The sequence below is a fragment of the Streptosporangium sp. NPDC023825 genome (assembly GCF_040639575.1).
GTDB lineage: Bacteria > Actinomycetota > Actinomycetes > Streptosporangiales > Streptosporangiaceae > Streptosporangium.
This window is the reverse complement of sequence record NZ_JBFAAE010000050.1, coordinates 1-55,295: the sequence shown is the minus strand read 5'-3', so window position 1 is coordinate 55,295 and position 55,295 is coordinate 1. Positions and strand designations below refer to the sequence as shown.

55 protein-coding genes (1 of these 55 running past the window's edge) are annotated in these 55,295 nt (G+C 72.2%); 20 read left to right on the top strand and 35 right to left on the bottom strand.

Annotated elements, in window-relative coordinates; translation table 11 throughout:
* Positions 1–177, bottom strand: the start of a protein-coding gene (locus tag AB0G15_RS32095) for an ROK family transcriptional regulator (RefSeq protein ID WP_362686237.1). Its footprint begins 1,020 nt before the window's first position; 177 of the gene's 1,197 nt are visible here — the first part of the coding sequence; it begins with the start codon at positions 175–177; its stop codon lies beyond the left edge, outside the window.
* A gap of 172 nt (positions 178–349) precedes the next feature.
* Between AB0G15_RS32095 and AB0G15_RS32090 the strand changes: the two genes are divergently transcribed.
* The 4 genes from AB0G15_RS32090 (at position 350) to AB0G15_RS32075 (ending at position 6,706) form a co-directional block, all read left to right on the top strand.
* On the top strand, positions 350–2,698 hold the full coding sequence (locus tag AB0G15_RS32090; protein ID WP_362846947.1) for an ATP-binding domain-containing protein: 2,349 nt from the start codon (positions 350–352) through the stop codon (positions 2,696–2,698).
* Positions 2,699–3,294: 596 nt separating this feature from the next.
* A complete protein-coding gene (gene lnt, locus AB0G15_RS32085; RefSeq protein WP_362846945.1) occupies positions 3,295–5,142 on the top strand; it encodes an apolipoprotein N-acyltransferase in 1,848 nt (615 codons plus the stop codon).
* Positions 5,142–5,897: a polyprenol monophosphomannose synthase gene (locus AB0G15_RS32080; protein WP_362846943.1), complete on the top strand. Its 756-nt coding sequence runs from the start codon at positions 5,142–5,144 to the stop codon at positions 5,895–5,897. The genes lnt and AB0G15_RS32080 overlap by 1 nt, the downstream gene beginning before the upstream one ends.
* Before the next feature lie 239 nt (positions 5,898–6,136).
* Positions 6,137–6,706, top strand: coding sequence for an FxsA family protein (locus AB0G15_RS32075; RefSeq protein ID WP_362846941.1), 570 nt, complete (start codon positions 6,137–6,139; stop codon positions 6,704–6,706).
* Here AB0G15_RS32075 and AB0G15_RS32070 read toward each other — a convergent pair.
* Positions 6,693–7,136, bottom strand: coding sequence for an SRPBCC family protein (locus AB0G15_RS32070; RefSeq protein WP_362846939.1), 444 nt, complete (start codon positions 7,134–7,136; stop codon positions 6,693–6,695). The two genes, AB0G15_RS32075 and AB0G15_RS32070, sit on opposite strands and share 14 nt — an antisense overlap.
* 217 nt (positions 7,137–7,353) lie before the next feature.
* Between AB0G15_RS32070 and AB0G15_RS32065 the strand changes: the two genes are divergently transcribed.
* Positions 7,354–7,845 carry a GNAT family N-acetyltransferase gene (locus AB0G15_RS32065; protein WP_362846937.1) on the top strand — a complete coding sequence of 164 codons (492 nt, stop codon included), beginning with the start codon at positions 7,354–7,356 and terminating at the stop codon, positions 7,843–7,845.
* A 141-nt stretch (positions 7,846–7,986) separates the two neighbouring features.
* Here the strand turns inward: AB0G15_RS32065 and AB0G15_RS32060 are convergent, their stop codons facing one another.
* Together AB0G15_RS32060 and AB0G15_RS32055 are read right to left on the bottom strand one after the other, a co-directional pair.
* On the bottom strand, positions 7,987–8,559 hold the full coding sequence (locus AB0G15_RS32060) for a snapalysin family zinc-dependent metalloprotease (RefSeq protein ID WP_362686255.1): 573 nt from the start codon (positions 8,557–8,559) through the stop codon (positions 7,987–7,989).
* A gap of 64 nt (positions 8,560–8,623) precedes the next feature.
* Positions 8,624–9,745 (bottom strand): S1 family peptidase, encoded by a 1,122-nt coding sequence (locus AB0G15_RS32055; protein ID WP_362846935.1) that lies wholly within the window; start codon positions 9,743–9,745, stop codon positions 8,624–8,626.
* A gap of 524 nt (positions 9,746–10,269) precedes the next feature.
* Between AB0G15_RS32055 and AB0G15_RS32050 the strand changes: the two genes are divergently transcribed.
* Positions 10,270–10,452 (top strand): hypothetical protein, encoded by a 183-nt coding sequence (locus tag AB0G15_RS32050; protein ID WP_362846933.1) that lies wholly within the window; start codon positions 10,270–10,272, stop codon positions 10,450–10,452.
* A gap of 78 nt (positions 10,453–10,530) precedes the next feature.
* Here AB0G15_RS32050 and AB0G15_RS32045 read toward each other — a convergent pair whose 3' ends face one another.
* The gene (locus tag AB0G15_RS32045; RefSeq protein ID WP_362846931.1) at positions 10,531–11,805 is read right to left on the bottom strand and encodes an aminoglycoside phosphotransferase family protein; all 1,275 of its coding nucleotides are present in this window, start codon (positions 11,803–11,805) and stop codon (positions 10,531–10,533) included.
* A gap of 211 nt (positions 11,806–12,016) precedes the next feature.
* Positions 12,017–12,889 carry an MHYT domain-containing protein gene (locus AB0G15_RS32040; protein WP_362846929.1) on the bottom strand — a complete coding sequence of 291 codons (873 nt, stop codon included), beginning with the start codon at positions 12,887–12,889 and terminating at the stop codon, positions 12,017–12,019.
* Positions 12,890–13,135: 246 nt separating this feature from the next.
* On the opposite strand from AB0G15_RS32040, the gene AB0G15_RS32035 reads away from it, so the two are divergent.
* Both AB0G15_RS32035 and AB0G15_RS32030 read left to right on the top strand, forming a co-directional pair.
* Complete coding sequence (locus tag AB0G15_RS32035) at positions 13,136–13,396, top strand: hypothetical protein (protein ID WP_362846927.1); 261 nt, start codon at positions 13,136–13,138, stop codon at positions 13,394–13,396.
* 216 nt (positions 13,397–13,612) lie between these two features.
* Positions 13,613–14,815 (top strand): PP2C family protein-serine/threonine phosphatase, encoded by a 1,203-nt coding sequence (locus tag AB0G15_RS32030; RefSeq protein ID WP_362846925.1) that lies wholly within the window; start codon positions 13,613–13,615, stop codon positions 14,813–14,815.
* Positions 14,816–14,871: 56 nt separating this feature from the next.
* Here AB0G15_RS32030 and AB0G15_RS32025 read toward each other — a convergent pair whose 3' ends face one another.
* The 4 genes from AB0G15_RS32025 to AB0G15_RS32010 form a co-directional block, all read right to left on the bottom strand.
* Entirely contained in the window at positions 14,872–15,696 is an 825-nt protein-coding gene (locus AB0G15_RS32025) for an isocitrate lyase/phosphoenolpyruvate mutase family protein (RefSeq protein ID WP_362846923.1), read from the bottom strand.
* 209 nt (positions 15,697–15,905) lie between these two features.
* On the bottom strand, positions 15,906–16,250 hold the full coding sequence (locus AB0G15_RS32020; RefSeq protein ID WP_089205581.1) for an RNA polymerase-binding protein RbpA: 345 nt from the start codon (positions 16,248–16,250) through the stop codon (positions 15,906–15,908).
* A gap of 147 nt (positions 16,251–16,397) precedes the next feature.
* A complete protein-coding gene (locus AB0G15_RS32015; RefSeq protein WP_362846921.1) occupies positions 16,398–17,753 on the bottom strand; it encodes an MFS transporter in 1,356 nt (451 codons plus the stop codon).
* An 86-nt stretch (positions 17,754–17,839) separates the two neighbouring features.
* Entirely contained in the window at positions 17,840–18,637 is a 798-nt protein-coding gene (locus AB0G15_RS32010) for a glycerophosphodiester phosphodiesterase (protein WP_362846919.1), read from the bottom strand.
* Positions 18,638–18,894: 257 nt separating this feature from the next.
* Between AB0G15_RS32010 and AB0G15_RS32005 the strand changes: the two genes are divergently transcribed.
* Positions 18,895–20,646 (top strand): ubiquinol-cytochrome c reductase cytochrome b subunit, encoded by a 1,752-nt coding sequence (locus AB0G15_RS32005; RefSeq protein ID WP_362846917.1) that lies wholly within the window; start codon positions 18,895–18,897, stop codon positions 20,644–20,646.
* Between the two features lie 22 nt (positions 20,647–20,668).
* Here the strand turns inward: AB0G15_RS32005 and AB0G15_RS32000 are convergent, their stop codons facing one another.
* From AB0G15_RS32000 to AB0G15_RS31980, 5 genes are all read right to left on the bottom strand, one after another.
* Entirely contained in the window at positions 20,669–21,226 is a 558-nt protein-coding gene (locus AB0G15_RS32000; RefSeq protein WP_362846915.1) for a TrmH family RNA methyltransferase, read from the bottom strand.
* Between the two features lie 166 nt (positions 21,227–21,392).
* Positions 21,393–22,004: a methyltransferase gene (locus AB0G15_RS31995; protein ID WP_362686291.1), complete on the bottom strand. Its 612-nt coding sequence runs from the start codon at positions 22,002–22,004 to the stop codon at positions 21,393–21,395.
* A gap of 139 nt (positions 22,005–22,143) precedes the next feature.
* The gene (locus AB0G15_RS31990; protein ID WP_362846913.1) at positions 22,144–23,091 is read right to left on the bottom strand and encodes a VWA domain-containing protein; all 948 of its coding nucleotides are present in this window, start codon (positions 23,089–23,091) and stop codon (positions 22,144–22,146) included.
* Positions 23,088–24,068, bottom strand: coding sequence for a DUF58 domain-containing protein (locus AB0G15_RS31985; protein WP_362846911.1), 981 nt, complete (start codon positions 24,066–24,068; stop codon positions 23,088–23,090). The genes AB0G15_RS31990 and AB0G15_RS31985 overlap by 4 nt, the downstream gene beginning before the upstream one ends.
* The gene (locus tag AB0G15_RS31980) at positions 24,065–25,069 is read right to left on the bottom strand and encodes a MoxR family ATPase (RefSeq protein ID WP_362846909.1); all 1,005 of its coding nucleotides are present in this window, start codon (positions 25,067–25,069) and stop codon (positions 24,065–24,067) included. The genes AB0G15_RS31985 and AB0G15_RS31980 overlap by 4 nt, the downstream gene beginning before the upstream one ends.
* 193 nt (positions 25,070–25,262) lie before the next feature.
* On the opposite strand from AB0G15_RS31980, the gene AB0G15_RS31975 reads away from it, so the two are divergent.
* The 8 genes from AB0G15_RS31975 (at position 25,263) to AB0G15_RS31940 (ending at position 33,152) form a co-directional block, all read left to right on the top strand.
* A complete protein-coding gene (locus AB0G15_RS31975) occupies positions 25,263–26,027 on the top strand; it encodes a hypothetical protein (RefSeq protein ID WP_362846907.1) in 765 nt (254 codons plus the stop codon).
* A gap of 171 nt (positions 26,028–26,198) precedes the next feature.
* Entirely contained in the window at positions 26,199–26,792 is a 594-nt protein-coding gene (locus tag AB0G15_RS31970) for a PadR family transcriptional regulator (protein WP_362846905.1), read from the top strand.
* Between the two features lies 1 nt (position 26,793).
* On the top strand, positions 26,794–28,245 hold the full coding sequence (locus AB0G15_RS31965) for an FAD-dependent monooxygenase (RefSeq protein ID WP_362846903.1): 1,452 nt from the start codon (positions 26,794–26,796) through the stop codon (positions 28,243–28,245).
* 93 nt (positions 28,246–28,338) lie between these two features.
* On the top strand, positions 28,339–29,232 hold the full coding sequence (locus AB0G15_RS31960) for a DUF2268 domain-containing putative Zn-dependent protease (protein ID WP_362846901.1): 894 nt from the start codon (positions 28,339–28,341) through the stop codon (positions 29,230–29,232).
* Positions 29,233–29,350: 118 nt separating this feature from the next.
* Complete coding sequence (locus AB0G15_RS31955; RefSeq protein ID WP_362846899.1) at positions 29,351–30,352, top strand: DNA topoisomerase IB; 1,002 nt, start codon at positions 29,351–29,353, stop codon at positions 30,350–30,352.
* 75 nt (positions 30,353–30,427) lie between these two features.
* Complete coding sequence (locus AB0G15_RS31950; protein ID WP_362846897.1) at positions 30,428–30,820, top strand: ChaB family protein; 393 nt, start codon at positions 30,428–30,430, stop codon at positions 30,818–30,820.
* Positions 30,821–31,011: 191 nt separating this feature from the next.
* Entirely contained in the window at positions 31,012–32,670 is a 1,659-nt protein-coding gene (locus tag AB0G15_RS31945; protein WP_362846895.1) for a catalase, read from the top strand.
* Positions 32,671–32,879: 209 nt separating this feature from the next.
* Entirely contained in the window at positions 32,880–33,152 is a 273-nt protein-coding gene (locus tag AB0G15_RS31940; protein WP_362686321.1) for a WhiB family transcriptional regulator, read from the top strand.
* A gap of 108 nt (positions 33,153–33,260) precedes the next feature.
* Here the strand turns inward: AB0G15_RS31940 and AB0G15_RS31935 are convergent, their stop codons facing one another.
* From AB0G15_RS31935 to AB0G15_RS31855, 17 genes are all read right to left on the bottom strand, one after another.
* Positions 33,261–34,295 (bottom strand): DUF72 domain-containing protein, encoded by a 1,035-nt coding sequence (locus AB0G15_RS31935; protein WP_362846893.1) that lies wholly within the window; start codon positions 34,293–34,295, stop codon positions 33,261–33,263.
* Between the two features lie 30 nt (positions 34,296–34,325).
* Complete coding sequence (locus AB0G15_RS31930) at positions 34,326–35,384, bottom strand: NAD-dependent epimerase/dehydratase family protein (protein WP_362846891.1); 1,059 nt, start codon at positions 35,382–35,384, stop codon at positions 34,326–34,328.
* Between the two features lie 190 nt (positions 35,385–35,574).
* Positions 35,575–36,396 carry a DUF3152 domain-containing protein gene (locus AB0G15_RS31925; RefSeq protein ID WP_362846889.1) on the bottom strand — a complete coding sequence of 274 codons (822 nt, stop codon included), beginning with the start codon at positions 36,394–36,396 and terminating at the stop codon, positions 35,575–35,577.
* Between the two features lie 275 nt (positions 36,397–36,671).
* Positions 36,672–37,544, bottom strand: a complete 873-nt coding sequence (locus AB0G15_RS31920) for a dienelactone hydrolase family protein (RefSeq protein ID WP_362846967.1) — start codon at positions 37,542–37,544, stop codon at positions 36,672–36,674.
* Between the two features lie 292 nt (positions 37,545–37,836).
* Positions 37,837–40,653: an AAA family ATPase gene (locus tag AB0G15_RS31915; protein WP_362846887.1), complete on the bottom strand. Its 2,817-nt coding sequence runs from the start codon at positions 40,651–40,653 to the stop codon at positions 37,837–37,839.
* Positions 40,654–40,800: 147 nt separating this feature from the next.
* Positions 40,801–42,480: a phosphoenolpyruvate--protein phosphotransferase gene (gene ptsP / locus AB0G15_RS31910; protein ID WP_362846885.1), complete on the bottom strand. Its 1,680-nt coding sequence runs from the start codon at positions 42,478–42,480 to the stop codon at positions 40,801–40,803.
* Complete coding sequence (locus AB0G15_RS31905; RefSeq protein ID WP_362846883.1) at positions 42,473–42,778, bottom strand: HPr family phosphocarrier protein; 306 nt, start codon at positions 42,776–42,778, stop codon at positions 42,473–42,475. Before AB0G15_RS31905 ends, ptsP begins: the two co-directional genes overlap by 8 nt.
* A gap of 147 nt (positions 42,779–42,925) precedes the next feature.
* Positions 42,926–43,957: a zinc-dependent dehydrogenase gene (locus AB0G15_RS31900; RefSeq protein ID WP_362846881.1), complete on the bottom strand. Its 1,032-nt coding sequence runs from the start codon at positions 43,955–43,957 to the stop codon at positions 42,926–42,928.
* Positions 43,957–44,412 carry a PTS sugar transporter subunit IIA gene (locus AB0G15_RS31895; RefSeq protein WP_362846879.1) on the bottom strand — a complete coding sequence of 152 codons (456 nt, stop codon included), beginning with the start codon at positions 44,410–44,412 and terminating at the stop codon, positions 43,957–43,959. Before AB0G15_RS31895 ends, AB0G15_RS31900 begins: the two co-directional genes overlap by 1 nt.
* On the bottom strand, positions 44,405–44,713 hold the full coding sequence (locus AB0G15_RS31890; RefSeq protein ID WP_344744158.1) for a PTS lactose transporter subunit IIB: 309 nt from the start codon (positions 44,711–44,713) through the stop codon (positions 44,405–44,407). Before AB0G15_RS31890 ends, AB0G15_RS31895 begins: the two co-directional genes overlap by 8 nt.
* A 3-nt stretch (positions 44,714–44,716) precedes the next feature.
* Positions 44,717–45,844 carry a PTS mannitol transporter subunit IICB gene (locus AB0G15_RS31885; RefSeq protein WP_362846877.1) on the bottom strand — a complete coding sequence of 376 codons (1,128 nt, stop codon included), beginning with the start codon at positions 45,842–45,844 and terminating at the stop codon, positions 44,717–44,719.
* 61 nt (positions 45,845–45,905) lie between these two features.
* Positions 45,906–46,847, bottom strand: a complete 942-nt coding sequence (gene pfkB / locus AB0G15_RS31880; protein ID WP_362846875.1) for a 1-phosphofructokinase — start codon at positions 46,845–46,847, stop codon at positions 45,906–45,908.
* A gap of 127 nt (positions 46,848–46,974) precedes the next feature.
* Complete coding sequence (locus AB0G15_RS31875) at positions 46,975–47,736, bottom strand: DeoR/GlpR family DNA-binding transcription regulator (protein ID WP_362846873.1); 762 nt, start codon at positions 47,734–47,736, stop codon at positions 46,975–46,977.
* A gap of 481 nt (positions 47,737–48,217) precedes the next feature.
* Complete coding sequence (locus AB0G15_RS31870; protein WP_362846871.1) at positions 48,218–48,760, bottom strand: RNA 2'-phosphotransferase; 543 nt, start codon at positions 48,758–48,760, stop codon at positions 48,218–48,220.
* 223 nt (positions 48,761–48,983) lie between these two features.
* Positions 48,984–49,427: a type II toxin-antitoxin system PemK/MazF family toxin gene (locus AB0G15_RS31865; RefSeq protein WP_362846869.1), complete on the bottom strand. Its 444-nt coding sequence runs from the start codon at positions 49,425–49,427 to the stop codon at positions 48,984–48,986.
* Positions 49,428–49,573: 146 nt separating this feature from the next.
* A complete protein-coding gene (locus AB0G15_RS31860; RefSeq protein ID WP_350967627.1) occupies positions 49,574–49,777 on the bottom strand; it encodes a DUF5302 domain-containing protein in 204 nt (67 codons plus the stop codon).
* 183 nt (positions 49,778–49,960) lie between these two features.
* Positions 49,961–50,143, bottom strand: a complete 183-nt coding sequence (locus AB0G15_RS31855) for a hypothetical protein (protein ID WP_362846867.1) — start codon at positions 50,141–50,143, stop codon at positions 49,961–49,963.
* 88 nt (positions 50,144–50,231) lie between these two features.
* Between AB0G15_RS31855 and AB0G15_RS31850 the strand changes: the two genes are divergently transcribed.
* Both AB0G15_RS31850 and AB0G15_RS31845 read left to right on the top strand, forming a co-directional pair.
* Entirely contained in the window at positions 50,232–50,669 is a 438-nt protein-coding gene (locus AB0G15_RS31850; RefSeq protein ID WP_362846965.1) for a MarR family transcriptional regulator, read from the top strand.
* Positions 50,670–50,706: 37 nt separating this feature from the next.
* Positions 50,707–50,934 (top strand): HGxxPAAW family protein, encoded by a 228-nt coding sequence (locus AB0G15_RS31845; RefSeq protein WP_362686370.1) that lies wholly within the window; start codon positions 50,707–50,709, stop codon positions 50,932–50,934.
* Here the strand turns inward: AB0G15_RS31845 and AB0G15_RS31840 are convergent, their stop codons facing one another.
* From AB0G15_RS31840 to AB0G15_RS31830, 3 genes are all read right to left on the bottom strand, one after another.
* Entirely contained in the window at positions 50,935–51,279 is a 345-nt protein-coding gene (locus AB0G15_RS31840; protein WP_362846865.1) for an anti-sigma factor antagonist, read from the bottom strand.
* Positions 51,280–51,360: 81 nt separating this feature from the next.
* Positions 51,361–52,032 (bottom strand): response regulator, encoded by a 672-nt coding sequence (locus AB0G15_RS31835; RefSeq protein WP_362686376.1) that lies wholly within the window; start codon positions 52,030–52,032, stop codon positions 51,361–51,363.
* Complete coding sequence (locus AB0G15_RS31830; protein ID WP_362846863.1) at positions 52,029–53,756, bottom strand: sensor histidine kinase; 1,728 nt, start codon at positions 53,754–53,756, stop codon at positions 52,029–52,031. The genes AB0G15_RS31835 and AB0G15_RS31830 overlap by 4 nt, the downstream gene beginning before the upstream one ends.
* An 86-nt stretch (positions 53,757–53,842) precedes the next feature.
* On the opposite strand from AB0G15_RS31830, the gene AB0G15_RS31825 reads away from it, so the two are divergent.
* Positions 53,843–55,204, top strand: a complete 1,362-nt coding sequence (locus tag AB0G15_RS31825) for a cation:dicarboxylase symporter family transporter (RefSeq protein ID WP_362846861.1) — start codon at positions 53,843–53,845, stop codon at positions 55,202–55,204.
* The last annotated feature ends 91 nt before the right edge of the window (positions 55,205–55,295 follow it).

Sequence of the window (55,295 nt, the reverse complement as noted above, 5' to 3'; positions counted from 1 at the left end):
GACCAGGCCCGCCTCCTGCAGGCGGATGAGAAGCTGTGAGGCGGTGGGCTTGGACAGGCCGGTGAGGGCGCCGATCTCCGGGCGGGTCAGCGGGCCGCGCTCCAGCAGCGCCTGCAGGGCGGCGCGGTCGTTGATCGCGCGCAGCAGGCTGGGGGTGCCGGGCGTCGGCTGGGTCACTGATCCTCCGCGTGCGTCCTTGCATCCACTGATGACGCAAAGTTAGGAAACTTTCCTAACTTCGAGTGAATGTAAGGAACCCGGCGGATTTTCGTCAAGCAGGCAGGGAGCGCCGCAATCAAGCTGTGATGACGGAGGGGCGGGTAAACTTCTCGACGGACCTGCTAAGGTGATGGTTTGTCATAACAACCAGCGCAATGGCCCGGAGTATCCCATTACTAGCAACGATAATGGAGCGACGGCAACCCGTCAAATCGAGCTGACCCGGGAGCAGGAGTATGTTTCCTGCCTTTATGCCCGGCTCGATCTGCTGCGCGAGCGCACCCAGCGGCAGCTGGACGGCGTCCTCGCGCAGGGCGGAAGTGGCGGCACGCATCAGAACCGCTCCGAGCGTGACAGCTTCGCCGGGATGTACGCCGAGCGCCTGGGCCGCCTGTGGGCGGTCGAGAACGGCCTGTGCTTCGGCCGGCTCGACAACGCCGACGACACCTCACTCTACATAGGCCGCATCGGCATGGCCGACGACGACCAGCGCCGGATGCTGATCGACTGGCGGGCGCCGGTGGCGCAGCCCTTCTACGGCGCCACCCCGGCGGCCTCGATGGGCGTCACCCGCCGCCGCCACCTGCAGACCAAGGGCCGCACGGTGATCGGGATCGACGACGATCTCCTGGATCTCGACAGCCTCACCGAGGAGGACGTGGCCACCCTCAACGGGGAGGCCGCGCTGCTGGCCTCCCTGGGGGCCAAGCGCACCGGCCGGATGCGCGACATCGTCGCCACCATCCAGTCCGAGCAGGACCGCATCATCCGCTCCGACCTGGGCGGGGTGCTGGTCGTGCAGGGCGGTCCCGGCACCGGCAAGACCGTGGTCGCGCTGCACCGCGCCGCCTACCTGCTCTACACCCACCGGGAGAAACTGGCCCGCAGGGGCGTGCTCATCCTCGGGCCGAACCTGACCTTCCTGCGCTACATCGAGCAGGTGCTGCCCTCCCTGGGCGAGACCGACGTGCTGCTGTCGACCGTCTCCGAGCTGTACCCGGGGGTCGTCCCCGGGCGTAAGGAGCGTCCCGAGGTGGCGGCGGTCAAGGGCGACGCCCGGATGGCCCAGGTCGTGGCGCGGGCCGTGCGCGAGCGGCAGCGGGTGCCGCGCAAGCCGATCGAGATCAAGCTCGACCGCTACACCCTGCGGCTGGAGGGCAACGTCCTGGAGGCCGCCCGCAACCGGGCCTCCCGCTCCAAGAGGGCGCACAACGAGGCCCGCGCGGTCTTCGTCCGCCACCTGCTCAACGCGCTCGCCCGGCAGGCCGCCAGGCAGCTCGGCAAGGGAATGATCGACGACGACGAGCTGGCCGACATCCGCGAGGACCTGCGCACCGAGCGGCCCGTCAAGGCGGCCCTGAACCGGCTGTGGCCCTACGTCACCCCGCAGCAGCTCCTGATCGGGCTGTTCACCTCCCGCGAGCGCCTCGACCACGCCGCCGCCGAGTTCGGCGAGGCCGAGCGCGAGCTGATGCTGCGCGAGCCGCCCCGCACGGGGGAGAACTGGTGGGCCGAGTCCGACGTGCCGCTCCTGGACGAGGCCGCCGAGCTGCTCGGCGACATCGACCCGGCGGTGCTGCGGGCCGGGGCCTGGATGGCCGAGGAGGAGCAGGCGGCGCAGCGCGCCGCCGCGCTCGACGAGCGGCAGCACCAGCTCGCCTACGCCAAGGAGGTCCTGGAGCTGACCGGCCTGTCCGACATCATGGACGCCGAGAAGTTCGCCGCCCGCCACCTCGGCGACGACGTCTTCCTGACCACCGCCGAGCGCGCGGCGGCCGACCGCACCTGGGCCTTCGGCCACGTCATCGTCGACGAGGCGCAGGAGCTGTCGCCGATGGACTGGCGGATGCTGATGCGCCGCTGCCCGACGCGGTCGATGACGATCGTCGGCGACCTGGCCCAGACCGGTTCGTCGGCCGGGGCGCGCTCCTGGGGCCGGGTCCTCGACCCGTACGTGTCGGGGCGCTGGCGCGAGGAGACCCTCAGCGTCAACTACCGCACCCCGGCCGAGCTGATGGCCGTGGCCGCCGACGTGCTCACCCTGGTCGACCCGGCGCTGACCGCCCCGGCCTCGGTCAGGGAGACGGGATCGCGTCCGTGGGCGACCTCGCCGACGGCCTCCCTCGGCGAGGTCGTCAAGGCCGAGGTCGTCGAGGGCGGGCGGCTCGTCGTGATCGTTCCCGAGTCGCGCGCCGGGGAGTTCGGGGAGATCGTGGTCCGCTCCGTCGACGGCGCGGTGGCCGGGCCGGGGGCGGCGGCCCTGGACGCGCAGGTGGCGGTGCTGACCGTCGCCGAGGCCAAGGGGCTGGAGTTCGACGCGGTCGTCGTGGTCGAGCCGGAGCTGATCCTGGACGAGTCCCCGCGCGGGGCGAGCGATCTTTACGTGGCGTTGACCCGCGCCACCCAGCGGCTTGGCGTCGTGCACGACGGTCCGCTTCCCGACGCGCTCGCTCGACTTGAGAGACATCGGATCACATGAGACCATTGACGGCTCTCGTCGATCATGTCCCAGCTGCGAAAACTTGATGTTTCCGCAGTTGGTGACACGGTTGACATCTGCGCTGGGCTCGGTAGTTTGCTGCCCAGTCCAGCACGGGACTGGCCGGTCGGCCGCCTTTCGACATCGCCGTCTCCTGCGCCCGTGACGGGGGGATCCCCCCGTCCGTACAGCCAGGCGCAGGGCCTGCAGTCCGTCGAGGCGGGGCACTCCTTCCGGGCGGGGGGTTGGACCCAGGAGGGGTCCGGGCACCCAGTAGACAACGGCAATCCGCGCTCGCCGCCGACGGGACGGAACCGGTCCGAAGGGTCGCCCGGGCCCTCTTCCCGCTCCCGTGCGAGCGCCGCAAGCGTCGGGGCGGCCCGGGGTGTCGAAAGGACACCCCGGGCCGCCCCGTTGCCGCTCTGGAGCTACTTGTGGAAGTTTCTGTCGATTTATAGTGCTTTAAGGTTGTTTCTGGTTGATATGGTGCAGGGCTTTTGGGGGCGTGCCCGCCGGGCGGTACCGTTCCGGCTAGGAAGCCCGGCTGGGAAGACCAGGCGCCACCCGCCCGCACGACATCGCAAGGAGCCCCGCCCGTGGTGCAGGACAAGACGGCCGTCCCGGTACCGCAGAGGCCCGCGGCGGGCGATCCTGCGGCCGGCCCGGCGGCCGGCCTCGGACGGGTTCCGGCGGACGGCCCGGTGAGCGGTCCGGCGGGCGCTCTCCCGGAGCGTCCGGTGGCCGTGGCCGCCGACGGCCCGCCCGGCGTGGAGGACCCGCCCGGCGTGGAGGACCCGCCTCCCGCCTCGCGCCTGGCACTGCCCTCCCGCGTCGCGGGCGCGGTGGCCGGCGGCCTGCTGATGTTCCTCGCCTTCCCGCCGCTCGGGCTGTGGTTCCTCGCGCCGCCCGGCATGACCCTGGCGGTCCTGGCGGTCCGCGGCACCCGTCCGCGCCGGGGCGCGTGGCTCGGGCTCCTGGCCGGGTCCGCCCTGCTGCTGCCCGGCCTGCACTGGGTGAGCCCGATCGGCGCCGACGCCTGGCTGGGCCTGGTCGCGATGGAGAGCGTCTTCTACGCCGCCTGGGGGGCGGGGACCGCCCTGGTGACCCGGCTGCCCCTGTGGCCGCTGTGGAGCGCCGCGCTCTGGGTGGCGGCCGAGTGGGCGCGGGGACGGTTCCCCTTCGGCGGATTCCCCTGGGCGCGGGTGGCCTTCAGCCAGGGGGAGTCGGTCTTCACCCCGTACGCGGCGCTCGGCGGGGCGCCGCTGGTGAGCTTCGCGGTGGCCCTGTGCGGCGGCCTGCTCGCCCTGGCGGCGGTGCGCTCGTTCCCCGCCCTCCGCTCGATCACGGCCTCCCGCCCGATCACGTCCTCGGGCCCGCCCGCGTCCCCGGGCCCCCGCCCCGCCGGAGGCGCGCGCCGGGGAAGGGCGCTGGCCCTGCCCCTGGTCCTGCCGCTCGCCGGGGCGCTCGCCGTGCCGGCCGCGGCCCTCGCCGTCCCCCGGTACGGCGACGAGGGCAGGAACGTGACCGTCGGCGTCATCCAGGGCAACGTCCCCGGCCGGGGCATGCACCCGCTGGGCGACGAGCCCGCCGTGGTCCTCGGCAACCACACCCGGATGCTCCACCAGATGGCACGGGACGTCAGGGAGGGCAGGACGCCCCGCCCCGACCTGGTCGTGCTCCCGGAGAACTCCACCGACATCGACCCGCTGAGCGACGAGTTCGCCCGGAACGAGATCGACGCGGCGGTCAAGGACGTCGGGGTGCCCGTCCTGGTCGGCGCCGTGGTCAGGATCGGCGAGAGCAACCGGGCGACCCGCAGCATCGTCTGGGACCCGGTCACCGGCCCCGGCGCCTACTACGACAAGCAGCAGCTGGTCCCCTTCGGGGAGTTCACCCCGCTCAAGGGTCTCGTGCTGGCCCTGTTCGAGCGGGCCTCCCTGGTCGGCAGGCAGTCGGTGGCGGGCACCCGCGACGGCGACCTCAAGCTGGGCCCGGTGACGGTCGGGGCGATCAACTGCTACGAGGTGGCCTTCGACGGCATCGTGGGCGACACCGCCAGGACGGGTGCCACGCCGCTGGTGGTGCAGACCAACAACGCCACCTACGCCCTGACCAACCTGCCGCCCCAGCAGCTCGCCATGTCCCAGCTGCGGGCCGTGGAGCACAATCGGGCGGTGATCACCTCCGCGATCACCGGCATCTCGGCGTATGTGACCCCGAGCGGTTCGATCGCCTGGCGGACCGGCGAGCTGGTGCCCGCCATGAACGTGCTGACCGTTCCGGTCAGGACCGCGGAAACCGTCGCCACCCGCGTGGGCGCGCTGCCCGAATGGGCCCTGATACTTGTGGGTGCGGGTGCCGTGGCCGCCGCCTGGCGGCGCCGGGCGCCCCGCGCGGGGCGCCCCGTGAACCGGGAGGATGATCAGCAGGTGGGAGACGCGTGATGGAGCGGATGCTTGGTCGGGTGCTCGTCATCGTCCCGACGTACAACGAGCGGGAGAACCTGCCACTGATCACCCGGCGGCTGCGCGCGGCCGTGCCCGAGGCCCACCTCCTGATCGCGGACGACGACAGCCCCGACGGCACGGGGGCGATCGCCGACAAGCTGGCGGCCGACGACGACCACGTCCACGTGCTGCACCGGCCGGCCAAGCAGGGCCTGGGCGCCGCCTACATCGCGGGCTTCCGCTGGGGCCTGGGGGAGGGCTTCGGCGTCCTCGTGGAGATAGACGCCGACGGCTCCCACCAGCCGGAGGAGCTGCCCAAGCTGCTGGACGCGCTGGCCAAGGGGGCCGACCTGGCGATCGGGTCCCGGTGGGTGCCCGGCGGCGAGGTCGTCAACTGGCCGGCCTCGCGGGAGTTCCTGTCGCGCGGCGCCAACATCTACACCCGGCTGGTGCTCGGCCTCCCGGTCCGGGACGCCACCGCGGGCTTCCGCGCCTACCGCGCCTCGGCCCTGGAGAAGATCAGCCTGGACGACGTCGAGTCGCGCGGCTACTGCTTCCAGGTGGACCTGACCCTGCGTACGGCCGTCTGCGGGATGCGCGTCAAGGAGGTGCCCATCACCTTCGTGGAGCGCACCGTCGGGGCCAGCAAGATGAGCCGCGGCATCGTGGTCGAGGCCCTGTGGCGGATCACGGTGTGGGGCGTCACCGGCCTGCCCGCCCGCCTGCGCCGCCGCCGCGATCGCCGTCGCTGACCCCGCGGCTGCGAGGTCTCGCGCCCGCCCGGGCGGCCCGGATGTCCTGACGGTCCGGACGCGGCTCCGCGGTCCCGCGTCCGGGCCGCCGGGGACGCTCCCGCGAGGCCGCCGGACTCCCCGGGGGCGCGATCCTGAGAGTCCGCTGAGGACGCCGTCCACGCTGAGCGAACGCGGAACGCGCCGCCGCTCCGGGACGTTGTTCATGTCGTACGGCTGTCGCACGAGTTGAGGCGAAAATGCGCATTCTGCTGTTCCTGACCTTCCTCGTGGTGCCGGTCCTCGAGATATGGGTGCTCATCCAGGTCGGCCAGGTCATCGGCGGGTGGCCGACGGTGGCCCTCCTGCTCGCCGACAGCCTGCTCGGCGCCTGGATCGTGCGCCGCGAGGGCCGCCGGGCCTGGCGCAATCTCCAGGGCGCGCTGCAGAGCGGCCGGATGCCCGACCGTGAGCTCGCCGACGGCGGGCTGGTCCTCGTGGGCGGCACGCTGCTGCTCACCCCGGGGTTCCTCACCGACGTCCTCGGCTTCCTGTGCCTGCTGCCGTTCACCCGGCCGATGGTCCGCAGGCTCGGATCCTGGTTCTTCGCCCGCCGGGTCCGCACCCTCGTCGCCAGGAACGCGGCGGGCGCCGGGCTCGGCTCGCCGTTCGGCGGCCCGGGATCGCCCTTCGACCTGCTGCGCGACGCCGGGAGGCCTCCGGGCTCGGGGCCGGTCGTCCACGGCGAGGTCGTCCGCGACGAGCCGGGTGGCGCGGGGGCGCCGGGCGGCGGCGCCGGAGACTCCGGCCGGGGTCTCACCGACCGCTGAGCGCGGCCAGGCGGCGCAGCGAGAACCGGAACAGGACCGCGTTCAGCGGCTTGATCACCTGCCAGCCGAGCCGCCCGGCCGCGCCGAACGGCACGTCGAGCTCCTCCTCCCAGACGATCGTGCTGCCGCCGCCCTCGCGGGGCAGCACGCGGAAGACCCCGGTGCCGCGCACCGGCCATCCGGTGTGCCGGACCCCCACGCTCCTCGGCGGGTCCCACTCGGTGATCTCCATGGTGTCGAGGAACCCGGCAGGCCCCGCCCCGGTGAAGGCCTCCAGGCGGCTGCCGACGCTGTGGCCGTTCCCGGCGGTGACGCGCGCCCGGGTCAGGATCATCCACTCGTCGTGTCTCGGCCAGTTGGTGAGCACGGCGAACACCCGTTCCGGCGGGGTGTGCGCGTCCACCGAGACGCTGATGTGGGAACTGGTCATGCCTGGATCCTTCCCCCGTGACCGGTGGCCGACCCTCGGGCGTCGCCGTGTCCGTGAGATCCTGCCGTGGACGTTGACAGGAAAACCCTGTTTTTCTACCTTTTGAGTCGGGATTTAGCGTGACCCGGAATCGTGAGGGCGTGACGGCGCGACACGCGCCGCGGCGAGCCCAGGACGGTCCGCGGCCGCGAGAACGGGAAGAGGGGCGGTTTCGCACATGACCGCGTTCGCGCAGGGAACCGGCCTGATCGAGGTCCGGCCGGTCGGCTGGGACGACACGGCGGCCGTGGCGCTCCGGCGGGCCATGACGGAGGAGATGGACGCCCGCTACGCCGACCTGCTCGCCGTCGCCGGTCTCATGCCCAGCGGCATGAACGTCCAGCCGGAGACCGTCGCCTACACCGGGGTCGCCTACACGGCGGAGGGCCTCGCGGTCGGCCACGTGGCGCTGCGCGGGCTCGGTGACGACATGGAGCTCAAGCGGATGTTCGTGACCCCGTCCCACCGGGGCACCCGCGTGGCGCGGGCCCTGCTGGCCGCCGCCGAGGACGCGGCCCGCGCGCTGGGCGCGCCCCGGGTCGTCCTGCAGACCGGCCCCCGCCAGCCGGACGCGGTGCGGATGTACGAGCGGGAGGGCTACACCCCCATCCCCGTCTTCCCTCCCTACGACCGGCTCCCCGGCTCCCTCTGCTTCGAGAAACCCCTCTGACGCGGGCTTCGCACGCTGGGGGCGGGACGTTCCGGTGATCTCCCGCCCGCCGGGAGCCGGGCCTCGGCCGGTCCCCGGACACGGGTTCGCCGGCCCGGCCGAGGGAACGGCCGGACCGGCGAGGTGCTCGCGGGCGTCCGTCTAGGAGGGGGACGCCGCGTGCTCGGGGCTGTCGACGTAGATCTGACCGAAGTCGATCGCCGGGGTGAATCCGGCGAAGTTGCGCTGGACCTCGGCTCTCTCCGCCGCGTTCGGGTTCGGGTTGGTGCAGCTCGTGCCCGCGCTCGCGCCGGACATCAGGTCCGTGCACCGGCCGGTACGCCGGTCGGGCAGGCCCAGGATGTGGCCGATCTCGTGGGCGGCGATCCGCAGCGGGTTGTGGCCCTGCGCGGTCGCCTGCCGTCCCATCCACACCGTTCCGCGACCCAGGCTGGTGGGCTGCGCACGGGGCCAGCCGTTGTCGGCGAGCACCACGAAGTCCGCGGGGCTGCCGGCCACCAGTCGTACGTTCGAGACGCTGGAATTCCAGATCTGGGCCGCCTGGTCGACGGCGGACCGGAACTCCGCGGCCCTGCTCGCGTCGTATCTGAGCACGCGAACCACTGCGGTGCGGGCGTCCGCCGCGTGGGCGGGCGCCGCCTGGGCGGGGGTGACCGTCACCAGGAAGGCCAGCCCCAGGATGAGGGCGACGCCGAAGCGGATGATTCTGGACATCTCTAGCGGGCCTCCTCGGCCATCGGGGGGTTGCTCACGGCGAGCAGCTGGTGAGGAGGCGAGATCAGCCGGTGACGAGCGTCAGCCCGTACGCCGAGAGGATCTCGTTGACCGGCTGGTGGTAGGTCGTGCCGCCGGTGCTGCAGTTGCCCGAGCCGCCGGAGGTGACACCCTGGGCCTGGCTGCCGGAGATGAACGAGCCGCCGGAGTCGCCGGGCTGGGCGCACGCGCTGGTGCGGGTCAGGCCGCTCACCGTGCCCTGCGAGTACCGCACGCTGGCGTTGTGCTGCTGGATGACGCCGCAGCGCCAGCCGGTGGTGGAGCCGGAGCGGCAGATCGAGGCGCCGACCGAGGCCTGGGTGGAGCCGCGCACGGTGACGTTGGCGCCGCCGGAGCCGCGGACGTAGGGGGTCACGGTGTGGCCGGGGGTGGAGACCCAGGCGTAGTCGTTGCCGGGGAACGACGAGCCGTAGAAGGAGCCGGAGGGGTTGGTGGTGGTGGCTCCCGCCCTGCCGCAGTGGCCGGCGGTCACGAAGCCGGGGGCGCTGCCCCGGCGCGCGGAGAAGCCGATGCTGCAGCGGCTGCCGCCGATGTAGTAGGCGTTGCCGCCGATGATGTTGATGAAGGCCTGGGGCTGCTCGGTGGAGAGCGCCACCTTCACGACGTTCTTGTCGGCGCCGGCGGCGGCGGCGAGGGCCTCGCCTGCGGCCTGGCTGCCGGCGAGGATCACGACACTGTTGGTCGTGACGTCGACATACCAGAGGGACGCGCCCGCCTTCGCCTCCGCCGACGCCCCGTCGAGCTTGGCCTTGACGGCCTCGAGGCCGGCGAGGGAACGGCCGACGATCACGGGCTGCGCGCCCTTGGCCCTGATGGCACCCGCGTCGGCGGCGTCGGTGGTCGCCACGGAGAGCTGGGAGGCGTCACCGTTGAGCCAGGCGCCGGCGTACTCGGCGCCGAGCTCCTGGGTCAGGGCGGCCTCGGAGGCGGCCGCGCGGTGCTCGTTGGCCAGGCGCTGGACGGCCTGTTCGGCGGTGAGGCCGAGGTCGCGCTGGAGGGCGTCGAGCATGGCCGCGGGAGGCTGGGGGGCAGGGGGGGCGGATGCTGCGACGGCGGGCGCCACGGTGGCGACCAGGTACAGGGCCACGGTAGCGGCGCCGGTCAGGAGGGTACCTCGACGTAACATGAACACTCCTTGTGAGGGGTGATGTCAAGGTATGGGGGAGAGGCCCGCAGAGGGATCTCCCAAAGAATCCCTACCGCGATGTTATGGGGGCCTCGATGGCTTTCTGGGGCTATGACCGGCGAGGGGGCGGCGACCTGCGCGAGGGTTGCGGACGCCCGCCTCCCGAGGCGGTGATATGACCGAAACTGCCGAGGAATACGGCCGAAACAGCGGGTGAGTGATCGACGATCGCGTGCTTTTCCCTCTCGCGCGGCCGGGGGGAACTCTGGAAGACTGGTCGCCGCGCCTTCGGCGCACGGGTGCCGACTTTTGACAGCGACCAAACGGAGCAGCGTCGATGACATGTTCTGGACATCCAGAACTCGCGAGGATGGGTCGCTGCGCCGCACGTGCGGCCGGCCGCGGGGAAGGCGCCCTCGCGGGATCCGTCCCGTGCCTCCCCCGGACGCGCCCCGCGCGGACCGCCGTCCCGGCCCCCCACCGTCCGGCCGCCGCGGCCCGGATGTCACAGAAGGACACGTGTCATGACTGACGAGGCCGCCGCCGACGGCGGGAGCGAGGAGACGGCGACGCTGCCGCGCCGCGTCGACGCGCTCCGGTGCCCGCACACCGAGCCCGGCGAGCGCCGCTGCGTCCTGCCGCCCGGCCACGAGCTGGACCACGTCTACCCGCACAAGAAGGCTCCCGCGCTGTGCGCGGGTGAGTGACGGGCCGCCCGCCCACCGGCCGCCACCGGTCCCGGTCCCGCAGGCGAGGAAAGGCCCGTGGACGCGGGGGAGATCCCCTCAGAGGAGGCCGGCCACCTCGGCGGCGGCCACGGCCGCGCGGACGGCCTGCGCCGGGTCACCCTCGTGGTAGCGCCGCTCGCTGGGTTCGATGTTGTCGAGGAACTCCTGGTAGCGGAGGGCGTACGCGAGATGCTGCAGCGGTTCCGCCAGGATCAGCGCGCGGGCCGGGTCGCAGCCGGGGACGCTCGCCGCCCACGTCTCGCACCAGGCGTCCGCAGCCGCCTCCCAGCGGCCGGCGGGCAGGAAGTCGCGGGGTCGCAGCCCGTCGAGGGCGGGGTGACCGTAGTGGCTGTCGGCGAAGTCCAGCACGACGGTGCCGCGCGGCCCCGACACCCAGTTGCCCGGGTGGAAGTCGCCGTGCACCAGCGTGCACGGCAGGCCGCAGGACTCCAGCGCGGCGACCAGCGACGGCAGGCGGCCTGCCAGTCGGCGGGCCAGGCGCAGCTCCCCGGCGTCCAGGTCGCCGGCCGCCTCCCCGTCGAGCAGCCCGCCCACCAGGGCGGCCAGGGCCGAGGGGGTGCGGTCGGGCAGCCCGCCGGGCCGCCCGGCGCCGCTGCGCCCGGCGAGGGCCGCCTGCGCCCTCGCCAGCCGGCTCACCGCCTCGGCGACGATCTCCCGGGGTGCCCCGTGACAGTCGCCGCCGGGCACGTGCTCCAGGAGCACCCGCCGGTTCGGGGTGTCGGCCGCCACGACGGCGGGCACCAGGCCGGGGTCCTCAGCCGCGAGCATCCCGATCGCGCGGGCCTCGTCGGCGGCGAAACCAGGAGTGATCTTCAGCCAGACCGGCCCCGAGCCCGTGGGGATGCGGAACAGCCCCGCCAGGTTCCACGTCTTCACCTGACGCGCGGGCCCCTCGGCGGGCCTGCCCGCCTCGCGCAGCGCGGTCCGGGCCCAGTCCAGCGCCTCGCGCACCCCCGAGGCCTTCGCCCACTCCGCCCGGTGCGCCACGGGGGTCGTCAGGCCCGCGGGCGCGGGCGGCCTTCCTGCCGCGTCCGGGGCGCCGGGCCCGAAGGGGGCCGGACCGGCCGTGGGGCGGCCGAGGGCCTCGACGTGGTAGGTCGTGTGGCCCTCGCGGGGGCCGCGGTCCCGACCCTCGGCGTCGACCAGGCGCAGCACCACCACGGGCGTGCCGAGCACCTCCTCCAGGTGGGCCACGACCGATCCGACCTCGGCCCACCAGGGGTCGGCCACCGGGAACGGCCCGACCGTTCCCAGCCACTCGTCGCCGGCCGTCACGAGGGCGCTCACCGTGCGGCCCGATGCTTCGCTCACGCGGGCAGTGTGCCGCCGGGGAGGCCGCCGACGCCACGGGTTTTCGCCGGGCCCCCCGCCCAACCGGGCCCCCTGCCCAACCGGGCTCCTGCCTAACCGGGTCCCCTGCCTAACCGGGTCCCCTGCCCAACCGGGTCCCCTGCCCAACCGGGTCCCCTTGTCCAACCGGGTCCTCTGTCCGAGAAGGCCCTCTGTCCGAGAGGGTGCCCGGTCAGCGCCCGGGGCCGTGGTCGTCGAACAGGGAGGGCTCGCGCCGCCGGTTCGGCTGCGCGTGGGGTTCCATCGGCCCGGCGGGGTGGCGGTCGTCGCCCGCGCGGTCGCGCCGCAGCTGCGACTGGAGCTCCGCGTCCTCTCGCAGCTCCTGCTCGGAGGGGGACAGGAAGATGGCCAGGAGCAGTCCGAGGGTGAGCAGGCTGATCCCGACGAGCAGGGGCAGCATGAAGTCCATCCCCTGTGCCCCGCTCGCCGGCGCGGCGTCGTCGTGTACACCGACGCCGATGGCGAACATGCCGGTGTAGTGCATCCCGTTCACCGCGAGTCCCATCAGCAGGGCGGCGCCGGTGGTGGCGAGCGCCCCGCGTACGCGCACGCTGAACCAGAGCGCCACCGTCGCCGCGACCACGGCGATGAGCAGCGACAACCCGACCAGGAGGGGGTCGTAGCTCACGTGCGCGGACATGTTCACGGCCGCCATGCCCAGATAGTGCATCCCCGCCACGCCCAGGCCGGTGAGCAGCCCGCCGCCGAGGAGCGCGCCGGTGCTGTCCTCCCTGCGCGAGACCAGGAGAAGGCCGGCGCCGACGACGACGACGGCGAGCAGCGCGGACGCGACGGTCAGCGGTACGTCGTAGCGGATCGGCGTGCCCTGCACGTCGAAGCCCATCATCGCGATGAAGTGCATCACCCAGATGCCGGTCCCGCCGATGGACAGGGCCGCGCCGACGAGCCAGAGCGCGCGCGAGCCGTCCTCCGCCCCGCGTGCCCGCGCGGCGAGCAGCAGCCCCAGCAGGCAGCCGATACTCGACATGATGTACGAGGCCGCCGGCGTGACGAACCCGTAGGCGAAATGGTCGATGGCAGGCATGGCGGGCTCCTGGCGGGCGGGAGGGGATTGGAACGTGCCAAAGAGAGGTCGGGTCCGGCGGCGTGCGGGATCGTCGTGGGCTGGCCCGGGCCGCGATTGGTTGACCGACCAATCACTGCGAGGGGTGCTCACCTTACAGTTCTAAGGTTCCGAATGGCCATAATGGAGTGATTAAGAATGTCTAAAACGATCACTTGGTGACTGTTCCGTTCACGTGAAGTGAACATTCCGAGAGGAGGAGGGCCGATGACCAGGCTCACCGGTCAAGGACGGAAGACGCCGCCGCCTCCGATATGGCCGGAGGACCGCTACGAGGTCCTCTGCGAGCGCGACGAGCCGCACGGGAGCACCCGCGACCGCTACCACTTCCCCGGGCACGCGGTGCGTTCGGCTCGTGATCTGGAAACGGCCGGGCTCGCCAGGAGGGTGCGCGTGGTCAGGCTGTCCGACGGAGTGGTGATCTACGACCGCGTCGACGGCGTCGACCTGCCCGCCGACGAGTGGTGATCCACCGGTTGCCCGGAGGGGGCGCGGGGGAACCGGGTCAATCCCCCGGACGGGGGTAGAGGTCCTGGATGGACGCCGGACGCGTCGCCCGCGTCGGACGCCCGGTGGTGCCGTGAGTGGCGAGGAGTGGTCGTGGACGGATCCATGTCATCTGTACCGCGAACGGACGGGAATCGCGGGAACGGCAGGATGAGGCCCTACGAAGGACGCGCGAGAATGCTCGCGGGACTGGCCGAGGCCAGCCACGTGAGCGCGATGGAGGACGTGCCGGCCCTCGTCGAGGAGCACGCCGCCCACGTGGGACTGTACGACGTGCTGATCTACCTGGCCGACCTGCAGCAGGACGTGCTGCGCCCGCTGACCGGTCGTGGCGCCGGTGAGGAGACGGAGCGGGAGAAGGGCGAGCTCCGGATCGACGGGACCCTGGCGGGCCGGGCCTTCCAGGAGGTGCGCGTCCTGTCCAGGCCCTCCTCGGAAGACGAACCGGGCCGTTGGTGGGTGCCGCTGCTCGACGGCACCGAACGCCTCGGGATACTGCGGGTCAGCCTCCGGCCGGGGACGAACGCGAAACGGGCCGAGGAGGACATGAGGCATCTCGCGTCCATGACCGCGCTGCTGCTGGTGAGCAAGCACTCCCAGAGCGACTCCTACGCCCGGCTGGTACGGACCCGGCCGATGAACGTCGCCGCCGAGATGCAGTGGAACCTGCTGCCGCCGCTCACCTTCGCCACCGAGAAGGTGGTGATCGGCGCCGCGCTCGAACCGGCCTACGAACTCGGCGGCGACGCCTTCGACTACGCGCTGGCCGGGGATTCCGCCCACCTGGCCATCTTCGACGCGATGGGCCACGACGCGTCCGCGGGACTGACCGCGAACCTCGCGGTGGCCGCCTGCCGCAACCGCCGCCGCCAGGGCGCCGACCTCGTCGAGGTCAGCGAGGGGATCGAGGAGGTGCTGATCGAGGAGTTCGGCGTGGGCAACCGCTTCGCCACCGGGATCCTGGCCGACCTGAACATGTGTACCGGCGTGTTCACCTGGGTCAACCGGGGACACCACCCCCCGGTGGTGATCAGGGGAGGGCGCTGGGTCGCCACCCTGCAGTGCCCGCCCGCACACCCGATGGGTCTCGGCCTGGGGCTGGCCGTGACCCCGTGCAGGGAGCAGCTCGAACCCGGCGACCGCGTGCTCCTCTACACCGACGGCATGACCGAGGCCCGTAACCGGCTGGGGCAGGAGTTCGGCCTGGAGCGCTTCGTCGACTTCATCATCCGCCGCAACGCCGACGGCCTTCCCGTGCCGGAGACCCTGCGCCGCCTGGTCCGCGGCGTGCTGGAGTACCACGACGGGAGGCTGCAGGACGACGCGACCGTCCTGCTGGTGGAGTGGCGTGGCGGCGCCCAGGGGAAACTGCGCCTCTGAGCCGGGCTCCGGGGAGGTCGTGCCGGGACGCCGGGGTCAGGTACCGGGGCGCCGGGTCAGGGCGCGGGCAGCCCCGGAGAGTAGGGGCTCTCACCGTCCCGGATCGCCGCGAGCATCCGGGCCGCGTACGCCCGTACGGCCTCGTGCAGGCCGTGGCCGAAACTCACGCGGGCCACCCCGAGGTCCGCCAGCTCGCCGAGCGACGGTGTGCCGGGACGGAAAAGGACGTTGACCGGCCCGCCGATCCCCTCGACCAGCGCGCGGACGGCCCCCGCCTCGGCCGCGAAGATCGGATAGACGCAGTCGGCGCCCGCCTCCAGGTAGCGGCGGCCCCGCCGCACCGATTCGGCCAGCCTCTCCTCGGCGCTCCCCGTGCCGTGGATGTAGGTGTCGACCCGGGCGTTGATCACCAGGTCCACGCCCGCGGCGGTCGCGGCGGCCCTGACGGCGCCGAGGTAGGCGGCCTGCTCGCCGGCGTCGGCCATCGCCCCGGTACGGGGGTCGGAGTCCTCCAGGTTGCAGCCGGACGCCCCCGCGGCGGCGAGCCGCTCGACCAGCTCCGCGGGCTCCAGCCCGTAGCCGCGCTCCATGTCGGCGGTGACGGGCAGGCCGACCGAGCGGCCGATCCGGGCGATCGCGGCCAGCATCTCCCCGACGGGCGTCTCCTCGCCGTCTTCGTACCCGAGCACCGAGGCGATCGCGGCGCTGCCGGTGGCGATCACCGGGAAGCCCGCCGCCTCGACGGCGCGGGCCGACGCGGCGTCCCAGACGTTGGGGACCACCAGCGGCCGGCCGGGTACGTGCAGAGCCCGCAGCGCCGAGGCTCTCCCGCGGGCCGTCGATGCGGTGCCGCCGGTGTCCTCGCTGGTAGAAGTGGTCATGGAAGCGACACTAGGGGAGGAAAGGACCGATCTTAAGAGCCAATGCCGCCCCAGTCGATTGGGCCACTTCCCCTCGGTTCCCCGCCGGGGAAGGAGCCGGACGCCCTTCCGCGGCCGGACCGGGACTCCGGGACCGGGACCGGGGAAGCGAGGACCCCCGGCCCTGGTGGGGGCCGAGGGTCCGCGACTCTCCGAACTCTCCGAATCGGTCAGGCGCTCTTGCGGCGCTGGGCGCGTAGAATCGCCAGGCGCTCGTTGAGCACCTCCTCCAGGTCCTCGATCGTGCGGCGCTCCAGCAGCATGTCCCAGTGCGTCCGTGGGGGCTTGGCCTTCTTTGCCTCCGGCAGTTCGCCGTCCACCCGGAGGGCGGTCGCGCCGCACATGCGGCACTCCCAGGTCGCCGGGATCTCGGCTTCAGCGGCAAGCGGAACGTCGAATCGATGACCCTTCGGGCAGGTGTAGGACACCTCCTGGCGCGGGGCCAGATCGGTGTTGCGGTCGTTCTCGTAGCTGGTCGCCCCGAGTCTGGTGCCGCGTAGCGCACGCTCGCCCATGTCTGAATGCCTCCTGAGGGCCCCGTCGTGAGGGGTTCGTCTCCCACGGCGTACAACGCTTGATACCGTGTGTGGATTCCCACAGACAGGGTGATCCAATCGCACGTTCTTGACCCGGTCTGTGAAGGGCCCTTTTTTCGGGGTTTCTCAGAGGCGTTCCGGCACCCGGTTTCCCGCCGCTCTGATGGCCTTGGGCAGGTCGATGAGGGCGAGCAGCACGAAACCGAGCACAAAGAAGATCACCAAAGAGATGATGCCCAGGCGGTAACTGTCGGTCAGCTGGAGCGCCAGGCCGAGGGTGAACGAGCCGAGGAACGTCGAGCCCTTGTCGCTGATCTCGTACAGGCTGTAGTACTCCGCCTCCTTGCCCTTCGGGATCACGTGGGAGAAAAGTGATCGCGACAGGGCCTGGGTCCCGCCCATCACGATCGCGATGGCGAACCCCAGCGCGAAGAACGGCAGGGCCGCTCCCCTGGGCAGGAAGTAGGCCACGGCCACCACGGCGATCCAGGCGATCAGCGCGACCATCACGACCCGCTTGGCCCCGTACGAGGTGGCGAACCGGCCGAGCAGCAGCGCCCCGAAGAAGGCCACGAACTGCACCATCAGGATCGCCGCGATCCGCACGGTCTGGTCCAGCCCGAGCTCCTTGTCGGCGTAGGTGGCCGAGAAGGAGATGACGGTCTGCACGCCGTCGTTGTAGATGAGATAGGCGACCAGGAAGCCGAGGGTCAGCGGGTAGCGCCGCAGCTCCCTGATCGTGCGGCCCAGCTGGCGGAAGCTGCCCGTCACGGCCTGGGCGGTCGTCTCCGCGCCCGAGGGGAGCGCCCGCCGGTTGCGCAGCCGCAACAGCGGGATGATCGTGAACCCGCCCCACCACAGGCCCGCGGACGACAGGGCGATGCGCACGGCGTCGCCCTCGGTGATGCCCAGGCCCTCGTGGCCGAGGAAGAGCGCCAGGTGAACGGCGAGCAACAGGCCGCCGCCGAGATAGCCGAAACCCCATCCCCTGGCGGAGACCTTGTCGCGCTCGTCCGCCGTGGAGATCTCCGGCAGGAACGAGTTGTAGATCACGAACGCGGCGGCGAAGGCCACGCTGGACACCAGGAACAGCGCGCCGCCCAGCAGGTAGCGCCCGTCGGCGACGAACCAGAAGCAGACGGTCGCACCCGCGCCGAGGTAGGCGAAGAGGGCGAGAAGCTCCTTCTTGCGGCCGGTGTGGTCGGCCAGCGCGCCCACCAGGGGCATCAGGATGATCTGCAGGATGGCCGCGAAACCCACCACGAAGGAGTAGTAGGCGCTGGGCCGCACGTCGAACCCGATCACGTCCACGTACTGGCGTCCCTGCGCGGCGGTCTCCGCGATCGTCGTCAGGTACGGGCCGAGGAACACCGTCAGGATGGTGGTCGGGAAGGCGGAGTTCGCCCAGTCGTAGAAGTACCAGCCGCGTTGCTCGCGGCGCCGGGACTGGGGGGAGTCCTCGACGGCCTGTTCGGAGGTCATGAGCGGTCCTCGGTCTGTCGGGGGGCGGGGGGAGGGGAATCGGGGGAGGAGCGGGGAACGGGCGGGGGGACTCGTGCCCGCGCGGCCTACGCGGCGAGACGGCCTGGATACCACTGGCCGCGGGACTCCAGCACGTCGCGCAGCCCCGAGATGTTGTCGGTCATCAGGCCGTCCACGCCGAGGTCGAGCAGGCGTTCCATCACCCCGGTGTGGTTGACGGTCCACACGTGGATCTGCATGCCGAGCGCGTGGGCCGTGCGGATCAGGGCGGGCGTGGTGATCCGCAGGCCGCGGAAGCCCACCGGCACCTGCGCGCACGGCACCCCGGCGCGGGCCAGGCGGGCGAGCAGGCGGCCGTACCCGGAGGTGGTGGCGGCGGCGCGCAGGGTCGCCACGCCGCGCGGGCCCAGCGAGGAGCACACCTCGCGGCCGATCGCGGCGCGGGCCCTGGCGAGCCGCTCCTCGGAGAAGGAGGTGAGGCAGATCCGGTCGTGGGAGGCGGTCCTGCCGATCGCCCGGGCGAGCGGCGCGATGGCCGCCGACTCCTTGACGTCGATGTTGAAGCGCGCCTCGGGCCACGAGCCCAGCAGGTCCTCCATCAGCGGGATCTCGTCCACGCCGCCGATCCGCGCCTCGCGCACCAGCCGGTACGGCAGCTCGGCGATCCGGCCCCGGCGGTCGGTGACCCGGTCCAGGGTGTGGTCGTGGAAGGCAAGCAGCACCCCGTCGGCGGTGGCGTGCGCGTCGGTCTCCAGATAGGTGTAGCCGAGCTCCACGGCCCGCTCGAAGGCGGGGAAGGTGTTCTCCCTGCCCTCGGCGGCTCCACCCCGGTGGGCGAAGGGCAGGGGGCCGGGATGGTCGAGGAAGGGGTAACGGCGTTGCACGTGCAGGAGTATGCCCCCTGCGAGCTGGACGCGTCATCGCGGGCGGGTGAACGTTTGGATCACAAGGCTCCGGGAGGGACACGGAGACGGCCCCGACGCGGCCGGACCCCGGGCAGGGCTTTGCCCTGACCTGCCCGTCGCCGTGGATGATGGGAGATACCTGGTTGTCCACGGCTGACCTCGCCGTTTCGCCTGATTTCCGGTTCTCCGGGGCGCGGCGACGTCGAGGCGGAGGTCCGTGAGAACGGAGGCCGCGTATGAGCAAGGGAAGCACGTCCGGACGCCTGGCGAGCGTGAGCGGGTTCGCCGACGACCGTCTCGGCGCGGCGGGGTTCCTCAAACGGAACATGCGGAAGATCTTCCCCGACCACTGGACCTTCCTGCTGGGCGAGATCGCTCTCTACTCGTTCGTCATCCTGCTGCTGACCGGCACGTTCCTGACGTTCTTCTTCAAGCCCGTCATGGAGGAGGTCGTCTACAACGGCTCCTACTCGCCGCTCAAGGGCATCGCGATGTCCGAGGCGTACGCCTCGACACTGGACATCAGCTTCGACGTGCGCGGCGGCCTGCTGATGCGGCAGATGCACCACTGGGCCGCCCTGCTGTTCATCGGCGGCATGATGATCCACATGCTCCGGGTGTTCTTCAACGGCTCGTACCGCAAGCCGCGCGAGCTGAACTGGCTGATCGGCGTCGCCCTGCTGGCCCTCTCCCTGTTCGAGGGCCTGACCGGCTACTCGCTGGCCGACGACCTCCTGTCCGGCGCCGGGTTGCGGATCACCGCCGGCGTGGCGCAGTCACTGCCGCTGGTCGGAACCTGGCTCACCTTCTTCCTCACCGGCGGCGAGTATCCCGGCGACGAGATCATCCCGAGGTTCTACTCGATCCACATCCTGCTCCTGCCGGGCGTCCTGCTGGCGCTCATCACCGCCCACCTGATCCTGACGTGGGTGCTGAAGCACACGCAGATGCCGGGCAAGGGCCGTACCAACGACAACGTGGTGGGCGCGCCCACCTACCCCTCCTTCATGGCCAAGTCGGGCGCCTACTTCATGTTCACCTTCGGCATCATCGCGCTGCTGGGCACCTTCGCCCAGATCAATCCCGTCTGGCTGTACGGCCCCTACACGCCGTCCGACATCTCGGCGGGCTCCCAGCCCGACTTCTACCTGGCGTTCCTGGACGGCTCGCTGCGCCTGATGCCCTCCTGGGAGATCAACTTCCTGGGCTTCACGCTGCCGATGAGCGTGATCGTCCCGGCGCTGGTCCCGCTGGGGATCATCCTGCTGGGCCTGGTCCTGTACCCGTTCGCCGAGCAGTGGGTCACCGGGGACCGCCGTGAGCACAACCTCGCGGACCGTCCCCGCAACAACCCGCACCGCACCGCGATCGGCCTGTCGGCGGTCACGTTCTACGGCGTCCTGTGGCTGATGGCCGCCACCGACGTGATCGCCGCGAACTCCCGCCTCTCGATAAACGAGATCATCTACACCGGCAGGGTCCTGGTCTTCCTCGGCCCGGCCGTGGCGTACTACGTCACCTACCGGATCTGCCTGGGCCTGCAGCGCCGCGACGCCGAGGCTCTCGGGCACGGTGTGGAGACCGGTGTGATCAAGCGCCGTCCCACGGGGGAGTACATCGAGGTCCACGTCCCGCCCCTGGAGTCCATCGAGGCCCAGGTGCGGGGCAAGGAGCCGGTCCCGATCCTCGCGGGGACGGCCGAGGACGGCGACGGGGACGGTGTCCCGGCGCACAACGGGAAGCATCACCCGCTCCGCAGGCTGCGCGCCATGATGAGCAGGGCGTACGGCGGGGAGAAGGTCCCGCTCGACGGCGACCGGGACCACGACGGGCACAACGGCCACGGTGAGCACACCGGCCGCGGTGAGCACGACGGGCACGGCGAGCACGACGGCCGTGACCGTGCCGGGCGCGGTGAGCACGACGGGCACGACCGTGCCGGGCGCGCGGTCGTCGGGCCGGGAACGGACGAGAACAGGGCGCCGTGACCGGCCCGGCGGCCGCGCGCCCTCACTCCTCGGACGGCACCTTGCCCGCCCACTCCTGGCGGCGGGCCTCGGCCACCGCGATCGCCGCCGCCACCGCGACGTTGAACGAGCCGACCCGGCCGACCTGCGGGATGTAGCAGACGCCGTCGGCGGCCTCCAGCAGCGCGGGGGAGCACCCGTGGTCCTCGCTGCCCACCACCAGGCACACGTCCCCGCCCAGCTTGGCCTCGGACAGCGGCACGGCGTCCCCGGTCAGCTCCACCGCGACCACCGCGAACCCGTCCTCCTTGGCCGCCCGTACGGCCTCCAGGACGGGTACCGGCTCCTCCCAGGCCACCAGGCGGTCGGTGCCCAGCGCGGTCTTCTGCGCCTTGGGATTGGTCGGCGGCGTGGCGTTGCCCGCCAGCCAGATCCGCTCCACGCCGAAGGCGGCGGCCGTGCGGAAGATGGAACCGATGTTGAACGGGCCGGTCACCGACTCCAGGATCAGGGCCAGCCGTCCCTCGGTGTTCCTCCGCCAGGTGCGGTTGAGGCGCTTGACATCGGTCGGGCGCAGCTGCCTGCGGGGGTTCGCCGTCATCGGTCGTTCACCGTTCCTCGTCGTTCCTCGTTCGTTCCGCGTGTTTCGCGGTGATCCGCTTCTCGCCCGCCACCGTGCCGCCGCCCCGTGCCCGCCTGTGCTCGCCCGTTCGTGTCCGTCCGCCTGTGCCCGTCGCGCCGGCGTGCTCGCGGGGGAGCGGGAGGGCTCACCGCGGCTCCGCCTCCGGGCGCGCCTCCACCCGGAGGATCCGGTACGAGGAGCGGGAGGCCACGCGCTCGGCGGGCCAGCCCCGCTCGTTCAGCCAGCGCTGCAGGGAGTCGGAGCCCAGGTGCTTCTGGACCACCAGGTGGGCGACGCCGTCCGGGGTGAGGCGCGACAGCCAGCGGGTCAGCATCTCGTGCATCGCGGCCTTGCCGATGCGGATCGCCGGATTGGACCAGATGGCGGAGAACCGCACCTCCGGCGGGACCTCGTCGACATGCATCGACCTTACTTTGTCAAGGGAGGCGGCCCTGGCGTTCCTCGCGCACAGCTCGATCGACCTGCGGTTGACGTCCACCGCCCAGACCGTCGCCTCCGGGGCGCGCGAGGCCATCGTCAGCGCGATCGGCCCGTAGCCGCAGCCCAGGTCGAGCAGGTCGCCGCCCGGAGGCGGAGGGGGGACGCTCTCCAGCAGGATCCGGGTGCCCTGGTCGACGCGCTCGGCGGAGAACACCCCGCTGTCGGTCTCCAGTCTCAGGTGGAGGTCGGGGAGCACGAGCGTGACCGAGCCGGGACGGCCCGCGGTCTCCGGACGCTCCTCGAAGTAATGTGCCACGTCGTAGAACGTTACCAACGGCCGGGACCGGCTCAGGGCGGCCGTGCCCCGGCCGTGACCCCGGCCGTGACCCCGGCCGTGCCCCGGCGCCGTGACCACCGCCCGTACGCCCGCCCTCGCCGGATGAGGGGCGCGGGGGTCAGGGGATCCGCGACCCCAGCAGCAGGGACACCCCGGCGGTCAGCAGCCCGGCCAGGACCGCCGCCACCACGAACCACTGGGTGATCTCCTGGTTGACCGTCCGGTAGCCCAGCGAGGTGCCGATCTGCTCGTAGACCTGCTTCAGCTCGCTGCCCGACTCCGCCTCGTAGGCCCGGCCGCCCGTGCCCTCCGACAGGGTCTGCAGGGTGGCCTTGTTCACCGGTACGTTCACGTCGCGGCCGTCGATCGAGACCGTCCCCTCCTGGGTGCCGTAGGCGATCGTGGAGACCGGGACCCGTACGGCCTTGGCCGAGTCGATCGCCTCGGCCACCGAACGTCCCGAGGTGTTGTCGCCGTCGGACAGCAGCACGATCGCGGCCGGGGGCGGGTCGGTCACCGCCTGCTGGTCGAAGGAGCGCAGCGACTCCAGGGAGCTGAACACCGCCTCGCCGATCGCGGTGCCCGCCCGGGTGGTCAGGGTGCCGAGGGAGGTGCCGACCGCCTGGTGGTCGGTGGTGGGCGAGACCACGACCGACGCGGAACGGGCGAAGGCGACCAGCCCGACGTTGAACCGTTCCGGCAGATCCGCGACGAACTTCTGGGCGGCCTCCTTGGCCGCGGTGATCCGGTTCGGCTGGACGTCGTCGGCCTCCATCGACAGCGAGACGTCCAGCGCGATGATGATCGTCGCCCGGTCGCGGGGGATGCGCACCGAGTCGGCGGGACGGGCCGCGCCCACGATCAGCAGGCTCATCATGACGAGGAACAGCGCCGGGGCCACGTGCCGCCGCCAGCCGGGCCCGGCGGGGGCCACCAGCGTCAGCAGGGGCAGGTTGGTGAAGCGCAGCGCGTAGCGGCGCCGGGCGAACTGGGCGGCCACGTAGCCGGCCACGAGCAGCGCCAGCGCGGCGAACAGCCACAGCCAGGCCGGAGAGAGGAAGGTCATCGTGTCGCTCCCGACCTCGGGGGCCGATGGGTCAGGTGCGCCATGCGGCGCTGCCGCAGCACGAACTGCGCGATGTCGAACACCCAGTCGCGGTCGGTGCGCAGCACCAGGTGGGCCACCCCGCAGCGGCGCAACGCCACCTGGTTGGTCATCCGCTGCGCGGCGGCGGCCTCCGCGTAGGCCCGGCGGACCCTGGGCGTGAGCTGGATCTGGCGGCTGCGTCCCGTCTCCGGGTCGGTCATGCTGACCAGCCCGACCGGCGGCAGCTCCAGCTCGCGAGGGTCGATCACCTCGACGGCCAGCACCTGGTGGTGGGCGGCCAGCCGGCGGAGCGGCCGCTCCCAGGGCAGCTCCAGGCCGGGATCGAGGGTGGGCTCGGGGTCGAGGAAGTCGGAGACGATCACCCGCAGGCCGCGCCGCCGCCGCGCCGAGGCCAGGATCTCGATCGCCTCGGCCAGATCGGGGGCACCGGCGACGACGCGGCCCCTGGGGGCGTCCATCAGCGAGTGCAGCAGGCCGTACAGCGCCGGGCGGCCGCTCCTGGCGGGCATCCGGTGGACGTACTCGTCGTGCAGGACGTACGTGCCGAAGCGGTTGCCGATCCGGCCCGACAGGAAGCCGATCGCCCCGACGGCGGCCACGACCAGGTCCCGCTTCTCCATGCCGGCGGTGCCGAAGTCCATGCTGGGCGACAGGTCCGCCAGGGCCCAGGTCTCCAGCTCCCGGTCGGCGATCAGGTCGCGCACGTGCGGGACGGTCGTGCGGGCGGTCACCGACCAGTCCATCCGCCGGATGTCGTCCTCGCCGGGCACGTAGACCCGGCTGTCGCCGAACTCGCTTCCAGGACCGGGAAGGAGCCCCTGGTGGGCGCCCTGCAGCAGCCCGTCCAGGCGCCGGACGATGGTGAGCTCCAGCCGCCGCAACGCCTGCTCGGCCGTGCTCAGGTCAGGATCGCCGGCGCCTTCGAGGCCGGTCACCGGGGGCCCTGGTTCCAGACGACGAGCGGGGGCGGCACCGCGGCGAGGATCTGGCGGACCACGTCCTCGGGGTCGATCCCGTCGGCGATGGCGTCGAAGGTGAGCATCAGCCGGTGGGACATCACGTCCACCGCCACGTCGCGCACGTCGTCGGGGAGCAGGTAGTCGCGGCCGCGCAGCAGCGCCAGGCCGCGGCCCGCGGCGACCAGGCCGAGGGTGGCCCGGGGGCTGACGCCGATCTCGATGTTCTCCTGCAGCTCGGCCAGGCCGTATTCGGCGGGTGAGCGGGTGGCCATCACGAGCCTGACCACGTAGTCGGCGACGAGCTGGTGGACCGAGACCTGGTCGGCCATGGACTGCAGCGCGGCCAGCCGCGCGGGGTCGAGCACCGGCTTGGGGGTCGGCGGGGTCACGCTCATCCGGTGCAGGATCTCCAGCTCCTCGTGGGCGCTGGGATGGGTGACGCGGACCTTGAACAGGAACCGGTCGCGCTGGACCTCGGGGAGGGGGTAGACGCCCTCCGACTCGATCGGGTTCTGGGTGGCCAGCACGATGAACGGCCTCGGCAGCGGATGGGTCTCCCCGGCGAGGGTCACCTGCCGCTCGGCCATGACCTCCAGCAGCGCCGACTGGACCTTGGCCGGGGCCCTGTTGATCTCGTCGGCGAGCAGGAAGTTGACGAACACCGGGCCGAGCTCGACGTCGAAGGCCTCGCGGGAGGGGTGGTACACCCGGGTGCCCACGATGTCGCTCGGGACCAGGTCCGGGGTGAACTGGATGCGGGCGAACTCCCCGCCGACCACCGTGGCCAGGGTCGAGGCCGCCAGGGTCTTGGCCACCCCCGGCACACCCTCCAGCAGGCAGTGGCCCCTGGCCAGGAGCGCCACGAGCAACCGCTCCACCATGTGCTCCTGCCCGACGATGACCCGCCGGACCTCGGTCAGGGCGTCGCGCAGCAATCCGGTGTCGGTCTCGCTCGGCAGTTCTTCGGCGACGGTCATGTCGGTATTCCATCAAATGAAATGGCGGCTCGCACGACGGGCCCGCTCCGTATTTCCTGACAGTGCCCGCCGCGTGCCCGCCGCGTGCCCGCCGCGTGCCCGCGAGGCGCCTCCCGCGCGTCTCCCGCGTGCCCGCGGGGCGGCCCGATCCCGGCACCCGCGGGGCGTGGTGTGATCGGCCGGGTGTGCTTTCATGTCAGACGTGGCCACTCCACTCCAGTACGGTGACCCGCCCCAGCTGGGGCCCTTCCTCGTGCAGGCCCGCCTGCGCGTGGGACCCGCCGGGCTGGTCTACCTCGGGCTGGCGCCCGACGGCCGGGCCGTCTCGGTCGCGGTGCTGACCAAGGGGGCGGCGCTCGACCCGGCGGCCCGCGACCGCTTCGTCACCGGGGTCCGCGACGCGACGGCGAGCCGTTCCGGCGTACGGGGCTGGATGGCCAGGGCGACACGCGCGCGCACCGCGGTGGCCGACACGATCCCGCAGGTGCTGGCGATGGACGGTGGGAGCGCCCCGTGGGTGGCCACGCCGTACGAGCCCGACAGGGCCGGGGCGGAGCGGTTCCTGGAGCCGGTGCTGGTCAGCGGCACGCTGATCGGCGAGCAGCACGGCCCCGACTTCGCGCCGCACTGGGTGGGCGACCGCTCGCCCGCGCTGCCCGCGCCGCCCAAGGGCGCGCCGCCGCCGACCGAGACCCGCAGGTCCGTGATCATCGCCGGAGTCGTGCTGACCGCGCTGCTCGTGCTGCTGGCGGTGATGGTCTGGTTCCTGCTGCGCAGGGAAGACGATTCCGAGCCGTTGCCGAGGCCGCTGCCGCCCACGGTGTTCATCCCGACCCCGCCGCCGGTCCCGGCGACGCCCGAGCCGGGCCGGCCCACCCCCTCGCCGTCGCCGAGCCAGAGCGGGACCGGCACGCCCGGCCCGCAGGAGGGCGACGAGAACGAGGGCGAGCCCATCTAGGGAGCCCTCCCGGGGGCGTCCGGACGCATCGGGGCCGGACATGCCCGTCGGGCTCGAGGCGAGTCTGGCGGGCGTCCGGCCGGAGCGATCCCATGGATGGTCGCCGTCTTGGTACTCGTCTGCGAGTACTCATTATTGACTACCACCACCTACTCGTGTTTGAGTAGTCGCATGAGTAGTACACGACTGTTCATCCTGGGGGCGCTGGCCCGCCGGGGGCCGATGCACGGTCACCAGATCCGGCAGAGCGCGCAGACGGACCGGACCGAGCTGTGGACCGACATCAAGGTCGGGTCCCTGTACGGGGCGCTGCACCGGATGGAGGCCGAAGGGGTGATCGAGACGGTGCGCACCGAGCAGCAGGGCAACCTCCCCGCGCGGACCGTCTACGCGATCACCGAGGACGGCGGGCTGGAGCTGGAGTCGCTGCGCGAGGCGGCCCTGCGAGACACCCGCCTGCGGCCCGATCCCGTGGACCTCGCCCTCCAGCTCAGCTCCGACATGGGCGAGGAGGAGCTGCGGGCCGTCATCGAGGACCGGCACCGCAAGCTCACCGCCGAGCTCCAGACCTGGCAGCGCCTGAGGGAGGCGGCCACCCCCCACCTCCGCGGCCTCGAACCGCTCGGCTTCGACCACACCCTCGTCCGCCTGCGGGCGGAGATCACCTGGCACGAGACGCTGCTCGAGGAACTGCCCCGGCTCCTCGGCGCCGCCGGGGGACCCCCCGGGACGCCCCCTGACGACAACGAAGGCGAAGGAGCCTGACATGCCCGGAAAACCACTCGACGTCCTCGTCGTCGGAGGCGGCATAGGAGGCCTGGCGCTGGCCCAGGCGCTGCTGCCCTCCGGGGTGAACGTCCAGGTCTACGAGCGCGAGCGCGACGCCGCCGGCTGGGTGCGGGGCTACCGCATCCACCTGAACCAGATCGGCAGCCGGGCGTTGCACCGCTGCCTGCCGGGCCCGCTGTGGGAGGCGTTCCTCGCCACCTCCGGCCACCCCGGCCCCGGCTTCGGCTTCCACACCCACCGGCTGCGGGAACTCGTCTTCGTGGAGGAGAGCGTGATGACCGGCGGGGCCGCCGACCCCTCGGGCGGCCAGTACGCGGTCAGCCGCACCACCCTGCGCAGGCTCCTGCTGGCCGGGCTGGAGGGCGTCGTCCACCACGGCAGGACGTTCCAGCGCTACGAGGTGAGGCCGGACGGCAGGATCGTCGCCTTCTTCGCCGACGGCACCTCGGCCACCGGGGACGTGCTGGTCGGCGCGGACGGCGCCAACTCGCGCGTGCGAAGCCAGTATCTGCCGCGGGCCCGCCGCGTCGACACCGGCGCGCTCGCGATCGGCGCCCGGCTGCCACTGGACGACGAGGTCCGCGGGTGGCTGCCGGGAAACCTCGCCGACGGGCTCAACCTCGTCCTGCCACCGAGCGGGAGCGCCATGTTCACCGCGGCCTTCAACGGCAGGCGCAGGGCGGAGAGCCTCCTCGCCCGGCGGGCGGGTGCCGATTCCGCCCGCGCGCCCGGGTCCGCCGCCGGAGGGGCCGGCCGCACCGCGCGGGAAGGGGACCTCGCCGATCTGGAGACCGGCCTCGCCGGGTTCGGGCTCGACCTGAGGTCCCTGGCCGACGACCTCCAGGACTACGTGCTGTGGGCCTTCGTCGCCCCTCACGGGACCTATCCGGCCGGGGCCGCGGACCTCGACGGCGACGGGCTCAAGGACCTGGCCGGGACGATGACCCGCGGCTGGCATCCCGCCCTGCGCCGCCTGGTCGCCGAGGCCGATCCGGCCAGCGTCCAGTTGATGCCGTTCAAGACCTCCGTCCCCGTCGGCCCGTGGCCCGCGACGCCGGTGACGCTGCTCGGGGACGCCATCCACAACATGACCCCCGCGATGGGCTTCGGCGCCAACACGGCGCTGCGCGACGCCGCCCTGCTGGCGAGCAGGCTGGCGGCGTTCCAGCGGGGCCGGGGCACCCTGACGGAGGCCATAGGCGGCTACGAGACCCGGATGCGCGAGTACGGCTTCGGCGCCGTCCGCACCTCCGCGAGGTTCGCGGAGTTCATGATCTCCGGCAGTCCTCTCGTCCGGCGCGGCGCGAAGGCCTGGTTCCGCCTGTGCGACACCCTGCCGCCGGTCAAGCGAATGAGCTTCGGCCGCCTGTGGACCGACGGCGCGGCAGAGAAAGCGGCAGAGAAAGAGGAGGCGGTGGCGCGCCCCTGAGGACGGGCGATCCGCGACCGCCCCGCGTTCCCCCGGGTCCTCGCCGGTAATCAGCTTGAGTCTCCCGTAACGGGAGCCTTTACCGTCGCGGGCATGGAAATCACCGTTCACGACACCCCGCGGGCCATGCTGGACCTGGCGGGTCTCCCGCTGGAGCGGCGCCCGGAGGCGCTGCGCGCGATGCTGGCGCCCATGCGCGAGGCCATTCCCATGCCCGGCGACCTCGTCGACATCCACCACACGGGCGGCGGCTTCCGGGTGGACCGTGACGACGACCGCCACCTTCCCGCACTGCGGCGGCTGGTAGAGCAGGACGTGCGCGGCCAGATCGAGGACGCCCTGCGGGCCGCCTGGAGGCATCTCGGCGACGCCGTGCCGGACATCAAGGGGCCGGAGAGCCTGCAGGTCATGCTCGTGCTCGGCGACCCCGGCGACGCGTACCTCACGAACGTCGCCGGCGGCTACTACGGCATGGGAGGCTCGCCGGGCTGGCTCTACCTGCTGGCCTGGCCCTCGGACGACGTCATCGGCAGGATCGCCCACTGCGCGGTGCACGAGTTCCACCACCAGGTGCGCTACCACAACGTGGAGTGGAACCCCGCGACGGTCACCGTCGGCGAGCACGTCGTGTCCGAGGGGCTCGCCGAGGCGTTCGTCAGGGAACTGTCCGGCCCCGAGGCCATGGGCCCGTGGTCGGGGATGGTGATCGGCGCGGAGTTCGACCGCGCGTACGAGACGATCACCGCGGCCGCCGGTCTGCAGGGCATGTGGAACACCCCGGCCTACGTGCTGGGCGACACGGCCATGAGCAGGTTCGGCCGGGAACCGGTCGGCGTCCCCGACATGGCCGGTTACGGGGTGGGCCTGCGCATCGTGGACGCCCACCTGGCCGCGTCCGGCCTGACGGCCGCGCGGAGCACGGTGCTGCCCGGGGAGGAGATCCTGCGCAACGCCGGGGTGACTGTCCAGCCGTCCCGGGCGAAGTGAATCACCAGGGCCGGCAGCGGTTCGTCACTTCTCTGCCCGGGTCACCCTCACGCCCTCCCTCCCCGGGAGTTCGGCCGTCGCTCTCATAGGAGGGGGTTCGCGGGGTAGAGGGCCGGTCGTGAGCGAACTCCGGCAGAGCGACCCCGCCGAGCCCGGCATCCTGCGACGGCGCCGGGGCAGGGGGTTCAGCTATCACCGTCCCGGTGGCACGCAGGTCCGCGACCGCCGTACCCTCGACCGGATCAGAGCGCTGGCCCTGCCGCCGGCCTGGACCGACGTGTGGATCTGCCGGTCGGCGGACGGGCACATCCAGGCGACCGGCACCGACGCCGCGGGACGCCGCCAGTACCGCTACCACGACGTCTGGCGCGAGGAGCAGGACCGGGCGAAGTTCGACCGGGTACGGCGGATGGCCGAGCGGCTGCCGGCGTTCAGGGAGCGGGTGGCCGAGCACCTGGGGCAGCGCGGGCTGACCCGCGAGCGGGTGCTGGCCGCCGCGGCGCGGATGCTCGACATCGGGTTCTTCCGGGTGGGCGGGGAGTCGTACGAGTCCTTCGGGCTGGCCACGCTCAGGATGGAGCACGTCACGTGCTCGGCGGGCCGCGTCACCTGCTCCTACCCGGCCAAGGGCGGCAAGCCCAGGGAGGTGGAGATCGTCGACGCGGACGTGTGCAAGGTGATCATCGCTCTGCGCGACGCCGCGGACGAGGGGGAACTGCTGCGCTACCGGAACGGTTCCGGGTGGGCGGACGTGCGCAGCGACGACATCAACGCCTACCTGCGCGAGACGCTCGAGACCGAGGTGTCCGCCAAGGACTTCAGGACCTGGCACGCGACGGTCCTGGCCGCCGTCGGCCTGGCCGTCTCCTCCCGGGCCCGGTCCAGGACCGGCAGGAGGAGGGCGGTCAACCGGGTGGTCGGCGAGGTGGCCGATTACCTGGGCAACACCCCGGCCGTCGCCCGCGCCTCCTACATCGACCCGCGCGTCATCGACGCGTACGCCCGGGGCAGGACCGTCGTGCGGGCGCTCGACCGTCTGGGGGCCGACACCGGGTTCGGGCAGCCGGCCACGCACGGCGCCGTGGAACGGGCCGTTCTCTCCCTGCTGGGCGGGAGGTGACGGCATGATCGGCGATCGGGCGGGCATGTCGCCGTTGAGGTTGTGACCTGCGAAGGAGAGGAGAGGTGACCACGTATGCCGGCACGCGAGGAGATCCCGACCACCCTGCGGCGTTCGCCGAAGAAGGCGCAGGAGACGTGGATCAAGGCACATGACTCCGCGGTGGAGACCTACGGGGAGGGGGAGCGGGCGCACCGCACGGCGTTCGCCGCGCTGAAGCACTCCTTCGAGAAGGTCGGCGACCACTGGGAGCCGAAGGGCCGCAAGGGGCCGTCCGACGCCCAGGCCGCCCGGAGCAGGCCCAAGGCGGGCAAGACCGCCGAGGGGGTGGACGCCAACGCCTCCAAGCAGCACCTCTACGACGTGGCCAGGCGCCTGGACGTCAAGGGGCGGTCCACGATGTCGAAGGAGGAGCTGGTCTCGGCAATCAAGAAGGCGAACCGGCGGGCCACGGCGAAGGCCCGCTGAGTTCCTGACCGCCGGAGACCCCGCCCGGGGACGTGTCCCCGGGCGGGTGCCGTCATGCGTAAACCACTGCTCCTTTTTGTGAAGATTCTCCTCCTTATTGCTATAAAGCGCCTTATGTCGGACACGGGGGCTGTGTGTCGATATGTACAGAGGCACGATGAAGCGACCGCGGGAGGGAAGGAAGCGCCGCCATGACGGATGTGTCGAGCATGGGACCCCAGCCGGGCGATGACCGTCCGGTCCTGACCAATCGTCAGGGGCACCAGGTCTACGACAACCAGAACCAGCGCACGGTCGGCGCGAGGGGTCCGGCCACGCTGGAGAACTACCAGTTCCTGGAGAAGATCAGCCACTTCGACCGCGAACGCATTCCCGAGCGGGTGGTCCACGCCCGGGGGGTGACCGCCTACGGCCACTTCGAGGCCTACGGCAAGCTCGGTGACGAGCCGATCGGCCGCTACACGCGGGCGAAGCTCTTCCAGGAGGCCGGGAAACGGACCGACGTGGCCGTACGGTTCTCCACGGTGATCGGCGGCAGGGACTCCTCGGAGGCCGCCCGCGACCCGCGCGGGTTCGCGGTGAAGTTCTACACCGAGGACGGCAACTGGGACCTCGTCGGCAACAACCTGGCGGTCTTCTTCATCAGGGACGCCATCAAGTTCCCCGACGTGATACACGCGCTCAAGCCGGACCCGGTGACGTTCAGGCAGGAGCCCGGCCGGATCTTCGACTTCATGTCGCAGACGCCGGAGAGCATGCACATGATCGTCAACCTGTTCAGCCCGCGCGGCATCCCCGCCGACTACCGGCACATGCAGGGCTTCGGCGTCAACACCTACAAGTGGGTGAACGCGCAGGGGGAGACCCATCTGGTCAAGTACCACTGGATGCCCAAGCAGGGCGTGCGCAGCATGACCGCCGAGGACGCCGCCGCCGTACAGGGGCAGGAGCTCGGGCACGCCACCAAGGACCTGCACGAGGCGATCGACCGCGGCGACTTCCCCGAGTGGGAGCTGCTGGTGCAGATCATGAGCGACGACGAGCACCCCGAGCTGGACTTCGACCCGCTGGACGACACCAAGGTGTGGCCGGAGAACGAGTTCCCCGCCATGCCGGTCGGCAGGATGGTCCTGGACCGCAACGTGGCCAACAACTTCGCCGAGAACGAGCAGATCTCCTTCGGCACCGGTGTCCTCGTCGACGGTCTCGACTTCTCCGACGACAAGATGCTGACGGGCCGCACGTTCTCCTACAGCGACACCCAGCGCCACCGGGTGGGCCCGAACTACCTGCAGCTGCCGGTCAACCAGGCCAAGAACGCCGAGGTGCGCACCAACCAGCGCGACGGCCAGATGACCTACCACGTCGACGGACAGGGCGAGAACCCGCACGTCAACTACGAGCCGTCCATCACCGGGGGGCTCAGGGAGGGGCAGTACCCCACCCACGACGAGCAGGGCCCGGTCGTCTCGGGGCGGCTGACCCGCAAGCGCATCCCGCGGACCGACGACTACACCCAGGCGGGCCAGCGCTACCTGCTGATGGAGGAGTGGGAGCGCGACGATCTCGTGCTCAACTTCGTCGGCATGCTGTCCCAGGCCTCACGCCCGGTCCAGGAGCGCATGGTCTGGCACTTCCTGATGGTCGAGGACGACCTCGGGCTCAGGGTCGGGGAGGGACTCGGGATCGGCCCCGACGACGTCTCCCACCTGGAGCCGCTGGCCAGTCAGGACCTGAGCGAGGAGGACCGCGAGCGGATGTCCAGGCTCGGCAAGAACGGGCCGCGCGACGTGACCGGCCTGAAGATGACCCACTGCGTGCCCGACGAGAGGACGCGGGCGCAGTTGTAGGACCCGTCGCCGGGCCGGAGCGGACCGCGCGCCGGCCCGGCGCGGAGGGGAGCCGTGAACGGAGGTGACGGCGTCGGGACAGCACGAAATCCTCGGTCAAGGTCGCCCGATTTTTCCGCTTAAAAGGTATGAATGCCATTACAGCGGGCACGCGATCCTCAACCTGAGCCGCCGACACCTGAGCCTTTCCTACTCCCAATTGGATCGCCATGCCTGTTAAGAGCAACGTCATTCCGATCATCCACTGGTCCCGCCGCTCGTCCTGCCTCAGCGAGGACCCCGAGCTTTTCTTCCCCGTGTCCTACGAGGGGCCGGGCCGTGAGCAGTACGAGCGCGCCAGGGCGGTGTGCCGCCGGTGCCCGGTGCGCGGGCGCTGCCTGGAGTACGCGTTGAACACCCAGCAGATGTACGGCGTCTGGGGAGGCACCACCCCGGAGGAGCGCAGGGCCGCCATGACCGGGGAGAGGCGCAGGGTCAGATAGCGGCTTTCCGCGGCGACGGGCCGTCCCGCCCCCTTTCCGGGTCCCGTGTCCCGGCCCCTTCCCCGGCTTTCCCGTGTCCCGTGTCCCGGTCCTTTTCCGCGTCGGCCGTCAGCCGGCCATCCGGCCCTTCCGGGGCCGGCCCGCTTCGCCCTGCCCGCCCGGCACGTGGTCCAGGGCGAGCTGCCCGACCGGCAGGTGGTCCAGGGTGAGCTGCCCGCCCGGCTCATCGGTTCCACCGCGCTCACCGGTCTCCCCGGTCTCCCCGGTCTCCCCGACGAGAGCGCGGAACCGGGCGGCGTTGCGCTGGGAGTTGTCCGCGCAGCAGTTGTTGAAGAGCACATGGGTCACCTCGGCCCCCGCCGCGAGTTCCAGGACCCTGGCCGCCCACCGCTCGAGCTCCGCCTCCGAGTACATGTACGCGAAGCGCTCGTCGACGTTCTTGCTGGTCCACTTGTCGGAGTGCCCGTGCAGCCGCAGCACGGCGAGGTCGGAGGTCGCGGCCAGGATCGGCGGGATCGACGAGGTGTGCCCCTGGGGCATGTCGACCCCCACGTACGCGAGATCGTGCCCGGCGAGGAAGGCGAGGGTGTCCTCGCGGTTCTCCTCGTCCATCCAGGTGTGGTTGCGGAACTCGACGCTGACGCGCGTCGGCGCGCAGCGCCGGGCGCACTCCAGGATGTAGCGCCTGTTGCCCTCCCCGATCGGGAACCACGGCGGGAACTGGAAGAGCACCGCCCCCAGCTTGCCCGCCTCGTGCAGCGGTTCCAGCGCGCCGAGGAACCGCCGCCAGACCTCGTCGAGGATCTCCTGCGGCACGTCCTTCGGATAGAGGTTGCGCTGCGGGGGCGCGCCGAGGTCCTCCCGCAGGTCCTTGTAGAGGGAGGCGGGCCGGGTGGGATGCCCGGTCAACAGGGAGAACGCCTTGACGTCGAAGGTGAAGTCCGCGGGCGTACGGTCACGCCACGCCTCCACGGTGCTCTGTGACGGCGGGTGGTAGTAGGTGGCGTCCACCTCGGCGATCGGGAACCTCGTCGCGTAGTGGGCCAGGCGTTTCGCCGGGGTGGAGGCATCGGCGGGATACCAGCCCGACTCCAGCAGCGACCGGTGCGTCCACGAGGCCGTGCCCACGAGGATCCTGCCCATACCCGCGTCCTCCCTCACGCCGCCGGGTCGCTAAGGCCTTCCGCCGACGCCGCCGGCCAGCTCGCCCAGGCGCGCGGGCCCTCCGGTGCTCGGTGACAGCGGCGGGGTGTCCATGCCCTCGGCGCCCTCGGCGCCCCGCAACCCCTCGAACAGCTCTTTCATCGCCTCCACCGCCGTGTGGCGCGGCTGCCAGCCCAGCTCGGCGCGGGCGCGGCCGATGTCCATGATCGGCATTCTGAGCACCAGGTCGACCAGGCCGGGCGAGGCGGGGATCAGCCTCATGTGCCAGGCCGCGGCGACGGTGCTCCTGAGCGCCCAGCCCGAGACGGGAACCAGCCGGGCACCGAGCAGTTCGGCCAGCACCGAGGGCTCGATCACCGGGTCGGCGGCGATGTTGAAGGCGCCCGACACCGGCCGGGTGACCGCCAGCCGGTAGGCCTCGCCGACGTCGTCGGTGTGGACCGTCTGGAAGCGGAGCCCGGGGGTGTCGGGCACGAACGGGATCAGGCTCGGCCGTACCAGCCGCTGCGGCACGAACGGCCCGCCGAACAGGCGCCGCTGCCCGACCGCCGCCTCCCGCTTGAAGATGAAGCCCGGCCGCAACCGCACGACCCTGATACCCGGGTGGTCACGCTCGAACAGGTCGAGCACCCGCTCCACATAGGCCTTCTCCCGGCCGTAGGCGGCACCGGGCCAGCCGTGGGTCGGCCACTCCTCGGTGACGGCCCGGTCCTTGGGGGCCGAGGAGTAGGCGCCCACCGAGGAGGCGTGCACGAGGGCGGAGACACCCGCCCGCGCGGCGGCCTCGAAGACCCTGATGCTGCCCAGGACGTTGTTCCGCCAGGTCGTCACCGGGGCACGGGTGGGCTGGAACAGCCACGCCAGGTGGACGACCGCGTCGGCTCCCTCCAGGTGCGGCGCCAGGTCGCCGCCGGCGACGTCGACGGTCCGCCAGGTGGTCTTGGGCGGAGACCAGTCCGGCTGCCTGCGGGCCAGGCCCACGACGGATGTGACATCCTGATCGGCCGCGAGGGCGGACACCACGCTCGTGCCCACGTTTCCCGTCGCGCCGACGACTACTACTCGCATGCCTACCGCGTGCCCCGGGAGGGCCCGGTGAATCCATCCTCACGACTGCTTTGCCGTACGAGGAGACGATCCGGCGACACGCGATCGCCGTGTCCGGCCGTCCGGGGGCGTCGCCCGCCGGCCCGGCCGGACGCGGGGGCCGGGTCCGCCGGCCGCCGCCCGCGAAAGGCGGCCGGGAGACGGCGGGAACTCAGCGCCGGGGGGACGGCCAGGGGTTGGGGCGGCAGCCGTACAGGGACTTGGTCTGCTGGAGCATCACCGGTGCCCGCCGGCCGCGCCCCGGGCAGGACACGTGGCCGTGGCCGAGTCCGTGGCCGACCTCGTGGCTGATGACGTACTCGCGGTAGGAGGCCACGTCGCGGCCGTAGCCGGTCGCCCCGCTGTTCCAGCGGACCGCGTTGATGACCGCGCGCCCGCCGTTCCAGCAGGAGAGGATGCCGTTGGTGCGCATCGGCAGGCACCGCCTGTCGGCCGTCTCGGGGCTGGACAGCGAGACCCTGATCCTCACCGGGCCGCGGGCCACCCGCTTGAACCGGTACCCCCAGCCGCGCGGGTCGTTGAGGATCCGGTGCACCTCGGCGGCGAACTCCTCCACCTCGAACGGCAGGCCCCGCTCGACCTCCACCGCGTACCGGATCACCTTGCCTTTCCCCCGGGGAGGCCGGGCCTCGCCGGGGGCGACGGCGTAGCGGCCCTTGGCCGACCGGGGGACCTTCACCTTCAGCGGCTGCTGCCGGCCGTTGGCGAGCAGCAGCGGCTCCTTGGCCGGGGAGGGGGGCGTGGGACCGGCGGAGTTCGCGGGCGCGGCCGTGTCTCGAAGGTCCTGGGGTTGCGGCGGCGGGGTCGGCGTCACGGGCACCGCCGGTATCCCGGGCGGGGCGGCGTCAGGAGTCGCGGGCCTGTCGGGAACGGGCTCGAGGTGACCGCTCAGCACCGTGGCCCCACCGGCCGTGAAGGTGACCACGATGCTCAGCGCGAGAAGCCACAGAACGGTCTTAGGGTCACGTCTCATTGCGTTCCTGGACATAGACCGTAAACCTTATTGCCCCTCGGCGGTAACTGATCAAACCAGGAGAAAATCCATCATATGAGGGCGGTGCCGGGGAACTTCGGGGAGGTACGCCGACGGCGGCCGCATGCTGCGGCCGCCGTCGAATCAGGGGTTTCGCGGGCTTGACGGATGGTTTGCCGAGCTGTGCCGTCGAGCGTCACCGGCTGTGGCCGGGGAGCACCGGCCGCCGGCGGGGACCGCGGCCGGTATGGTGGCCCGGCGGCGGTCCCGCGGTCCTACGAGTGCGGGCAGGTGTCCCGGTACTCGGAGATGTTCCTGTCGCTGCTGGGCGCGGGGCACAGGAACTGCTCGTAGCGGGTGTCGTCGTCGATGAAGCGCTTCATCCACGAGACGCTGTACTTGGCGATCGTCGTGTTGGAGGAGTTGGGCGCGAAGTGGCTGGCGCCGTCGAGCTCCAGGTAGGCCTTCTCCGAGGAGGCGGGGATGCTGTTGTAGAACGGCTTGGAGTGCAGGGTCACCGAGGCGACCGAGTCGTTCTCCGCGCCGATGATCATTGTCGGGACGCGCACGTCCGACCAGCTCTTGGTCGTGTGCCACGGGGTCAGCGGGATGGCCGCCTGCAGCTGCGGCCGGCTGTCGGCGGCCGCCAGCGTGCCGCCGCCGCCCATCGAGTGCCCGGCGACGCCGAGCCTGCTCGCGTCGACCCGGTTCGCGACCGAGCTCTCCCGCGTGAGGTAGTCGAGCGCGGCCAGCAGCTGCCGTCCCCGGCTGGCGGGCTGGTCGGAGCGGGTGATGGTGTCGATGTTGAAGACGACGAAGCCGTGGGAGGCCAGCCGCGAGGCGAGCCAGGCCATGGTGGACCTGCTCGCGGTGTAGCCGGGGGCGATGGCGATCCCGCCGAACGTCCCCTCGGCGGTGGACGTCGGATAGTAGATCGTGCCTCCGCCGAAGCCGCTCACCCGCAGCGAGGAGACGGTGGTCTCCGAGATCGAGAACGGTCCTCTGACCGCCTCGATGCTGGAGTTGGTCGGGTCGGGGCCGCGGTCGTAGGGACCGGCGGAGGCGGCCTGCGCGGCGGGGGCCGCGACGGCCTGCGCGGCGGGCGCGAGGGTCCCGCCGGTGCCGAGCAGAGCGAGTGCGAGGGTCAGCGTGGCGACCGTCGTCGCCCGGCGGGAACGCCTGGGCGCGGGGGCCTGGGGGGTGGTGCCGTACGGCTGCACGTTGCTGTACTCCGTTCCTGTGGGGGGAACCACGGCGATACGGCGGTCGAGGCTGACGGCCGTTCGTCGCGCGTCGTACCGCCACCGGGAACGGCGGCGGTACGGTCAGCGCACCGGGGTGACCCCTCGGGTTTCTGACAGACGCCACTTTCTCCCTGTCAGTCCCGGAGTGCATCGGTGAAATCACCCGTACTCCATCGCACTGGTCAACACCGGTGAATCACGACATCAACCGCACCAGTTCCACCCGGGAGCGGATGTCGAGCTTGGCGAAGATGTTCCTGAGGTGGTGCTCGACGGTCCTCGGGCTCAGGAAGAGCCGGGCCGCCACCTCCCGGTTGGTGGCGCCGTCCGCCACGATGCGCGCGATCTGGTACTGCTGCGCGGTGAGCTTCTCGGTGGCCTTCGGGCGGTGAGACCGGACGGCCTCTCCCGCGCCGCGCAGCTCGGCGCGGGCCTGCTCGGCCCACAGCCGCGCGCCGGAGCGCTCGAACGTCTCCAGCGCGCTGTGCAGGTGCTCCCTGGCCGCGCCCGGACGCCGGTTCCTGCGCAGCGCGCTGCCGAAGAGCAGCTGGGTGCGGGCCGTCTCGAACTCGGAGAACCCCTGGTGGTGCAGGTCGAGCGCGGCCCTGAAGTACTCCTCGGCGTCGCCGGGGGCGGCCAGGAGCGCGTGGCAGCGCGTGGCCAGCGCGCGCCGGTCGGGACTTCGGGTGCTGCCCACCCAGCGGTCGAGCACCCGCAGCGCCTCCCCGGCCCGCTCCCGGTCGCCCGTGCGCGCGGCGGCCTCGACGAACAGGGGGGTCGACATGACCCGCACGACGAGGTGGCCGCTGGCCCCGTCCGCCCTGGTCGTGGCCCGCAGCCGCTTGGCGGCGTCGGCGTGCCGGCCCGCCGCGAGGTCGAGGTGGGCCAGTGCCCAGGTGCCGAGCGCTCCCGCCACGCACACGCCGTGGGCGCCCGCCAGCTCGATGGCGCTCGCTGCCCTGATCGCGCACGTCTCCTCGTCCCCCTCGACGGCCGCGGTGAGGGCCAGCCACCCCAGGTGCTGGCCCGCGCTGTTGGGCCGCCCGCGCTCCTGGGCCAGCCGGAGCCCCTCGACGGCGCTGGCGGTGATGGAGGCGTAGCGGCCCATCCAGAGCTCGGCATTGATCATGAACTCCAGGACCTGCGGCACGGTGGAGACCGCCCCGCGGGCGCGCGCCGTCTCCACCGCCCGGCCGCACAGCCGCACCGCCTGCGCGTCGTCGCCGAGCAGCAGGCTGGCCACGCCCGCCCACACCAGCACCGAGGGGGTACGCACCGAGGGTGCGAGCTCCAGCACCCGGCGGAGCGGATCGGCCGCCTCCCGGTGACGGCCGTCGAACGTCGCCGCCGTACCGGCCAGATACTCGAACATCAGCTGGGTGGCCGCCGGGTCGTCCGGGCGGCGCAGCGTGGCGGCCCACCGCGCCATGTCCAGGTAGCGAAGGTTGTCGCCGGCCAGATAGCTCGCCTCGCCCGCGCGGATGAGCACCCGCACGGCCTGCCCCCGGTCCCTGTCCAGCAGCGACTCGGCCGCCGCCAGCAGGTCCTCCCCGGCGCTGCCGGTCTTCCCGCTGCGCATCTCCAGGCTGCCGCGGATCAGTTCGGCCTGGCTGCGCACCTCCTCGGAGATCGTCAGCGACTGCAGGCGGGTGAGCAACGACCGGGCGCGACGGGGCAGGCCCGCGTGCCAGGCGCGGTTGGCGGCCGCGGCCAGCCGCGCGGCCTTGACGTCGCCGTGCTCGGTCAGCTCGGCCGCCCGCTCGAAGGCGAGGAAGGCCGGCGGGTGGCCGCCGGGGGAGGTCACCGCGGCCGCGGCCGCCGCCAGCTCGTCGGCGAGCGACTCGGCCGGGCCGTCCATCGCGGCGGCCCGGTGCCAGGCCCGCCGCAGCCGCTGATGGTCGTGACGCAGCATGCCCGCGAGCAGGCGGTGCGCGGCGCGGCGGCGGGCGAGAGAGGCGCCGGCGTAGACGACCGTCCGCATCGCCGGCTCGCGGAAGTCGTAGCGGTCACCGGCACCGTCGCCGGCACCGGCGACATGGACGATCACCCCCGCCCGCTCCGCCGGCTCCAGCGCGGCCGGCGCGCGCTCCGGCTCCGAGGCGCCGACCAGGGTGACCGTCTCCAGGTCGGGATCCGCCGCGAGCAGCAGGAGCATGTCCGCGGTCTCGGCGGGCAGCCGCGCGAGCCGTCCGGTGTACGCGCGCCAGAGCCGCCCGCCCCTCGGCAGGGTTCCGGGCGGGGCGGCGGCGCCGGAGATCTGCTCCGGGCTCAGCGATCCGGCGAGCTCTCCGAGCGCCAGCGGGTTGCCGCAGGCGATCTCCAGCAGCGACGCCCGTACGTCGTCGGCCAGCCCCGGCACCAGGTCGTCGGCGAGCCGCCTGGCCGCCTCCTCGTCCAGGGCGCCCAGCTCGAACGCCGGTATGTCGTCGGGGGCGGCTGCGCCGTCGCCGTCGCCGTCGCCGCCGTCGTCGGTCCCGAACAGCAGCACGATCGGTTCCCCCGCCAGCCGTCTGGCCGCGAAGAAGAGCGCCTCGCGGCTGGGCGCGTCGAGGTGGTGAACGTCGTCGACGCAGGCCAGTACCGGGCCGCCGGCGGCCGCCAGGAGGTTGAGAACCGCCGCGGGAAGTGTCAGCCCGCCGTCCGCCGCACCCAGCTCCAGCGCCCGGGTCAGCGCCTGCGCCTGCGCCGGGGGGAGCGCGGGGAGCCGGCCGGCGAACGGTCTGAGCAGGCCGTGCAGCCCGGCGTACGGCAGGTGGGACTCCGCCTCGGTGCCGCGCACCCTGAGCACGACGAAACCGCCCGTGCCACCTGTGCCGCCGGTGCCACCCGTGCCGCCCGCGTGGGCCGCCGCGAGGTCGAGCAGCGCGGTCTTTCCCGTACCCCGCGCCCCTCGCAGGATCACCGCGCCCCCGGAACCGCCCCGGGCGGCGTCGAGTAATCGCAGCAGCGCGTCCTGCTCCGTGTCACGGCCGTGCAGCGCCGGTGACCGGGTGGCGGCGGAGGGGGAGGGCATCCCTCAGTGTTACGCGCGTGTGTCGCGCCTGGAAAGAGCGGGTGGCGGGGTTCCCCACCGGCCTCCGCTGGCCTGCACCGGTGTACCGCCGGCCCAGGAAAGACCGGTGATTTCACCGATGCGCGCCGAGGGACGGGGCCGGGGTGTTCACCGGTTCAGGGCGATCGCCTTCCTGGCCTGTCCGGGGTCGTCGGCGTCCAGGGCGATCCGCGCGTTGTCACGGCACCGCTCCAGGGAGTGGGCGGCGAGAGTCTCCCGTACCGTGGAGATCCCGGGCGCGGACATCGACAGGCTGCTGACGCCCAGCCCGACCAGGACGGTCGCCAGCAGCGGGTCGGCCGCCGCCTCGCCGCACACGCCGACGGGCTTGCCCGCCGCCCGCCCGGCCTCCGCGCAGCCGGCGATCAGCTGGAGCAGCGCGGCCTGCCACGGGTCGAGCAGGTCGGCGAGTTCCCCGTGCTGCCGGTCGGAGGCGAAGGTGTACTGGCTCAGGTCGTTGGTGCCGATACTCAGGAAGTCGAGCTCCTCCAGCAGGCGCCCGGCACGCAGCGCGGCGGCGGGGACCTCCACCATCGCCCCGACGCGCGCGATCCCCCGGGCACGGGCCCGCCCGGCGAAGTCGGCGGCCTCGGCCACCGTCGTCACCATGGGCGCCATCACCCACGGCTCGGTCCCGGTCGCGCGGGCCGCCTCGGCGATGGCGCCGAGCTGGGTGTCGAGCACCTCGGGCCTGACCCGGGAGACCCGCAGTCCCCGTACGCCCAGCGCCGGGTTGGTCTCCTCGGCCAGCCCGAGGAACGGCAGCGGCTTGTCCGTGCCCGCGTCGAGGGTGCGGACCACGACGTGCCCGCCGGGGGCGGCGCGCAGGACCGCGGCGTAGGCGGCCACCTGCTCCTCGTAGCCCGGCTCCTCGCGCCGGTCCAGGAAGAGGAACTCGGTGCGGAACAGCCCCACCCCCTCGGCGTCCACGCCCTCTGCCCCCTCCGCCCGGGGAGCCCGGTCCGGCGGTGCGAGGTCGGCCGCCGAACCGATGTTGAGCAGCAGCTTGACCGGGTGGCCGTCGGAGGTCCTGCCGGGGCCCCGGACGGTGCCCGTCCGGCGGCGGTCGGCCTCGGCCCGGCGCTGGATCCCGGCGGCGGCCCCCTCGCCGATACCGACCTCCACCTCGCCCCGCAGGCCGTCGACCGACACCCACGTCCCCTCGCCGATGTCGCCCGCCCCCCGGCAGGCGACCACGGCGGGCAGGCCGCGGGCGCGGGCCAGGATGGCGGTGTGGCTGGTCGGGCCGCCCTTCTCGGTGACGAGGGCGAGGACGGACCCGGGATCCAGGTTCACCGTGTCGGCGGGGGACAGGTCCGCGGCGACCAGGACGAACGGGTGACCCGGGTCGGGCACGCCGGGGACGGGCAGGCCCAGCACGGCCGCCACGGCCCGGTTGCGGATGTCGTCGAGGTCCGCGGCGCGTTCGGCGATGTAACCGCCCGCCGCCAGCAGCGCGCGCCGGTGGTGGGCGCAGGCCTCGTCGATGGCGTGCGCCGCGTCCTTGCCCGACCTGACGTTCGCCTCCACGGACTCGTGCAGGCCGGGGTCGTCGGCGATGAAGGACTGCGCCTCCAGGATCGCCTTCGCGTCGGGGTCGGGCGCCTTCTCCGCCCGGGCCGCCAGCTCGGAGACCGTGGCCCGCAGCGCGTTCATCGCCCGGTCGAGCTCGGCGACGGCGTCGGTGACGGGGGAGGGGGCGGGCAGCTCCGGCGGGCCCGCCATCCGGCAGACCCGTCCGGCGGCCCGGCCCGGGCTCACGCCCAGGCCACTGAGCGTCTCAGCCACGGGAGGTCTCTCCGGCGCCACGGGGGGCCTCTTCGGCGTCGAGGTCGCGGGCGAGCAGCTCGGCGAGGGAGTCGAGCGCCTCGTCGGCGCCCGGTCCCTCCGCCTCGATCGTGACCTCCGTGCCGTGCGTGGCGCCCAGCGCCAGCACGGCGAGCATGCTGTTGGCCGGTACGGGCTTGCCGTCCCCGACGCGGATGCGGACGGGCATCCCCTGCCTGGCCGCGGCCTGCACGAAGATCTTCGCGGGCCGGGCGTGAAGGCCCGTGCGTGAGGCGACGACCACTGTCCTCTCCGGCATCTCCGGTTCTCCTTCTGCGCGTTCTGCGAGTGGTTCGAGTGGTGCGGGCTCGGCGGGGCCTGCGCGCGTTCGGCGGGCCCGTCCGGGTTTTTGGGGGCGGCCCCTTCCGCCGGGCCCGGCGGAAGGGGCGTGGGAGACCGGAGCCGGTCAGGGTTCGATGGTCACCTTGATGGCCTCGCCCCTGCTGACGATGTCGATCCCCTCCAGGACCTCCGCGAGCGGCAGCCGGTGCGTGATGAGGTCGGCGACCGGCACCGAGCCGTCGGCGATCAGCCGCAGGGCCCGGGCGTTGTGCGCCGGGCTGGACCCGTTGGCGCCGACGATGGTCAGCTCCCGGTAGTGGACCAGGTTGGAGTCGCACTGGATGATCGGGTTGTCCTTGGGCAGGCCGCCGAAGAAGCTGATCCGTCCCTGGCGGGCCGCCATCCGCAGTGCCTGCTCCTGGGCGGCGCCGGAGGCGGCGGCGGTGATGACGACGTCGGCCCCCCTGCCGTCGGTCAGCTTGAGCACCTGCTCGACGACGTCCTCGCCGTGGACGACCGCGTCCGGGTGGACCAGCCCCGCGGCCATCTCCAGCCGCCCGGCGTTGATGTCGACGAGGAAGACCCGCGCCGCGCCCCGCGCCCGCGCCAACCGCACGTGCAGGCAGCCGATCGGGCCGGAGCCCATGATCACCACATCGTCGCCCTCGCCCACGCGGGCCAGCTCCTGGCCGTTGAGCACGCAGGCCAGCGGCTCTGCCACCGACGCCTCGGCGAAACCGACCCCGTCCGGGACGCGGTTGACGCCGTCGACCGCGAGGACCTTCGCCGGGATGATCATGTACTCGGCGAACCCGCCGTCGTAGTGGTAGCCCATCGACTCCTGGTTCGGGCAGACGGTCATCCGGCCCCGGCGGCACTCCGCGCACTTCCCGCAGGGGATCGCGGCGATCACCTGCACCCGGTCACCCGGGGCCCACTCGCCCGCGTCGACGGCCTCGACCACCTCACCGGCGATCTCGTGCCCCATGACCCTCGGTGGCTTGATGTGGTGGTGACCGTGCTTGAGGATCTTCGCGTCGGTGCCGCAGGTCGAGCAGTTGCGCACGCGTATCTTGATCTCGCCTGGTCCGGTGACGGGTTCCGGCGCCTCCTCGACGCGGATGTCGCCAGGGGCGTAGAAACGGGCGACCTTCACTATGCTTCGTCCTCTTCGTTCGGTTGCAGCAGCCGGACCACCTCGGCGACCTCCGTCGCCTCGCGAAGGGCCCTGGCCTGGTCGGGATCCATCAGGATCTGGGCGAGTTCGGCGAGCAGCCGTACGTGGCCGTCGCCCTTGGCGGCGATGCCGATGCACACCGTCACCTGGTCGCCGTCCCAGTCGACGCCGCCGGGAAAGCGCACGACGCTGATGGCGTCGTGCCGGACGGCGTCCTTGGCGGCCAGGGTGCCGTGCGGGATGGCGACTCCCTCGCCGACGTAGGTGGAGATCGAGCGCTCCCGTTCGAGCATGGTGTCGATGTAGGCGCTCTCCACCGCGCCGACGGCGAGCAGGGCCTCCCCGCACTGCCGGATCGCGTCGTCGCGGTCGGCGGCCGAGGCCGCCAGCCGGATGGCGCGCGGGTCCAGCGGCAGCGGCGCCGTCTCAGGCATTGACGGTGCCGCCACTCTTGATCGTGCTGACCAGCCTGGTCACCGCCGGGTCCCCGATGAAGACCTGGAACGGGATCAGCACCTTGTCCGGGGCCCCGGCCCTGGCCCGGTTCGCCAGGCCGGCGTGGCAGACCACCACGTCGGCGTCGGCGGGGATCGAGTTGACCGGGGTGTGCTCCACCTGGACGTTCTGGTCCTTCAGCTGCTTGCGGAGCTGGGTGGCGAGCATGACGCTGCTGCCCATGCCCGCGTCGCAGGCCACGACGATCTTGTGGATGTCCTTGCTCTCGATGCTGGCCATCGGTCAGGCCTCCTTGGCGACGGGTGCGGTCTCGGTCTCGGTCTCGGTCTGGGCCGGGGGTTCCCCGGGGTTCTCCTCCGTCTCGTCCTTGCCCCTGCCGAAGCCGAGGAGCGCCGAGGCGACGGCGAAGGAGACGAGGGTCGCGGCGAGGACGCCGGCGATGGTGCCGAACCACCCGCCCCTGGGAGTCACCGCGAGGAAGGCGAAGATGCTGCCGGGCGACGGCGTGGCCACCAGGCCGGCCCCGGTCATGATGAAGACCAGGACGCCCGTGGCGCCACCGGCGATGACCGCGAGGATCAGCCGGGGCTTCATGAGCACGTACGGGAAGTAGATCTCGTGGATGCCGCCGAAGAACTGGATGATGATCGCGGCGGGGGTGCTGGGGCGCAGCGCGCGGGGACCGAAGAACATGAAGGCCAGGAGCAGGCCGAGTCCGGGGCCGGGGTTCGACTCCAGCATGAACAGGATCGACTTGCCCGTCTCGGCCGCCTGTGCCACGCCCAGCGGGCCCATCACGCCGTGGTTGATGGCGTTGTTGAGGAAGAGCACCTTGGCGGGTTCGATCACGACCGAGGCCAGCGGCAGCAGGTTGTTGCCGATCAGCCAGGCGACCGCGTCGCTCGCGACACGGGTGACATTGGTGACGACGGGGCTGATGGCCAGGACCCCCACCAGGGCCATGGCACCGCCGACGATGCCGGCGCTGAAGTTGTCCACCAGCATCTCGAAGCCGGCCTTGACCCGGTCGGCGACGAGCCCGTCGAACAGCTTCAGGATGTACGCGGTCAGCGGTCCTATGATCATCGCGCCGAGGAACATCGGGCTCTCGGCGCCGGCGACGACGCCCATGGTGGCCACGGCGCCGACCACGGCGCCGCGCTGGCCGTGGACCATCCGCCCGCCGGTGTAACCGATCAGGATCGGCAGCAGCACCTTCACGATCGGATCGACCAGGACGGCGAACTTCTCGTTGGGCAGCCAGCCGGTGGGGATGAACAGGGCGGTGATCAGGCCCCAGGCGATGAACGCGCCGATGTTCGGCATGATCATCCCGGCGAGATACCCGCCGAAACGCTGGATGTTCGCTCTCGCCCCGGTTCCTGTGACAGTTGGGGTGTACTCGCTCATGTGTGCTGCTCCTTCCGGGGCGGCCGGCCGGGCCGGCCAGGGGGGTGGATCCGCGCCGCTGTCAGCCCCCGGACCGCAGCGGCAGGGCAGGATCGGCTCCGGTGACGCGGACGTCGTCACGCCGGATGTGGTGCGGGGAGGGCATCCGGCTTCCCGGCAGCCCGACCGCGGCGGTCGCCCAGGCCAGCGCCTCGACCAGCGCGCTCTCGCCGCGCGCCCCGCCGGCGAGGAACCCGGCGAGCATGGCGTCACCGGCGCCGACGGTGCTGCGCGGCTCGGCCACCGGGCACTGGCCGTGCCAGATCCGGTCGTCCTGCAGGAGGATCGCGCCGTCGGCGCCCAGGCTGGCCAGGACGGCGCCCGCGCCTCGGACCCGCAGGCTCTCCGCGGCCTTGATGGCGTCGCCCAGGGTCGAGATGGCGATCCCGGTGGCCTCGCCCAGCTCCTCCCGGTTGGGCTTGACCAGGGCGGGGGCCTCGGCGAGCGCCGAGACGAGGGCGGGGCCGCTGGTGTCGACCGCGACGTTGATGCCCGCCGCGCCGAACCGCTCGCACAGGCGGGCGTAGACGTCGGCGGGCACTTCTGGCGGGAGGCTGCCCGAGGCGACCACCCAGTCCGCGGAGCTGGCCGCGCCGAGCACGGCCTCGGCGATGGTGTCGAGCTCGGCCGGCGACAGGGCCGTCCCCGGCTCGTTGATCTTGGTGACCGTGCCGTCGGGCTCGGCCAGGGCGACGTTGGACCGGGTGGTCCCGGCGACCGGGACGGTGATCATCTCGATGCCCTCGGCCGCGAGCAGGCTTACCAGCTGCCGTCCCTCGTCGCCGCCGAAGGGGACGACCGCGCACGAGCGGACCCGGTTGGCCAGCAGCGCCCGGGAGACGTTGACACCCTTTCCGCCGGGGTCGAGGTGGGCGGCGGCGGCGCGGATGACGGCCCCGCGGGTCAGCGACGCCACCTCGATCGTCCGGTCCAGGCTGGGGTTGAGGGTCAGAGTGACGATCATGCCGGGACCATCTCGATCGTCCGGCCGGGGCAGAGGCCGCGACCGGGGCCGAAGCCGGGACCGGGACCGAAGCCGGGACCGGGACCGAAGCCGGGACCGGGACCGAGGCCGGGGGGCAGGGGGACGGTCACGCCCGGACCACCTCCGGCCCGGCGGCGGCCAGCTCGGCCGCGACCCCGGTGTCGAGCCCCGTGTCACTGATCACCACGTCGATCTCCTGGATCGAGGCGAAGCGCGCCAGGTAGGTGTTGGCGAACTTGGTGTGGTCGGCGAGCAGCACGCACCGCTGCGCCGCGCCGATCATCGCCCGCTTGATGGCGGCCTCGGCCGGGTCGGGCGTCGTCAGCCCCTTGGCCACCGAGCACCCGTTGGCCGCCATGAACGCCACGTCCACGTGCAGGTCGGCGAGGGGGCGCAGCGCCCAGTCGTCGACGGTGGCCAGGGTCCGGCCGCGCACCCGCCCGCCCAGCATGATCACTGTCAGGTTGGGGCGGGTGGCCATCGCCGTCGCCAGCGGCGGGGAGTTCACGATCACGGTCAGCTCCCGGTCGACCGGCAGCGCCTGCACCAGCCTGCCGGTCGTCGACCCGGCGTCGATGATGATCGCGCCGTCCTCGGGGAGCTCGGCGAGCGCCGCCTTGGCGATGCGCTCCTTCTCTCCGATCATCACCTCGTCGCGGGCGGCCAGCTCGGGTTCGAACCCCAGCCGCTCGACCGGGATCGCACCGCCGTGCACGCGCCGCAGCATCCCGGAGCGCTCCAGCGCGGTCAGATCGCGGCGGATGGTCTCCGTGGTGACGGCGAACTCCTCCGCCAGCGTCACCACGTCCACCCGGCCGACGGTCCGCGCCCGGCGCAGGATCTCCTGTTGCCGCTCCTCGGCGTACATGCTGTTGATTCACCACCGTTTCAGTGTTGTTTCAGCTTTATTTACACCCGTATGTGTTGGAACGTCAATGGGTTGACTTCCCTCCAAACCAGCATGAACATGAAAAAACCCCAGGTGTTTGCCCGGGGGTGTGGTGCGGGGTGGGAGTGACCTTCGGTTGGCCCAGATTTTGGAATGCGTTGGAAATCCTCCGGCTCCGGCGCGGGGTGACAGGGGCCGGGGTTCTCCCGGTCCGGATGCTCGGTCCGGATGGCGGGCCGGAGATTCCCGGTGGGGGTCGGCGGCAACCCGGGTTCTCCCGGAGACGGGAGTCGCAGGGCCGGAGACCCCGCGGAGGCGCGGATTCCGGGGGTGTGGAGTCCCAAGATTCCGGGGTCCGGGGTCCAAGGGGGGCGGGGACGTCCCGTGAAGTCGTGGTCCGTCCTGTGAGGCCGTTCCGTGAAGTCGTTGTCCGTCCCGTGAGTCCGTTCCGCCGAGACCCTCAGCCGGGGAACGAGATGTGGGCGGGCGGCACGTGGGCGGCCAGCCATACGCCGTTGGCGCTGATCCGGAACTCATGACCCGCCCGGTGCATCTCCCCCGAGCGGACGACCAGCACGACAGGTCTGCCCCGCCGCGCGCCCACCCGGGTCGCGGTCTCCCGGTCGGGGGACAGGTGCACGGCGTGCCGGTTCATCGGCCGCAGGCCCTCCTCCCGGATGGCGCCCACGTACGCGCTCACCGTCCCGTGGAACAGGACCTCGGGTGGCTCGGCCGGGGGAAGGCCCAGGTCGACGCCTATCGAGTGGCCCTGGTTGGCGCGGATCCGGTCGCCCTCGACGGTGAAGCGCCGCTTGTCGTTGCCCGCGACCACCTGCCCGAGCTCGTCGCGGGTGATCGCGAAGCCGTGCCGCGCGGCGGCGGCCAGCAGGGCGTCCACGTCTGCCCAACCCTGCGGGTCGAGGACCAGCCCGATGCGTTCGGGCTGGTGCCTGAGGTGCTTGGAGAGATATTTGGAGACTCGAACGAGCCGTCTGTCGTCCATGGGACACCAGGATGCTGGCTCACACCGCCGTTTTCCACCGGATTCGTCCCGGCGCTTCCCGGCCTGAGTGCATATAGGACGCCTTCGCGTGTCCGGACGTCTTCGTGTGTCCGTGCCTTCGCGTGTCCGGACGTCTTCGCGTATCCGTGCTTCGCGTGTCCGGACGCTTTCGCGTGTCCGTGCCTTGCGCCGGGTGGCCGCCCGGGGCCGGTGCGAAGCGGGCTCAGCCGTCGGCGGCCCAGCCGTGGGTGCGCTTGAGGACGGCGGCCACGCGGGCGAAGCGCGCGCCGTCGAGGACGGAGCCCTCGCGGCGGATGTCGCCCTCGGCGAGGGTGAAGACCCGGTCCAGGCGCAGGTACGAGACCCGGTTCTCCCGGTCCCACTGGCCGGGGCCGATCTCCAGCCAGTCACCCGGGTCGCCGCCGCCGGCCCGGCTGGACAGCATCAGCGCCAGCAGCTTGCGCCCGTGGCGGCCGACGACCAGCAGCGGCCTGTCCTTGCCCCGGTCCGGATCCTCCTCGTAGGGGACCCAGGCCCAGACGATCTCGCCGGGGTCGGCGAGCCCGTCGAGATCGGGGGAGTAGTGCAGGGTCGCGGTCCGGTCGACGCGGCGGACCTCGCTGACCGCGCCTCGAGCCGGCCGGGGGTCCTCACCAAGATCACGCACGTGCACAGCCTATTGCAGACTCCGGACGCTTCCAAGGGGTACGGGCGGCTGCGGAGGGAGCGCACCGCCCGCTGGCCGGGGGCCAGCAGGGCGGCCGAGATCCGGGTGGGCGGGTGCCCTGGTCCGGACCTGGTTCGAAGGACGGCTCAGCCGCCGCTCTTGCGGCGGAAGGAGCGCTTGGCCGCCGCCGGGCCGTGAGCACCGTGGATCTTCGAGGAGTTCTTCCCCTTGCCCCCGGAGCCCGCGTCCGCCTGGGCGAGCTTCTTGCGCTCCAGTGCCTCGCGGAACTTGCGCTTCAGCTCGTCGTCGGAACTTTCGGAACCTTCGGGTTCCGGCGTGACGTCAGACATTACAGACCTCCTGATCTATCGGGCGGTCCAACCCCGACCAACAGGATCATCATCCTCTCATCCGGAGCCTTCCGGCGTGCAGGCCCCCCGCTTCGGCTCTGAGAGGAAGCCCTGAGGGAAGGGGGAGGAGCGGTGCGGGAAGGCCGCGTGCCGCGAGGTTCGCCGGCGCGCCGTCCGGCCACGTCAGTGCATGCCCAGGGCCATCATCAGCAGCAGGCCGGCCAGGTGGCCGACGACCACGAAGACGATCACGAAGATGAAGACGAACTTCGCCGGGCCGTGCTCGAAGTGCCGGCCCTCCTTGAGGGTGGAGCGCTCGGCCTGGCGCTTGGCGATCCGTTCCTCGATCGGCTTGCTGTGAAACATGGGAATCCTTTACTCGCCGACGATTGGGGCGATAATGGTTTGTACACTAATTATCGTACTATGTCGGTTGGAGGCATGCGTGAGTGAGATGGTCGATCTTCTGAAGCTGGACCGCCAGGTGTGCTTCGCCCTGGCGATCGCCTCGCGCAACGTCATCGGGCTCTACCGGCCCCTGCTGGAACCGATGGGGCTCACCCACCCCCAGTATCTGGTCATGCTCGCCCTCTGGGAGCGGGCACCGCTGTCGGTCAAGGAGCTGAGCAAGCTACTGAGACTCGACCCCGGTACGCTGTCCCCGCTGCTGAAGCGTCTCGAGGCCGTCGGCTACATCCGGAGGCGGCGTGACAGCCAGGACCAGCGTGTCCTGGCCGTCTCGCTCACACCGGAGGGCCACAGGCTGCGGGGCGAGGCGGAGAAGGTTCCGCCGGCGATCGTCGAGCGTCTGGGTATGAACCTGGAGGAGCTCCAGGAGCTCCACCGGTCACTGACACAGGTGATCGCCGCGGCGGACGGCGCGCATCACTGATTCGCGGAGAATCAGAGAACAGAAAGAGGAAAGACTCATGGCTGGAAGTCACGGGGGAAGCCCCAAGTCCTGGCTCGCGGTGATCGTCATCCTGCTGGGGTTCACCGTGGGGGGTGTCGCCCTGTGCCTCGGCCCCAACTGGACGTTCTTCTGGGTCGGGGCCGGGATCATCGCGATCGGCGGCGTGATCGCCCTGGTGGTCGACATCTTCTCGGACGTCATCATCGACGCGCCCCGCGTGCCGATGGACCAGGGCAACAGCTGATCAGGCCTTCTGCAGCGCCTCCTCGACGGAGGCGAAGACCTCGAAGGAGGAGCGCAGGCCGGTGATGGTGAGGATCCGCTCCAGGGTGCCGTGCACGCCGACGAGGGCGAGCCGGATGCCCAGGGTGCGGCTCTGCCGGAGCGCCAGGATCAGCTCGGCGACCCCGGTGGAGTCACAGAAGGTGAGACCCGCGACGTCGGCCACGACCAGGGAGGGCGGCTCGGCGGCCCATGCCTTGTCCATCTCCGCCCGCAGGGCGGGGGAGTGGTGGTAGTCGAGTTCTCCGAGTGCCCGGACGACGAACGCCGTCCCGAGCAGGCTTGATGAGACAGTGAAAAAGGCCATGCTGCGCTCCTTTGCCCGCGGGTGGCAGGGCGGGCTGCCTTTTTCCTACCAGTTCCGGGGTCACCGTGCCCCGGCGGGGCCTCAAATGATCCGGTAGAGCAGCTCAGGCCGTCCGAGGCCACCGTACTGGGGCACCCGGTGTGTGATCCCGCTCTCCGTCAAATGCTCCAGATAACGGCGGGCGGTCACCCGGGAGACGCCGATCGCCGCCCCGGCGGTCTGGGCCGACAGGCCGCCGGGGGACTTGCGCAGCTCCGCCAGCACGGCGTCGAGGGTGGCCTGCGTCATCCCCTTCGGCAGAAGGTTCTGCGCCGGGCCCCGCAGCGCCGCCAGCGCGCGGTCCACCTCGCCCTGACCGCTCGCCTCTCCCACGCCCTCCACCGACGACCGGAACTCGGCGTAGCGGGTGAGCTTCTCGTTCAGCGAGGCGAAGGTGAACGGTTTGAGCAGGTACTGGGCCACGCCGACGGAGACGGCCGACCTGACCACCGACAGGTCCCGCGCCGAGGTGACGGCGATGACGTCCGACATCACGCCCGCCGCCCGCAGTGCCCGGCACACCTCCAGCCCGTGCATGTCCGGCAGGTAGAGGTCGAGCAGGATCAGGTCGACGGGGTGGCGCCGCAGGAAGCGCAGCGCGTCGCCGCCGGACCTGACCACTCCCGCCACCCGGAAGCCGGGCACCCGCTCCACGAAGACCCGGTTCGCCTCGGCGGTGATCTCCTCGTCCTCGACGACCAGTACCGAGATCATGAGGTGCCCTTCCCCCGCAGCGGCAGCCGTACGGTGAACACCGCGCCCGTCCCGTTCTCCGCCGGTCGCCCGGCACCCGCCTCGCCCGCGCGGGCGGTCTCCGCGGCCGTGCCCGGTACGGCCGGGCCCGGCTCGAGCGCCCGCCCCGCCTCGGCCGGTCCCGTCCCCGCCGCCCGGCCCGGCTCGCCCGTCCCGCCGACCTCGATCGTCCCGCCCATGCGGCGGACCGCCTGGCCCACCATGGCCAGGCCGAGGCCGCGGCCGTCGCCCTTGGTGGTCCATCCCCGCCGGAAGGCCTCGCCCGCCGTCGCAGGGTCGAGGCCCTGGCCGCTGTCCGCCACGCTGATCACGAAGGTCGTCTCGTCGGCGCGCAGCCGCACCTCCACCCGCGCGGGCCGGGTGCCCGCCATGGCCGCGTCCGCCGCGTTGTCCATCAGGTTGCCGACGATCGTCACCAGGTCGCGGGTGTCCAGGCCGAGGTCGTCGAGCTCGCTGTCCGGGGTGATCGACAGCTCCACCCCCCGCTCCCCGGCCTCGGCGCTCTTGCCCAGCAGCAGCGCGGCGAGCACGGGCTCGCGCACGGCGCCCACCACCCGGTCGGTGAGCTGCTGCGCGGCCTTGATCTCCTCGGTCGCGAACGCCACCGCCTGCTCGGCGCGGCCCAGCTCGACGAGGGTGATGACCGTGTGCAGCCGGTTGGCCGACTCGTGCGCGGCGGCCCGCAGGGAGTCGGCGAAGCCGCGCTCGGCGTTGAGCTGCCCGGTCAGGGACTGCAGCTCCGTGTGGTCGCGAAGGGTGACCACGGTGCCGAGCGAGCGGTTGCCGGAGCGGACCACCGCCGCGTTCACCACCAGCGTCCGCTCCCCGGTCATGTGGATCTCGTCGGTACGGTTCTCGGTCACCGCCAGCCGCTCGCCCAGCGAGGGGGGAAGGCCCAGCCGGGTGACGTGCCTGCCGTTCACCTCGCCCGCCAGGCCCAGAAGCTCCCTGGCGCCGTCGTTGCAGAGCGTCACCGTGCCCGCGTCGTCGACGAGCAGCAGTCCTTCCCGTACGGCGTGCAGGATCGCGTCGTGGTACTCGTACATCCGGCTCAGCTCGGCGGGGCCCATCCCGTGGGTCTGGCGGCGCAGCCGGGCCCCGACCAGGTAGGTGCCCGCCCCGCCGACGGACAGGCCGAGCAGGCCGATCAGCACGGCGCCGGTGATCTGCCCGCGGAGCCTGACGCTGATCTTGCTGATGGTGATGCCCCCGCTGACCAGGGCCCGTACCTCGCCGCGGGCGTCGCGGACCGGGGCGACGGCGCGGACCGAGGGACCGAGCGTGCCGGTGTAGGTCTCGGTGAAGACCCGCCCCGCCAGGGCGGGCGCGGTGTTGCCGAGGAAGCGGCGGCCGATCTCGGCGGGGTTGGGATGCGTGTAGCGCACGCCGTCGAGGCTCATGATCGTGATGAAGTCGACCCCGGTCTCCCGCCGCACCCGTTCCGCGTACGGCTGCAGGGCGGCGGGGTCGCCCAGGGAGGCGAGGACGGAGGGGGAGTCGGCCACGCTGACGGTCACCGCCCTTGCGGTGCCGGTGGCCTCCTCGACGAGCAGGTCGCGCATCTGCAGGAACGCCAGCAGGGCGCCACCGGTCACGGTGACGCCTACGACGACGATCTGGAGGGCCAGCATCTGCCTGGCCAGGCTCCAGTCGCGTACGCGTCTGGGAAGCTTCCGCAAGTTCACGAACAAAATGGACGCAATGGTGACTTGGATCACAGGGCCGGAGATAGTCGCTCGACCGGATTTTTCCTCTAGCGCGTGGAGCACGCATGAGCGCGGCCCGAGACAAAACACATTACCTGTACATCGCCGTCATCGTCGCCGTGGTCGCGGGTATCGCGATCGGGTTCGCGGCCCCCGATGTCGGCCTGGCCCTGAAGCCGCTCGGCACCGCCTTCGTCGCCCTGATCAAGATGATGATCAGCCCCATCATCTTCTGCACCATCGTGCTCGGTGTCGGATCGGTCACCAAGGCCGCCAAGGTCGGCCGGGTCGGCGGCCTCGCGCTCGGCTACTTCATCGCCATGTCGACCGTCGCGCTGGGCATCGGCCTGCTCGTGGGCAACCTGGTCGACCCCGGGCAGGGCCTGCAGCTCACCGACGAGCTCCGCAAGGCCGCCGAGGCCGAGGCGGCCAAGGGCGGCGAGACCGACACGGTGTCGTTCCTGCTCGGGATCATCCCGACCACGCTGGTGTCGGCGTTCACCGAGGGCCAGGTGCTGCAGACCCTCCTGGTCGCGTTGCTCACCGGCTTCGCCCTGCAGGCGATGGGCGAGCGCGCCAAGCCCATCCTGAACGGCATCACGCACATCCAGCGGCTCGTCTTCCGGATCCTCGCCATGATCATGTGGGCCGCCCCGGTCGGCGCCTTCGGCGCGATAGCCGCGGTCGTCGGAGCCACCGGCCTGGACGCGCTCAGGAGCCTCGGCGTCATCATGCTCGCCTTCTACCTGACCTGCGTGCTCTTCGTGTTCGTCGTCCTCGGCCCGATGCTCTGGCTGGTGGCGCGGATCGGCCTGTTCTCGCTGCTGCGCTACCTGGGCAGGGAGTTCCTGCTGATCCTGTCGACCTCGTCGTCGGAGTCGGCCCTGCCCCGCCTGATCGCCAAGATGGAGCACCTCGGCGTGAGCAAGCCCGTCGTCGGCATCACCGTGCCGACCGGGTACTCCTTCAACCTGGACGGCACGGCCATCTACCTCACCATGGCCACGCTGTTCGTCGCGAGCGCCACCGGCGCCCCGCTCGCCTTCGGCGAGCAGGTCTCCCTGCTGGTGTTCATGATGATCGCGTCGAAGGGCGCCGCCGGGGTCACCGGCGCGGGCCTGGCCACCCTCGCGGGCGGCCTGCAGTCCCACCGCCCCGACCTGGTCGACGGCGTCGGCCTCATCGTCGGCATCGACCGCTTCATGTCCGAGGCGCGGGCGCTGACCAACTTCGCCGGCAACGCGGTCGCCACCGTCCTGATCGGCACCTGGACGGGCGAGTTCGACCGGGAGCGCGCGACCGAGGTGCTGGCGGGCAAGGCGCCGTTCGACGAGACGACCCTCCTCGACGACGAGCACGGCGACGACACCCCGCCGCCCCCGCCGCCCGCCTCGCGGTCGGACGACCCGGCCCTGTCACCGGTGTAGCCGGTACAGCCGGCGTCGACCGGCGTCGACCGGGGCCGGCGTGGCGACGGCGGCCCTCCGGCGGGCGTACGGGCCGGTGGCGGACACTCCC

What these genes read in the sequence shown, in the direction of transcription:
- AB0G15_RS32090 (WP_362846947.1), top strand. Translation starts at nt 350, where the DNA reads ATGGTTTGTCATAACAACCAGCGCAATGGCCCGGAGTATCCCATTACT.
- AB0G15_RS32080 (WP_362846943.1), top strand. Translation starts at nt 5,142, where the DNA reads ATGGAGCGGATGCTTGGTCGGGTGCTCGTCATCGTCCCGACGTACAAC.
- AB0G15_RS32075 (WP_362846941.1), top strand. Translation starts at nt 6,137, where the DNA reads ATGCGCATTCTGCTGTTCCTGACCTTCCTCGTGGTGCCGGTCCTCGAG.
- AB0G15_RS32070 (WP_362846939.1), bottom strand. Translation starts at nt 7,136, where the DNA reads ATGACCAGTTCCCACATCAGCGTCTCGGTGGACGCGCACACCCCGCCG.
- AB0G15_RS32065 (WP_362846937.1), top strand. Translation starts at nt 7,354, where the DNA reads ATGACCGCGTTCGCGCAGGGAACCGGCCTGATCGAGGTCCGGCCGGTC.
- AB0G15_RS32060 (WP_362686255.1), bottom strand. Translation starts at nt 8,559, where the DNA reads ATGTCCAGAATCATCCGCTTCGGCGTCGCCCTCATCCTGGGGCTGGCC.
- AB0G15_RS32055 (WP_362846935.1), bottom strand. Translation starts at nt 9,745, where the DNA reads ATGTTACGTCGAGGTACCCTCCTGACCGGCGCCGCTACCGTGGCCCTG.
- AB0G15_RS32050 (WP_362846933.1), top strand. Translation starts at nt 10,270, where the DNA reads ATGACTGACGAGGCCGCCGCCGACGGCGGGAGCGAGGAGACGGCGACG.
- AB0G15_RS32040 (WP_362846929.1), bottom strand. Translation starts at nt 12,889, where the DNA reads ATGCCTGCCATCGACCATTTCGCCTACGGGTTCGTCACGCCGGCGGCC.
- AB0G15_RS32035 (WP_362846927.1), top strand. Translation starts at nt 13,136, where the DNA reads ATGACCAGGCTCACCGGTCAAGGACGGAAGACGCCGCCGCCTCCGATA.
- AB0G15_RS32030 (WP_362846925.1), top strand. Translation starts at nt 13,613, where the DNA reads ATGCTCGCGGGACTGGCCGAGGCCAGCCACGTGAGCGCGATGGAGGAC.
- AB0G15_RS32025 (WP_362846923.1), bottom strand. Translation starts at nt 15,696, where the DNA reads ATGACCACTTCTACCAGCGAGGACACCGGCGGCACCGCATCGACGGCC.
- AB0G15_RS32020 (WP_089205581.1), bottom strand. Translation starts at nt 16,250, where the DNA reads ATGGGCGAGCGTGCGCTACGCGGCACCAGACTCGGGGCGACCAGCTAC.
- AB0G15_RS32015 (WP_362846921.1), bottom strand. Translation starts at nt 17,753, where the DNA reads ATGACCTCCGAACAGGCCGTCGAGGACTCCCCCCAGTCCCGGCGCCGC.
- AB0G15_RS32005 (WP_362846917.1), top strand. Translation starts at nt 18,895, where the DNA reads ATGAGCAAGGGAAGCACGTCCGGACGCCTGGCGAGCGTGAGCGGGTTC.
- AB0G15_RS32000 (WP_362846915.1), bottom strand. Translation starts at nt 21,226, where the DNA reads ATGACGGCGAACCCCCGCAGGCAGCTGCGCCCGACCGATGTCAAGCGC.
- AB0G15_RS31990 (WP_362846913.1), bottom strand. Translation starts at nt 23,091, where the DNA reads ATGACCTTCCTCTCTCCGGCCTGGCTGTGGCTGTTCGCCGCGCTGGCG.
- AB0G15_RS31980 (WP_362846909.1), bottom strand. Translation starts at nt 25,069, where the DNA reads ATGACCGTCGCCGAAGAACTGCCGAGCGAGACCGACACCGGATTGCTG.
- AB0G15_RS31975 (WP_362846907.1), top strand. Translation starts at nt 25,263, where the DNA reads ATGTCAGACGTGGCCACTCCACTCCAGTACGGTGACCCGCCCCAGCTG.
- AB0G15_RS31970 (WP_362846905.1), top strand. Translation starts at nt 26,199, where the DNA reads ATGAGTAGTACACGACTGTTCATCCTGGGGGCGCTGGCCCGCCGGGGG.
- AB0G15_RS31965 (WP_362846903.1), top strand. Translation starts at nt 26,794, where the DNA reads ATGCCCGGAAAACCACTCGACGTCCTCGTCGTCGGAGGCGGCATAGGA.
- AB0G15_RS31960 (WP_362846901.1), top strand. Translation starts at nt 28,339, where the DNA reads ATGGAAATCACCGTTCACGACACCCCGCGGGCCATGCTGGACCTGGCG.
- AB0G15_RS31950 (WP_362846897.1), top strand. Translation starts at nt 30,428, where the DNA reads ATGCCGGCACGCGAGGAGATCCCGACCACCCTGCGGCGTTCGCCGAAG.
- AB0G15_RS31945 (WP_362846895.1), top strand. Translation starts at nt 31,012, where the DNA reads ATGACGGATGTGTCGAGCATGGGACCCCAGCCGGGCGATGACCGTCCG.
- AB0G15_RS31940 (WP_362686321.1), top strand. Translation starts at nt 32,880, where the DNA reads ATGCCTGTTAAGAGCAACGTCATTCCGATCATCCACTGGTCCCGCCGC.
- AB0G15_RS31935 (WP_362846893.1), bottom strand. Translation starts at nt 34,295, where the DNA reads ATGGGCAGGATCCTCGTGGGCACGGCCTCGTGGACGCACCGGTCGCTG.
- AB0G15_RS31930 (WP_362846891.1), bottom strand. Translation starts at nt 35,384, where the DNA reads ATGCGAGTAGTAGTCGTCGGCGCGACGGGAAACGTGGGCACGAGCGTG.
- AB0G15_RS31925 (WP_362846889.1), bottom strand. Translation starts at nt 36,396, where the DNA reads ATGAGACGTGACCCTAAGACCGTTCTGTGGCTTCTCGCGCTGAGCATC.
- AB0G15_RS31915 (WP_362846887.1), bottom strand. Translation starts at nt 40,653, where the DNA reads ATGCCCTCCCCCTCCGCCGCCACCCGGTCACCGGCGCTGCACGGCCGT.
- AB0G15_RS31905 (WP_362846883.1), bottom strand. Translation starts at nt 42,778, where the DNA reads ATGCCGGAGAGGACAGTGGTCGTCGCCTCACGCACGGGCCTTCACGCC.
- AB0G15_RS31895 (WP_362846879.1), bottom strand. Translation starts at nt 44,412, where the DNA reads ATGCCTGAGACGGCGCCGCTGCCGCTGGACCCGCGCGCCATCCGGCTG.
- AB0G15_RS31890 (WP_344744158.1), bottom strand. Translation starts at nt 44,713, where the DNA reads ATGGCCAGCATCGAGAGCAAGGACATCCACAAGATCGTCGTGGCCTGC.
- AB0G15_RS31885 (WP_362846877.1), bottom strand. Translation starts at nt 45,844, where the DNA reads ATGAGCGAGTACACCCCAACTGTCACAGGAACCGGGGCGAGAGCGAAC.
- pfkB (WP_362846875.1), bottom strand. Translation starts at nt 46,847, where the DNA reads ATGATCGTCACTCTGACCCTCAACCCCAGCCTGGACCGGACGATCGAG.
- AB0G15_RS31875 (WP_362846873.1), bottom strand. Translation starts at nt 47,736, where the DNA reads ATGTACGCCGAGGAGCGGCAACAGGAGATCCTGCGCCGGGCGCGGACC.
- AB0G15_RS31870 (WP_362846871.1), bottom strand. Translation starts at nt 48,760, where the DNA reads ATGGACGACAGACGGCTCGTTCGAGTCTCCAAATATCTCTCCAAGCAC.
- AB0G15_RS31860 (WP_350967627.1), bottom strand. Translation starts at nt 49,777, where the DNA reads ATGTCTGACGTCACGCCGGAACCCGAAGGTTCCGAAAGTTCCGACGAC.
- AB0G15_RS31855 (WP_362846867.1), bottom strand. Translation starts at nt 50,143, where the DNA reads ATGTTTCACAGCAAGCCGATCGAGGAACGGATCGCCAAGCGCCAGGCC.
- AB0G15_RS31850 (WP_362846965.1), top strand. Translation starts at nt 50,232, where the DNA reads ATGGTCGATCTTCTGAAGCTGGACCGCCAGGTGTGCTTCGCCCTGGCG.
- AB0G15_RS31845 (WP_362686370.1), top strand. Translation starts at nt 50,707, where the DNA reads ATGGCTGGAAGTCACGGGGGAAGCCCCAAGTCCTGGCTCGCGGTGATC.
- AB0G15_RS31840 (WP_362846865.1), bottom strand. Translation starts at nt 51,279, where the DNA reads ATGGCCTTTTTCACTGTCTCATCAAGCCTGCTCGGGACGGCGTTCGTC.
- AB0G15_RS31835 (WP_362686376.1), bottom strand. Translation starts at nt 52,032, where the DNA reads ATGATCTCGGTACTGGTCGTCGAGGACGAGGAGATCACCGCCGAGGCG.
- AB0G15_RS31825 (WP_362846861.1), top strand. Translation starts at nt 53,843, where the DNA reads ATGAGCGCGGCCCGAGACAAAACACATTACCTGTACATCGCCGTCATC.